Annotated in this window: 54 protein-coding genes (2 of these 54 only partly in view); 42 read left to right on the top strand and 12 right to left on the bottom strand. The window is 70.0% G+C overall.

Features of this window, described 5'->3' with window-relative positions:
• The 15 genes from UG56_RS00870 to UG56_RS00940 form a co-directional block, all read left to right on the top strand.
• On the top strand, positions 1-8 hold the 3' portion of the coding sequence (locus tag UG56_RS00870) for an MlaE family ABC transporter permease (protein ID WP_045549369.1). 835 nt of this gene lie to the left of the window's left edge; the window shows 8 of its 843 coding nt (coding positions 836-843); its start codon lies beyond the left edge, outside the window; it ends in the stop codon at positions 6-8.
• A 13-nt stretch (positions 9-21) separates the two neighbouring features.
• Positions 22-1164: an MCE family protein gene (locus UG56_RS00875; protein WP_045549370.1), complete on the top strand. Its 1143-nt coding sequence runs from the start codon at positions 22-24 to the stop codon at positions 1162-1164.
• Complete coding sequence (locus tag UG56_RS00880) at positions 1161-2258, top strand: MCE family protein (protein WP_052693648.1); 1098 nt, start codon at positions 1161-1163, stop codon at positions 2256-2258. The genes UG56_RS00875 and UG56_RS00880 overlap by 4 nt, the downstream gene beginning before the upstream one ends.
• Positions 2258-3247 (top strand): MCE family protein, encoded by a 990-nt coding sequence (locus UG56_RS00885; RefSeq protein WP_045549372.1) that lies wholly within the window; start codon positions 2258-2260, stop codon positions 3245-3247. Before UG56_RS00880 ends, UG56_RS00885 begins: the two co-directional genes overlap by 1 nt.
• The gene (locus UG56_RS00890; RefSeq protein ID WP_052693655.1) at positions 3244-4587 is read left to right on the top strand and encodes an MCE family protein; all 1344 of its coding nucleotides are present in this window, start codon (positions 3244-3246) and stop codon (positions 4585-4587) included. The genes UG56_RS00885 and UG56_RS00890 overlap by 4 nt, the downstream gene beginning before the upstream one ends.
• A 23-nt stretch (positions 4588-4610) precedes the next feature.
• The gene (locus UG56_RS00895; RefSeq protein ID WP_256206380.1) at positions 4611-5939 is read left to right on the top strand and encodes an MCE family protein; all 1329 of its coding nucleotides are present in this window, start codon (positions 4611-4613) and stop codon (positions 5937-5939) included.
• Positions 5939-7216, top strand: a complete 1278-nt coding sequence (locus UG56_RS00900; RefSeq protein WP_052693661.1) for an MlaD family protein — start codon at positions 5939-5941, stop codon at positions 7214-7216. Before UG56_RS00895 ends, UG56_RS00900 begins: the two co-directional genes overlap by 1 nt.
• A gap of 5 nt (positions 7217-7221) precedes the next feature.
• The gene (locus tag UG56_RS00905; protein ID WP_045549374.1) at positions 7222-7794 is read left to right on the top strand and encodes a hypothetical protein; all 573 of its coding nucleotides are present in this window, start codon (positions 7222-7224) and stop codon (positions 7792-7794) included.
• A complete protein-coding gene (locus UG56_RS00910) occupies positions 7794-8627 on the top strand; it encodes a hypothetical protein (protein ID WP_045549375.1) in 834 nt (277 codons plus the stop codon). The genes UG56_RS00905 and UG56_RS00910 overlap by 1 nt, the downstream gene beginning before the upstream one ends.
• An 84-nt stretch (positions 8628-8711) precedes the next feature.
• Entirely contained in the window at positions 8712-9188 is a 477-nt protein-coding gene (locus UG56_RS00915; protein WP_045549376.1) for a pyridoxamine 5'-phosphate oxidase family protein, read from the top strand.
• Between the two features lie 33 nt (positions 9189-9221).
• On the top strand, positions 9222-9416 hold the full coding sequence (locus UG56_RS00920) for a ferredoxin (protein WP_045549377.1): 195 nt from the start codon (positions 9222-9224) through the stop codon (positions 9414-9416).
• 6 nt (positions 9417-9422) lie between these two features.
• Positions 9423-10307, top strand: a complete 885-nt coding sequence (locus UG56_RS00925) for an SDR family oxidoreductase (protein WP_218145095.1) — start codon at positions 9423-9425, stop codon at positions 10305-10307.
• Positions 10307-11065, top strand: coding sequence for a glucose 1-dehydrogenase (locus UG56_RS00930; RefSeq protein ID WP_045549378.1), 759 nt, complete (start codon positions 10307-10309; stop codon positions 11063-11065). The genes UG56_RS00925 and UG56_RS00930 overlap by 1 nt, the downstream gene beginning before the upstream one ends.
• A gap of 256 nt (positions 11066-11321) precedes the next feature.
• Entirely contained in the window at positions 11322-12455 is a 1134-nt protein-coding gene (locus UG56_RS00935) for a hypothetical protein (protein WP_177191394.1), read from the top strand.
• Between the two features lie 125 nt (positions 12456-12580).
• A complete protein-coding gene (locus UG56_RS00940; protein ID WP_143054851.1) occupies positions 12581-13324 on the top strand; it encodes a hypothetical protein in 744 nt (247 codons plus the stop codon).
• Positions 13325-13525: 201 nt separating this feature from the next.
• Here the strand turns inward: UG56_RS00940 and UG56_RS00945 are convergent, their stop codons facing one another.
• Positions 13526-14161: a TetR family transcriptional regulator gene (locus UG56_RS00945; protein WP_045549381.1), complete on the bottom strand. Its 636-nt coding sequence runs from the start codon at positions 14159-14161 to the stop codon at positions 13526-13528.
• Between the two features lie 164 nt (positions 14162-14325).
• Here UG56_RS00945 and UG56_RS00950 point away from each other — a divergent pair, with 164 nt between their 5' ends.
• From UG56_RS00950 to pulA, 9 genes are all read left to right on the top strand, one after another.
• Positions 14326-16449: an acyl-CoA dehydrogenase family protein gene (locus UG56_RS00950; protein WP_071326809.1), complete on the top strand. Its 2124-nt coding sequence runs from the start codon at positions 14326-14328 to the stop codon at positions 16447-16449.
• Positions 16450-16531: 82 nt separating this feature from the next.
• Positions 16532-18640 carry a right-handed parallel beta-helix repeat-containing protein gene (locus UG56_RS00955; RefSeq protein ID WP_084100258.1) on the top strand — a complete coding sequence of 703 codons (2109 nt, stop codon included), beginning with the start codon at positions 16532-16534 and terminating at the stop codon, positions 18638-18640.
• A gap of 50 nt (positions 18641-18690) precedes the next feature.
• Positions 18691-20871 carry an acyl-CoA dehydrogenase gene (locus tag UG56_RS00960; RefSeq protein ID WP_045550471.1) on the top strand — a complete coding sequence of 727 codons (2181 nt, stop codon included), beginning with the start codon at positions 18691-18693 and terminating at the stop codon, positions 20869-20871.
• 79 nt (positions 20872-20950) lie between these two features.
• Positions 20951-21463: an FAS1-like dehydratase domain-containing protein gene (locus UG56_RS00965; protein WP_045550472.1), complete on the top strand. Its 513-nt coding sequence runs from the start codon at positions 20951-20953 to the stop codon at positions 21461-21463.
• Positions 21460-21864, top strand: a complete 405-nt coding sequence (locus UG56_RS00970; RefSeq protein ID WP_256206371.1) for a Zn-ribbon domain-containing OB-fold protein — start codon at positions 21460-21462, stop codon at positions 21862-21864. Before UG56_RS00965 ends, UG56_RS00970 begins: the two co-directional genes overlap by 4 nt.
• Positions 21861-22244: a MaoC family dehydratase gene (locus tag UG56_RS00975; protein ID WP_045550473.1), complete on the top strand. Its 384-nt coding sequence runs from the start codon at positions 21861-21863 to the stop codon at positions 22242-22244. Before UG56_RS00970 ends, UG56_RS00975 begins: the two co-directional genes overlap by 4 nt.
• The gene (locus tag UG56_RS00980) at positions 22241-23407 is read left to right on the top strand and encodes a lipid-transfer protein (RefSeq protein WP_045550474.1); all 1167 of its coding nucleotides are present in this window, start codon (positions 22241-22243) and stop codon (positions 23405-23407) included. Before UG56_RS00975 ends, UG56_RS00980 begins: the two co-directional genes overlap by 4 nt.
• Before the next feature lie 205 nt (positions 23408-23612).
• A complete protein-coding gene (locus tag UG56_RS00985; protein ID WP_045550475.1) occupies positions 23613-25001 on the top strand; it encodes an alpha-amylase in 1389 nt (462 codons plus the stop codon).
• 123 nt (positions 25002-25124) lie between these two features.
• Entirely contained in the window at positions 25125-30416 is a 5292-nt protein-coding gene (pulA, locus tag UG56_RS00990) for a pullulanase-type alpha-1,6-glucosidase (RefSeq protein WP_045550476.1), read from the top strand.
• A gap of 466 nt (positions 30417-30882) precedes the next feature.
• Here pulA and UG56_RS00995 read toward each other — a convergent pair whose 3' ends face one another.
• From UG56_RS00995 to kstD, 3 genes are all read right to left on the bottom strand, one after another.
• On the bottom strand, positions 30883-32349 hold the full coding sequence (locus UG56_RS00995; protein WP_071326810.1) for an FAD-binding protein: 1467 nt from the start codon (positions 32347-32349) through the stop codon (positions 30883-30885).
• Between the two features lie 97 nt (positions 32350-32446).
• Positions 32447-33409, bottom strand: a complete 963-nt coding sequence (locus UG56_RS01000) for a MaoC/PaaZ C-terminal domain-containing protein (RefSeq protein WP_256206372.1) — start codon at positions 33407-33409, stop codon at positions 32447-32449.
• On the bottom strand, positions 33409-35103 hold the full coding sequence (gene kstD / locus UG56_RS01005; protein WP_045551491.1) for a 3-oxosteroid 1-dehydrogenase: 1695 nt from the start codon (positions 35101-35103) through the stop codon (positions 33409-33411). Before kstD ends, UG56_RS01000 begins: the two co-directional genes overlap by 1 nt.
• 191 nt (positions 35104-35294) lie before the next feature.
• Between kstD and hsaA the strand changes: the two genes are divergently transcribed.
• Genes hsaA through UG56_RS01025 form a run of 4 tightly spaced genes read left to right on the top strand, consistent with a single transcriptional unit; the run spans position 35295 to position 38882 of the window.
• Entirely contained in the window at positions 35295-36488 is a 1194-nt protein-coding gene (gene hsaA, locus UG56_RS01010) for a 3-hydroxy-9,10-secoandrosta-1,3,5(10)-triene-9,17-dione monooxygenase oxygenase subunit (protein ID WP_143054852.1), read from the top strand.
• A 1-nt stretch (position 36489) separates the two neighbouring features.
• Positions 36490-37377, top strand: a complete 888-nt coding sequence (gene hsaD, locus UG56_RS01015; protein ID WP_045551489.1) for a 4,5:9,10-diseco-3-hydroxy-5,9,17-trioxoandrosta-1(10),2-diene-4-oate hydrolase — start codon at positions 36490-36492, stop codon at positions 37375-37377.
• Positions 37374-38270, top strand: a complete 897-nt coding sequence (hsaC, locus tag UG56_RS01020) for an iron-dependent extradiol dioxygenase HsaC (protein WP_045551488.1) — start codon at positions 37374-37376, stop codon at positions 38268-38270. Before hsaD ends, hsaC begins: the two co-directional genes overlap by 4 nt.
• 30 nt (positions 38271-38300) lie before the next feature.
• Entirely contained in the window at positions 38301-38882 is a 582-nt protein-coding gene (locus tag UG56_RS01025) for a flavin reductase family protein (RefSeq protein WP_052694152.1), read from the top strand.
• A gap of 10 nt (positions 38883-38892) precedes the next feature.
• On the opposite strand, the gene UG56_RS01030 is transcribed toward UG56_RS01025, so the two are convergent.
• Together UG56_RS01030 and UG56_RS01035 are read right to left on the bottom strand one after the other, a co-directional pair.
• A complete protein-coding gene (locus UG56_RS01030; protein ID WP_045551487.1) occupies positions 38893-39306 on the bottom strand; it encodes an RpiB/LacA/LacB family sugar-phosphate isomerase in 414 nt (137 codons plus the stop codon).
• 22 nt (positions 39307-39328) lie between these two features.
• A complete protein-coding gene (locus UG56_RS01035) occupies positions 39329-39781 on the bottom strand; it encodes a nuclear transport factor 2 family protein (RefSeq protein WP_045551486.1) in 453 nt (150 codons plus the stop codon).
• Positions 39782-39903: 122 nt separating this feature from the next.
• Between UG56_RS01035 and UG56_RS01040 the strand changes: the two genes are divergently transcribed.
• Complete coding sequence (locus UG56_RS01040; RefSeq protein WP_256206381.1) at positions 39904-40743, top strand: alpha/beta hydrolase; 840 nt, start codon at positions 39904-39906, stop codon at positions 40741-40743.
• 91 nt (positions 40744-40834) lie between these two features.
• On the opposite strand, the gene UG56_RS01045 is transcribed toward UG56_RS01040, so the two are convergent.
• Complete coding sequence (locus UG56_RS01045; protein WP_045550739.1) at positions 40835-41674, bottom strand: LLM class F420-dependent oxidoreductase; 840 nt, start codon at positions 41672-41674, stop codon at positions 40835-40837.
• Positions 41675-41736: 62 nt separating this feature from the next.
• On the opposite strand from UG56_RS01045, the gene UG56_RS01050 reads away from it, so the two are divergent.
• Together UG56_RS01050 and UG56_RS01055 are read left to right on the top strand one after the other, a co-directional pair.
• Entirely contained in the window at positions 41737-43344 is a 1608-nt protein-coding gene (locus UG56_RS01050) for a GMC family oxidoreductase (RefSeq protein ID WP_045550752.1), read from the top strand.
• Complete coding sequence (locus tag UG56_RS01055; protein WP_045550740.1) at positions 43344-44132, top strand: enoyl-CoA hydratase/isomerase family protein; 789 nt, start codon at positions 43344-43346, stop codon at positions 44130-44132. Before UG56_RS01050 ends, UG56_RS01055 begins: the two co-directional genes overlap by 1 nt.
• A 9-nt stretch (positions 44133-44141) precedes the next feature.
• On the opposite strand, the gene UG56_RS01060 is transcribed toward UG56_RS01055, so the two are convergent.
• Genes UG56_RS01060 through UG56_RS01075 form a run of 4 tightly spaced genes read right to left on the bottom strand, consistent with a single transcriptional unit; the run spans position 44142 to position 45923 of the window.
• Entirely contained in the window at positions 44142-44327 is a 186-nt protein-coding gene (locus UG56_RS01060) for a hypothetical protein (RefSeq protein ID WP_045550741.1), read from the bottom strand.
• A gap of 6 nt (positions 44328-44333) precedes the next feature.
• On the bottom strand, positions 44334-44597 hold the full coding sequence (locus tag UG56_RS01065; protein WP_045550742.1) for a BON domain-containing protein: 264 nt from the start codon (positions 44595-44597) through the stop codon (positions 44334-44336).
• A complete protein-coding gene (locus UG56_RS01070; protein ID WP_045550753.1) occupies positions 44594-45337 on the bottom strand; it encodes a metallophosphoesterase family protein in 744 nt (247 codons plus the stop codon). Before UG56_RS01070 ends, UG56_RS01065 begins: the two co-directional genes overlap by 4 nt.
• Entirely contained in the window at positions 45330-45923 is a 594-nt protein-coding gene (locus UG56_RS01075) for a nucleotidyltransferase (protein WP_045550743.1), read from the bottom strand. Before UG56_RS01075 ends, UG56_RS01070 begins: the two co-directional genes overlap by 8 nt.
• Before the next feature lie 71 nt (positions 45924-45994).
• On the opposite strand from UG56_RS01075, the gene UG56_RS01080 reads away from it, so the two are divergent.
• The 11 genes from UG56_RS01080 (at position 45995) to UG56_RS01130 (ending at position 56573) form a co-directional block, all read left to right on the top strand.
• Positions 45995-46543 (top strand): TetR/AcrR family transcriptional regulator, encoded by a 549-nt coding sequence (locus tag UG56_RS01080; protein ID WP_045550744.1) that lies wholly within the window; start codon positions 45995-45997, stop codon positions 46541-46543.
• A gap of 1 nt (position 46544) precedes the next feature.
• Positions 46545-47777 (top strand): cytochrome P450, encoded by a 1233-nt coding sequence (locus UG56_RS01085; RefSeq protein WP_045550745.1) that lies wholly within the window; start codon positions 46545-46547, stop codon positions 47775-47777.
• Positions 47778-47889: 112 nt separating this feature from the next.
• Positions 47890-48669, top strand: a complete 780-nt coding sequence (locus UG56_RS01090; RefSeq protein ID WP_045550746.1) for an SDR family oxidoreductase — start codon at positions 47890-47892, stop codon at positions 48667-48669.
• Positions 48666-50018: a cytochrome P450 gene (locus UG56_RS01095; protein WP_256206373.1), complete on the top strand. Its 1353-nt coding sequence runs from the start codon at positions 48666-48668 to the stop codon at positions 50016-50018. The genes UG56_RS01090 and UG56_RS01095 overlap by 4 nt, the downstream gene beginning before the upstream one ends.
• Positions 50015-50209, top strand: coding sequence for a ferredoxin (locus UG56_RS01100; RefSeq protein ID WP_045550747.1), 195 nt, complete (start codon positions 50015-50017; stop codon positions 50207-50209). Before UG56_RS01095 ends, UG56_RS01100 begins: the two co-directional genes overlap by 4 nt.
• A 1-nt stretch (position 50210) precedes the next feature.
• The gene (locus tag UG56_RS01105; protein ID WP_045550748.1) at positions 50211-50810 is read left to right on the top strand and encodes a hypothetical protein; all 600 of its coding nucleotides are present in this window, start codon (positions 50211-50213) and stop codon (positions 50808-50810) included.
• Positions 50807-52291: an aldehyde dehydrogenase gene (locus UG56_RS01110; RefSeq protein ID WP_045550749.1), complete on the top strand. Its 1485-nt coding sequence runs from the start codon at positions 50807-50809 to the stop codon at positions 52289-52291. The genes UG56_RS01105 and UG56_RS01110 overlap by 4 nt, the downstream gene beginning before the upstream one ends.
• A 14-nt stretch (positions 52292-52305) precedes the next feature.
• Positions 52306-53052: an SDR family oxidoreductase gene (locus UG56_RS01115; protein ID WP_143054853.1), complete on the top strand. Its 747-nt coding sequence runs from the start codon at positions 52306-52308 to the stop codon at positions 53050-53052.
• A 5-nt stretch (positions 53053-53057) separates the two neighbouring features.
• Positions 53058-54332: an NAD(P)-binding domain-containing protein gene (locus UG56_RS28745; protein ID WP_256206374.1), complete on the top strand. Its 1275-nt coding sequence runs from the start codon at positions 53058-53060 to the stop codon at positions 54330-54332.
• A complete protein-coding gene (locus tag UG56_RS01125; RefSeq protein ID WP_045549410.1) occupies positions 54329-55942 on the top strand; it encodes an FAD-dependent oxidoreductase in 1614 nt (537 codons plus the stop codon). Before UG56_RS28745 ends, UG56_RS01125 begins: the two co-directional genes overlap by 4 nt.
• Before the next feature lie 205 nt (positions 55943-56147).
• The gene (locus tag UG56_RS01130) at positions 56148-56573 is read left to right on the top strand and encodes a nitroreductase/quinone reductase family protein (RefSeq protein WP_045549411.1); all 426 of its coding nucleotides are present in this window, start codon (positions 56148-56150) and stop codon (positions 56571-56573) included.
• A 3-nt stretch (positions 56574-56576) separates the two neighbouring features.
• Here the strand turns inward: UG56_RS01130 and UG56_RS01135 are convergent, their stop codons facing one another.
• Positions 56577-57671, bottom strand: the 3' portion of a protein-coding gene (locus UG56_RS01135; RefSeq protein WP_045549412.1) for a hypothetical protein. The gene runs 156 nt beyond the window's last position; only the last 1095 of its 1251 coding nucleotides appear in the window; its start codon lies off the right edge, out of view — the gene reads right to left on this strand; the stop codon is at positions 56577-56579.

Raw genomic sequence — 57671 nt, forward strand, 5'->3', positions numbered from 1 at the left:
CAGGATGAGGGCGGTGCGCACATGTTGATGGGAATCCAGCGCGACACCCGCGCCGAGCACACCAGGCTCTTCGTCTCCGGGATCGCCTTCGCGGTGACCCTGGCCCTGCTGATCACGCTCTGCGTGGCGATCTACCAGAAGGCCTTCGTGCAGTTCACCACGGTCAGCGTCGAGGCCGACCGGGCCGGCCTGCAGCTGCCGCGCTACGGCGACGTCCGCATGCACGGCGTCATCGTCGGCCAGGTACGCGAGATCCGCCAGGACGGCAAGAAGGCCGTCATCGAGCTCGGCCTCGAGCCCGAGCAGGCCGCGCAGATCCCCGCCAACGTCAGCGTCGCGATCAAGCCGACGACGCTGTTCGGGCAGAAGTACGTCGAGTTCATCGACCCCACGGGCAAGCGGACCGGCGCGCTCAGCGAGGGCACCGTGATCCCCGCCGACCGGGTCCGCACCAGCGTCGAGCTCGACGTGATCCTGGCCCGGCTCTTCCCGCTGCTGAAGTCGATCCGTCCCCAGGACCTCAACAGCACCCTGCACGCCCTCGCCACCGCGCTCTCCGGCAACGGGGAGAAGCTCGGCGAGACCCTCGTCCAGCTCAACGACTACCTCGAAGAGATGAACGTCCACCTCCCCACGCTCGAACGCGATCTCGAGGACATGGCCGACGTCGCCGAGACCTACTCCATGGCCGCCCCCGACCTGGTCAAGGTCCTCGAGCACACCACGACCACCGCCAAGACCGTCTCCGCCCAGCGCGAGCGCCTCGGCGGCCTGCTCACCTCCGTCACCGGGGTCGCCGACACCTCGAAGAACCTGCTCGCCGAGAACGAGAAGGCGATCAGGTACGAGACCGAGCTGGCCGTCCCGCTGCTCAAGCTCCTCGCCGACTACTCCCCGGAGTACACCTGCCTGCTCAAGGGCCTCGACGACTACACCGAGCTGCTGGCGACCGTCTTCCAGCAGAACCGCGTGCGCCAGACCATGGTCCTCGACGGCACCCAGAAGCCGGCGTACGGCCGTGACGACCGTCCCGAGTGGGGCGAGGTCGGTCACGGGCCGTGGTGCGACGGGCTGCCGAACCCGAAGGTGCCGGCCGACCCGATGGAGCTGGAGAACGGCACCGAGGACGTCCCGTGGGCACCGGGGAACGGGGGTCTTCAGTGAACAAGCGCGATCTGAAGACCGCCGTCGCCGGGACGAAGCTGGTCATCTTCACCGTCATCTCGATCATGGTCACCGGCACCCTGGCCTCCATCATGGGCAACGTCGGGTTCGGCGACCGGGTGCCCTACCGTGCCGAGTTCACGACCGCCTCGGGCCTGAGCGAGGGAGACGACGTACGCGTCGCCGGCATCACCGTGGGCGAGGTGCTCTCCGTCGAGATCGAGGGCGGCGACCACGCGATGGTCACCTTCCGGGTCGACAAGACCGTGCCGCTGACCACCGCCAGCGGCGCCCAGGTGCGCTACCTGAACCTGGTCGGCGACCGCTACCTGGCGCTCACCCAGGACGCCGGGCAGGAGCAGGGATCGGAAGGCACGCCGCTGCGGCAGGGACAGACCATCGCGATGTCCAACACCACCCCGGCGCTCGACCTGACCGAGCTCTTCAACGGCTTCCAGCCGCTCTTCCAGGCACTGCAGCCCAAGGACGTCAACAAGCTCTCGCTCAACCTGATCCGGGTGCTGCAGGGCGAGGGCGGCACGGTGGCGAGCCTGCTCTCCGAGACGGCCGACCTGACCAGCGCCCTGGCCGAGCGCGACCAGCTGATCGGCGACGTGATCACCAACCTGTCCAAGACGCTCAGCACCGTCAACGAGCACCACACCGAGCTGGCCGAGCTGATCCAGCAGCTCAGCGGCTGGATGAAGGACCTGGCGCGCGACAAGGAGGCGATCGGCGACTCGATCTCCTCGATCGGCGACCTCACCGACGAGCTGGCCGGGCTGCTCACCGACGTACGCCCGTTCCTGAAGGAGGACATCAAGCAGCTCAAGCGCGTGGTGGACATCCTCAACAAGCCGGGCAACCAGAAGCTCCTCGACAGGACCCTCGAGCGGCTGCCGGAGACCTTGGAGTCGCAGGCGCGGATCGGCAGCTACGGCTCCTGGTACAACTACTACCTCTGCGACCTCGACTTCTCGATCAAGCTGCCCTCGCTCGGTGAGCTGCTCGACAACTCGCCGGCCGTCAAGGCGATCCAGAAGCAGCTCGACAACGTGGCCTTCTACAGCCGGGCGGAGAGGTGCAAGCTCTGATGGCACACCACTCGGACACCCAGCTCAAGCGCACCGGCGTGATCACGATTGTGGCGATCGCGCTGGCCCTGACGGCGGCGTTCAACCTCCGCAAGCTGCCCTGGTTCGCCGGCACGACCTATCAGGCCGAGTTCTCCGACACCAGCGGCCTGCACGTCGGCAACCGGGTGGAGATCGCCGGGATCCGGGTCGGCCGGGTCAGCGACATCGAGATCGAAGGCGCCAAGGTGGTCGTCTCCTTCTCGGTCGAGGGCACCGAGATCGGCCACCGCAGCGAGGCGAAGATCGGGGTGCTCAACCTGCTGGGCGAGAAGTACCTCGACATCACCCCGCAGGGCGGCCACACGCTCGAGGCCGGCTCGACGATCCCGCTGGCCCGCACCAGCGCCGGCAGCGACATCGTCGGCACCTTCGGCGACCTGGCCGAGACGACCGAGGCGATCGACACCCAGCAGCTCGCCAAGGCGCTGACCACCATGTCGGGCACGCTCGACAAGGCCGGTCCCGAGGTGCAGGGAGCCTTCCAGGGCATCGCCGCGCTCTCCCAGACGATCGCCGCCCGCGGCGACGAGCTGGAGTCGCTGCTGCAGGACGCCGAGAGGGTCGTCCGGCTCGTCAACCAGCGCAAGCAAGACATCATCAGCGTGATGGACAACGGCGACCAGGTCTTCGCCGAGCTGATCCAGCGCCGTCAGGCGATCCATCAGCTGCTGGTCAACGCCACCACCCTGGCCGAGCAACTGCAGGCGCTGGTGAAGGAGAACCAGAAGCAGATCGGGCCGGCGCTGGACGCGCTCGAGGAGGCGCTGAAGTTCCTCAATGCCCGCGACGAGGACCTGACCAAGACCATCCAGAACTACGGGCCGTACGCGTCGATCCTGATCAACATCATCGGCACCGGCCCCTGGTTCGACGCCTACCTCGCCAACCTGACCGGCATCGTGAGCGGTGAGTTCGTGCCCGGACGACGACCAGGGATCGTGCAATGACCAACATCATCGAACGACTGACCGAGGTGCCGCGCCGCAGGGGCCGGCGGCGTACGCAGGCGCCGTTCGCCGTGGCCGGGACCGAGCGGCCGTCGGGCCCGAGCCTGAGGTCCAAGTGGGCGGCGCTGCCGGCCGCGCTGGTGCTGATGTGCGGGCTGCTGCTGGTCTCCGAGGTGGCCGCGCCCGACACCAAGCTCGTCACCGCGAGCTTCCCGCAGGCGGTGAGCATCTACGAGGGCTCCGACGTGGTCGTCATGGGCGTCACGATCGGCAAGGTCGCCTCCCTGGAGCCGAAGGGCGACCACGTGGATGCGGTGATCGAGTACGAGAGCGACTACAAGCTGCCCAAGGACGTGAAGGCGGCGATCGTCACCCCGACGCTGGTCGCGGACCGGTTCGTCCAGCTGACACCGGCCTACACCGGTGGCCCGACCCTGGCCGACGGCGGCGAGATCCCGATCGAGCGCACCGCGGTCCCGGTCGAGCTCGACCGCATCTACGCCAGCCTCTCCGAGCTGACCACGGCGCTGGGACCCAACGGGGCGAACAAGAACGGCGCGCTGAGCGACGTCCTGCGCGAGGGCGCGGACGCCCTGGAGGGCAACGGCAAGATCGGCAACCAGGCGATCGCCGACATGTCGGAGGCGGCTCAGGTGCTCGGCGGCAACTCCGAGCAGCTCTTCAGCACCCTCTCCCAGCTCTCCGAGGTCACCAGGACGCTGGCGAAGAACGACGACACGACCGAGAAGTTCCTGACCGACCTCTCCGACGTCTCCTCCCAGCTGGCCGGGGAGAGCGACGAGCTCGACCAGGCGCTGGTCGCGATCGCGCAGGCGGTCAAGGTGACCAAGTCCTTCGTGGAGAACAACTCCGACGCCCTGGTCGGCGACGTCAAGGAGCTCAACAAGACGCTCAACATCCTGGCCAAGGAGAAGGAGACGCTCGGCACCGTCCTCGACCTGGCGCCGCTCGGGATCGGCAACCTGGCCGAGTCCTTCGACCCCGCGTCAGGTTCGGTCGGCTTCCGGCTGCAGGTCGGGCCGATCGGCTCCGACCTGTCCAACATCCTCTGCATGGTCGTCGAGAACGACCAGATCCCGGGGGCGAAGGAGATCTGCGCACTGTTCAAGGCGCTGCTGCCGGCCGGGTCCACCTCAGCTGCCGGGGAGGCGCTCACCGAGGGCAGCGCGCCCACCGACCGTGACACCGACACCGGGCTGCCGCTCGAGAACGGCACCCGGACCAAGCAGCCCGAGGTCGAGCCCGAGGTGGTCACCCAGGGCGGCATCACCGAGCTCAGCGGCTCGCTCCAGGACCTGATGTCGGGAGGGAAGAGATGAGGCGTCTAGGGGCAGCCGTGGCGATGCTCGGCGTTGTCGCCGTGGCGAGCGGGTGCGGCGTACAGGCCTATGACCTGCCGCTGCCGGGCAAGGAGGTCGGCGAGGGCGACGGCTACGTCGTCACCGCCGAGTTCAACGACGTGGTCGACGTGGTGCCGCGCACCAAGGTGATGGCCAACGACGTCCCGGTCGGCCAGGTCGACGAGGTCGAGCGCGAGGGCTGGCACGCCAAGGTCACCATGACCATCCGCAAGAACATCGAGCTTCCGGCCGACGCGCTGGCCAACGTACGCCAGACCAGCCTGCTGGGGGAGAAGTACATCGCCCTGGTGGCACCCGAGGGGTCCACGATCGCCAGCGCCGGCAAGCTCGGCGACGGCGCCACCATCGGGCTCGACCGCACCAACCGCAACCCCGAGGTAGAGGAGGTGCTCGGCGCGCTCTCCTTCCTGCTGGCGGGCGGCGGCGTCGGGCAGCTGAAGACGATCAGCGACGAGCTCAACACCATGATGGACGGGCGCACCGGTGACATGCGGGCGCTGCTGGGCAACCTGGAGACCACGGTCGCCTCGCTCAACCAGCAGAAGGGCTCCATCATCAAGGCGATGGAACAGGTCGACCGGCTGACCCGCACCCTCAACAAGGAGTCCGCGAAGATCGAGGCCGCCATCGACTCCTTCGGGCCGGCGCTGGAGGTGCTCCGCCAGCAGCACGCCGACCTGATGAAGATGATGAAGGCGCTCGACCGGCTCGGTGTGGTCGCGACCCGGGTGATCAACCAGAGCGGCGCCAACCTGACCACGGCGCTGGACGAGCTGGCACCGACGCTGCGCGAGCTCGCCGACGCCGGCGACTCGCTGCCCCGCGGCCTGACGATGGCGGCGAGCTTCCCGTTCCCCGAGAACGCCTCCGGGCTGGCGATGGGTGACTACTCCAACGCGCTGTTCCACATGGATCTCGATCTCGGCAAGCTGGTCGGCAGCCTCACCAACGGCAAGTCGCCCGGGCTGCTGCCCCAGGTCTTCCAGATCTGCCTGTCCTACTCCAAGGGCTGCGAGGCGATCCAGCCGCTGGCCAAGGCACTGTGCGACCTGACCAACATGCAGATCACCTGCTCCGTGGTCGGCAAGGAGGACACCCCGGCCAAGCCGGGCGAGAAGACGCCCAAGCTGCCCGACATCGCCGACCTGCTGCCCAAGAGCTCGGCCTCGACCAAGACGCCGGGGCTCGATGGCCTGGTTCCGGAGATCGCCGAGGGGCTCTCGGCGCCGGCGGACACCGACTCGCCCACGGCCGAGCCGACCACCGGAGGCCTGCTCGGCCTCCTCGGACTGCTGGGAGGCGGCAGCTGATGACCCGGAGCGTACGCAACAAGCTGGTCGTCTTCCTGGTGATCGCCGCGGTCGGGATCTTCTACGTCTCGGCCGCCTACCTCGGCGTCGTCGACCGGGTCCTGGGTCGCCACGTGGACGTCTCGGTGGACCTGCCGGCCTCCGGTGGTCTCTACGAGGGCAGCGAGGTCAACTACCGTGGCATCAGCATCGGCCGGGTCGCCTCGATGACCGTCACCGACAAGGGCGTCCGCGCGGGGCTGGAGCTCGACCCCGGCACCGAGGTGCCCCGGGACGCCAAGGTCGAGGTCCACAACCTCTCGGCGGTGGGGGAGCAGTACATCAACTTCATCCCCGACTCCGCCGCCGGTCCCTACCTCGCCGAGGGCGACGTCGTGACCGCCGGGCCCGAGTCGATGCCCGGCACCACCGACCAGCTGCTCACCGAGCTCAACAGCTTCACCACCTCGATCAACGGCGAGGACCTGAGCACCGTCGTCGCGGAGCTCGGCACCCTGTTCCGCGGCAACGCCGAGAACCTGCGTACGTTGCTCGACTCGGGCTCCACGCTGGTCGACCAGGCCACCGCGCACCAGAAGGAGACGGTGCGGCTGCTGAACACCAGCCAGACCGTGCTCCAGACGCAGAAGGAGCACAGCGGCGACATCCGCGAGTTCGCCAAGGGGCTCGAGGAGGTCACCGCGACCCTGGACAAGCGGGATCCGGAGCTGCGCGAGATCCTGCAGGGCGGCGAGGCGACCGCGGTCCAGGTGCAGTCGCTGCTCGACGGGCTGCAGCCGCTGCTGCCGGTCTTCCTGGCCAACCTCAGCACGGTCAACGAGGTGCTCACCGCCCGGCTGCCGGCGATCGAGCAGACGCTGGTGACCTTCCCGCGTGTCGTAGCGACAGGGTTTACCGGCTCGCCCGGTGACGGCTACGGTCACTTGTCGATGGGCTACGTCTACACCACCCCGCCGTGCCAGAAGGGCTACAAGCCCGCCGACCAGTGGATCCCCGGCACCGTGATGGAGGACCAGCCGCTCTACCCTGCCAAGTGCACCGACGAGCGCGCCCAGCCCGGCTACGAGGGCGACAACCCGATCATGCAGCGCGGCGTCAACATGGTGCCGAAGCCCGAGGGCGTGGGGAAGTACGTCACGAGCTACGACCCGAAGACCGGGCGCACCGAGCTTCCCGACGGAAAGACGGTCACCATGTCCGCCCCGACCGATGACGGAGGCCTCGTCTCCGCCCTGTCCGACGACTCCTGGCGATCGATGATCCTGGGGGAGGAGTGAATCCGATGAGTGCCCACAACCCACTCGAGGTCAAGGTCTCCCTCGCGAGACTCGGACGGCTCAACACCGTGCTCGCGGCGGTGGTGGTGATCCTGGCCGTGCTGGCAGCGGCCGTCTTCATCGGTGGCGCCCGGGTGCTGCCCTGGACGACGCCCGCCGAGGCCGCGGCCGCCGACTACGACGAGGTGAAGTCGGTCGCCGAGGACGGCGTGATCGCCTTCCTCGACGTCGACTACCGCGACATGGATCCACGGATCCAGGCGGTCAAGGAGATCTCGACCGGCACCTTCGGCAAGGAGTACACCGCCATCGCCGAGCAGATCCGGCAGGCCGCGATCCCCGCCCAGACCATCTCGAAGGGCAAGGTCAGGCAGGTCGGCATCCGCACGATCGGGTCGAAGAAGGCGGTCGTGCTGGTCGCCGTGGACTCGGTCGTCACCAGCAGCCAGACCGCTGAGCTGAAGAAGAGCGACACCTGCCCCTACGAGGGTGCGCGGTGCTCGAAGTACCGCTTCAAGGTGTCGCTGGCCAAGACGAAGGACGGATGGCGCATGTCCGACCTGGCAGGAGTCAACTGATGACAGGCGTACGAGCGAACGGATCGGTCTCCACCGGCCAGAAGGAGTGTCCCTTCTGCGCGGAGACGATCAAGGCCGCCGCGATCAAGTGCCGCTACTGCGGCTCCGACCTGCTGCCTCCGGCCGAGGAGCCGGAGGACCAGGACGTACGCCAGGAGGCCGCTGCGCCGGAGGAACCGGAGACCGAACCCGAGCCTCAGGTTGAGGTTGAGGGTGAGGCTGAGAGCGAGGCGCGCGCCGGGCTCGCCGAGCGGTGGCTGGGTGACGGCAGCCGCGTGCTGACGGCCGTTCTCGGCGTACTCGTCCTGGTGGCCGGCGGCGTGCTCTGGCTGGCTGTGGACCTGGCGTCGAACGACGACGTCGCGCCCGGTGGCGAGCTGACCGCGGCCGGGTCCCGGGCGGCGATCATGGAGCACTCGGTGGGACTCGCCCAGACGGTGATGTCCTATCGGGCCGCCAGCGCGGAGAAGGACATCGCGGCAGCGAAGAAGCTGATGACGCCGGCGATGCAGAAGGACTACGAGAAGACGCTGCCCGGTGAGGACAAGCGCAAGGAGCAGGCCGACCTCGGCATCAAGGTCGACGCCGAGGTGGCACCGCTCTCCGAGGAGGGCGCCAAGGCGGCCGAGAAGGGCAAGGCCTGCATCGACGAGGATTGCGCCGCCTCGATCATCTCGGCGACCGAGGAGTCCGCGAAGGTGCTGCTCTTCGTCAACCAGAGCGCGTCCGCGCCGAAGACGAAGAACACCGTGGTCAGCCCGACCTGGGAGGTGCTGACGCTGGTCAAGGACGGCGGCGGCTGGCTCATCTCCGAGATGAAGGCAGCCTCCTAGATCTCATGCTGAGGTCCCTTCGGGGGATCCCTGCATGCCTGCTATGGTAGAACGTGTTCTAGTTTCACTGCTCGAGGAGGGCACATGGCCGGCTCACGCCAGTCCGTACAGCTGACCGAGGTGGAGATCGAGGAGTTCCTCGCCTCGCAGATGAAGGTGCAGGTCGCGACCGTCGGTCCCGACGGCGCTCCGCACCTGACCACGCTGTTCTACGTGCTCGACGAGGGCAAGATCGTCTTCTGGACCTACGGGTCCTCGCAGAAGGTCCGCAACCTGCGGCGCGACCCACGGGTCACCTGCCTGGTCGAGGACGGCGTCGACTACTTCGAGCTCCGCGGGGTGAGCATCACCGGGAAGGCGAGGCTCGTCGAGGACTACGACGAGATCAAGGGCATCGGGTCGCGCGTGATGGCCCGGATGGCCGGCGGCGCCGACCTGGGCGAGCTCGGCGAAGACCTCGTCTCGAAGCAGGCCCACAAGCGCGTCGGCATCGTCATCGAGCCCGACAAGGTCGCAAGCTGGGACCATCGCAAGCTGGGCGCGCTGCCCGGTCAAGGCTGAGTTCGATGATGACGAAGGACTGAGGAGACGGACATGGCAAAGGTGATCGTGGACTTCGACCTGTGCGAGTCCAACGGGATGTGCGAGGCGTTCGCACCCGACGTGTTCGAGATCGACGACGACGACTACCTGCTGGTCGAGGACCCGACGGTGACCGACGAGAACCGCGACCGCGTCGAGCAGGCGGTGGCCGGCTGCCCCAAGGCGGCCCTGAGGATCGAGGAGTAGCACCACGTGAGCATCGACCTGGATGGCAAAGTCGCGATCGTCACCGGATCCGGAGCGGGTCTGGGGCGTGCGGAGGCGGTCGCCCTGGCCCGGGCGGGTGCCCGGGTGGTTCTCAACGACCTGCCCGGCGCTGCCGAGGAGGCCGCCGCGGAGATCCGCGGGTTCGGTGGCGAGGCGGTGATCGCAGCCGGTGACGTGAGCGAGCGTGCCACCGCCGACGCGATGATGGCCGCCGCCGTCGACGGGCTGGGCGGCCTCGACATCGTGGTCAACAACGCGGGCATCACCCGCGACAAGATGCTCTTCAACATGTCCGACGAGGAGTTCGACCTCGTCGTACGCGTCCACCTGCGCGGCCACTTCCTGCTGACCCGCAACGCCTCGGCCCACTGGCGCTCGGTCGCGAAGTCGACCGGCGCGCCGGTCGACGCAGCAGTCGTGAACACCTCCTCGGAGGCGTTCCTGTCCGGGCCTCCCGGACAGGCCAACTACGGCGCCGCGAAGGCAGGGATCACCGCGCTGACGATGTCGACGGCCCGCTCGATGGGTCGTTCCGGCGTACGCGCCAACGCGATCTGCCCGCGGGCCGCCACCGCGATGACCGAGGGCGTGCTCTCCGGCGACTCCTACGGTCCCGAGCACGTCGCACCGCTGGTGACCTATCTGGCCTCGCCGGCCGCGGCCGCGATCACCGGGCAGGTCTTCGTCGTCTACGGCGGGATGATCGCCGTGCTGGCGCCGCCGACGGTCGCCGAGCGGTTCGACAACGCCGCCTGGGACCTGGACTCCCTCGATAAGCAGGTCGGCGGCTGGTTCGCCGACCGCGACCCCGCGGCCGGTTTCTCGGCCGACTCGATCATGCAGCTCAAGCTGAACGACAAGGAGCAGTGATGGCACGTCTCGAGGGCAAGATCGCGATCGTCACAGGTGGTGCGCAGGGGCAGGGGGCCGCGATCGCGCGCGCCTTCGTCGCCGAGGGCGCCAAGGTGGTCATCGCCGACGTGGCCGACGAGCCCGGCAAGCTGCTCGCGGACTCGTTGGGGGAGTCGGCGCTCTTCGTGCACCACGACGTGAGCTCGGAGGAGTCCTGGACGTCGCTGGTGGCCGAGACCGGTGCTGCGTACGGACCGGTCAACGTGCTCGCCAACAACGCCGGCATCCTCCGCTTCGGTGAGATCCTCACCCAGCCGGTCGAGGAGTTCGAGCTGCTGTGGCGGGTCAACACCCTCGGCTGCTTCCTCGGGATGCGGTCGGTGATCACGACGATGAAGGAGAACGGTGGCGGCTCGATCATCAACGCCTCCTCGATCGAGGGGCTGGCGGGGATGGCGTTCGTGGCCGGCTACACCTCGACCAAGTTTGCGATCCGCGGCATGACCAAGGCCGCCGCCCTCGAGCTCGGCCCCAGCGGCATCCGGGTCAACTCCGTACACCCCGGCATGATCGACACCTCCATGACCCGCGGCGTCGGCGCCGACGACGCCGCCATGGAGTTCGGCGCCTCCAAGGTCGCCCTCAAGCGCGTCGGCCACCCCGAGGACATCGCGCCGCTCTACGTCTACCTCGCCTCCGACGAGTCGAGCTTCGTCACCGGCGCCGAGATCGCCATCGACGGCGGCGCCACCGCCACCCACGCCTTCGGCGGCTGAGCCGCCGTAGGCCGAGGCGTCGCCCGGGTCGGCCGAGGCGTCACGTACGTCGGCCGAGGTGTCATCGGCGTCGGCCGAGGTGTCATCGTGGTGCCGTCTCGGCCGACGGGAGTGACGCCTCGGCGGGTGAGTCGACCACGCGCGGAGCCGGTCTCCGGCATACTTCGGCGGGAAGGTTTCAGTCACCGGGGGACTAGCCGAAGGCCATCAGAACATGTCTCGACGACGCAGCGCGTTCACCACCATCGCTGTGTTCGTGGTCTTCGTCTGGTTCTACCTCTTCGCGTTGGTGCTCCCGGTCAACACGAGCGCAGTCGCCGAACCGTGGGCCGCGCGCGGGCGGGCCTGGCTCGGGGCGCTGGTGGCGCAGATGCTGGACGGCCTGTCGTTCCTGTGGGGATCGTTGGTGCGCGCCGAGTACGCCGAGCCACCCGAGACGGCGTGGCCGACGCTTGTCTTCGCCGTCCTTGTGGTCGGGCTGGTCTACGCAAGCGTCAGGACCGGATCAGACCGTCCGGGTGCTGTCGGAGTCCGGGTGCTGGGTGCATGCGTTCTCGCCGGCGGACTCACGAATCTGTTCAGCGTGATCCTTGCCGCGGGCAAGCTGAGAGCGGAGACGGGACCTTTCGGCGGATCGGCGCCGGAGTGGGTCGCGGACGGGATCTGGTTCGGGATCGTCCTGGGCCTGATCGGGTCTTCCGTGGCGTACACCCTGGCGGCGCTTCCGCTGCTCGCGTCACTCGCGACGGGCGCGAGCGACGGGACGGACTCGCCGGTGGCTGCGCGTCGTCCCGCGCTCTCGACGGCGCGGGCGCGCGCCGGGCAGGTGGCTACCTGGGGTGCCCTTCCGCTGCTCGTGGCGGTGCTCGTTGGTGGGTTCGTCTGGGACTACGGTCCGGATGCCGATCCCGATGCGATCCAGCAGCCACGTGCGAGCTGGGTGCGCCTGGTCTGGTTCGCGCACGCGAGATTCGCCGGGCCGCACAACCCGCACTCACTCACTGGTGAGTTCGACACGTCGGTCTGGCTACCGCGCACGCTGACCTCGCTCGCACTCGTCGTCCTCATATGGGTTGGGCTACGACTGCTGGTCGCAGGCTGGCAGCGCGGCGACGAGCCGAACGGCGTCGCAATCGTGGTGCGGTGTGCTGGCCTCGTCGCCGTGCTCGCTCTGGTTCTCGGGGTGATCGAGGGTGCGGTACTGCCGACGTCTGACCCCGGTCCGGCTGCTTACTACGTCGCGTTGGGCAACGTCACCGACGCGGTCCGTTTCGGCGCCTGCTTCGGCTGGTTGGTCGGTGTCGCGGTCGCGGTCTCGCAGCGGATCTCTGGCGGGTCGATCAGAGCGGCGGATTCCGCCGACGATGTTCTCGAGGGGAGTGCTGACTGATGTCGGAGCAGGCGCCTGACCAGACGGATCGGGCCGACGTGGAGAAGGCGGCCCCAGTCGCAGAGACTCACTACAGGGGTGGGTTGTGGCGGGTCGGCCGGCTGTTGAAGAAGTACCTCGCGGCTGTGATCGGTATCGTCGCGCTTGCGCTGACCGCGACCTTCAACGTGGGGCTGCAGAACCTGTTCGACGGCCTCTTGCCTGCCGGTTGGGACGAGCCAGGCAGCGGTATCGAGATCGTGGACGTACGCCGACAGCCGCAGAGCGGCCCGGTGCTGATCCCCGACTCGGTGACGTTCACCGACACGACCGACGCCGTGAACAAGGTGAATGATCCCGACTGGGAGGCGCAGCACGAGTGGTACGCCGCCGGCCGTGTGACGTGGGAGGTGACGCTCGTCGGCCGCCACAACGATCCGATCGTGATCACCGATCTTCGTCCGGAGAGGACCGGCCCCTGCACGACGACGCTCCGGGACGGCACCCTGGTCGACGACGTCCCCGCAGGTGAGGGCGAGAAGATCGAGCTGAAGACCGCCATCGACGCAGCCGTCCCGGAGGTGACCTCGGCCAAGGACGGCTCGGCCTACTTCGACGGCGGAACCGTCACGCTCGCGAAGGGCGAGACCGTGATCGTCTCCATCGAGGCGACCAGCGCGAGCAAGACCTGTCAGTGGGTGCTCGATGCCGACTACGTCGACAACGGCAAGCGCGAGTCGATGACCATCAAGGCTCCCGGCGACCGCCCCTTCGCGATCACGGGCTGGCTCGAGGACCGCCCCTACGACCACACCTGGGATTCGAGCTGCAGCCGAGCGATGACTCCTGAGGAGGCGTCGGCGTTCGAGAAGCCGGCCGACTGCACCTAGGCCGAGACGTCACGTACGTCGGTCGAGACGTCAGGTACGTCGGTCGAGACGTCAGGTACGTCGGTCGACACGTCACGCCTTGCCGACTCGACCGACCTAAGTGACGCCTCGGCTGACCGGGGTGACGCCTTCGGCTGACCGGGGTGACGCCTCGGCCGACCGGGGTGACGCCTCGGCTGACCAGGGTGACGCCTCGGCGGGTCAGCGCAGCAGGAGGCGCACGGCGACGTCGATCGACTTCTCGACGTCCTCGGTGTCCATCCGGCCGGTGACCCAGGAGATGAGGGCGGAGAGCCATACGTCGGAGATGATCCGGATGATGGCGGCCTCCTCCTCGGTGACCTCGCCGTGGTCGGGGGTGCCGTGCATGGCGCGGGCGATGACGGTGGTCAGGCTGGTGCCGACCTCGTGGATCTCGCCGGTCACCGACTGGTCGGCGAACATGAAGGCGCGGACCAGGGCCTCGGTGAGCTTGGGCTGCTTCTGCAGGGCGCGGGTGCGGCGGTTGAGGACGTACATGATCCGCTCGTGGGCGGTGTCGCCCGGCGTCGCGCGGATGGCGGAGCGCTCGACGTCCTTGGTGAACTCGCGCGCGAGCGCGGAGACCAGCAGATGGATCTTCGAGGGGAAGTAGCGGTAGAGGGTGCCGAGCGCGACCTCGGCCTGCTCGGCGACGGCGCGCATCTGCACGGCGTCGAAGCCTCCCTCGGCGGCGAGCGTGATCGTGGCGTCGAGGATGCGCCGTCGGCGCTCTCGCTGAGCCGCGGACCCGCCGGTGGGCGCGGTGGCCGGGGCATGGCCGTTGGTGTCGCGTGGCTCCGTGCTGACGGACGTCACTGGTGGTCCCCCTAGGACTATGACCGGATCTCGATCTGCTGATCTCAGGCTAACCGCATCGGCGCCCGAGAGTGAAACACGTTCCTCCGTGAGTCTAGACTTGTAACACGTTCTACATCAGTCTCTATTCCCGACGTTGGCTCCCGAAACAATAGGAGGTCGCTGTGCCGATCGGCATCACCGACGAACACCAAGCCCTGAGCGAGAGTCTGCGCGACTGGGCGAAGGGCCTGGGTGGCATCGCGCTGGCTCGCGCCGCCGAGGGAGTCGCCGGCGCGGGATTCGACGAGGTGTGGCGGGGTGTCGAGGAGTACGGCGTCGCCGGCATCGCGGCGCCCGAGCCGAGCGGTGGCGGCGGGACCCTCCTGGATGCGGCGGTGGCCCTCGAGGCGTGCGCCCAGGAGCTGGTCCCCGGCCCGCTCCTCGGCGCCTCGGTGGCCGCGTTTCACACGGGTGCGGCCGGGCTCGACGACCTCGTCGCGGCCGTCACCGCGGGTGGCTGCGGGATCGCGCTGGACCCGGTCCTCGAGCTCGGCGAGCGCCTGCGCGGAACGGTTCCGGTCGTCTACGACGGTGGCGGAGCCGCGCGGCTGCTGCTGGGCGCCCGCGGCGCCGACGGCGAGGAGCACTGGTTCCTCCTCGCCGCGGAGCAGGCGGACGTACGTCCCCAGGTCGGACCCGATCTGACCAGGCGGGTCGCCGAGGTGCACGTCGACCTCGGCACCGGCGAGGCCGTCGAGGTCCCGGGCCTGCGCGGTGAGGCGGTGCGGCGTACGGCCCTCACGCTCGCCGCCGCCGAGGCGTCCGGGATCGCGCAGTGGTGCCTGACGACGGCCGTCGAGTATGCCAAGGTCCGCGAGCAGTTCGGGGCGCCGATCGGTTCGTTCCAGGCGATCAAGCACCTGTGTGCGCAGATGCTGGAGACCGCCGAGGCGGTGGCCGCGAGCGCCTGGGACGCGGCGGCGTCGGCCGAGGACGAGACCGACCAGTGGGCCTTCGCGGCCGAGACCGCCGGTGTCGTCGCGCTCGACGGAGCGGTCAGGGCTGCCCAGGACTGCATCCAGGTCCTCGGTGGCATCGGCTTCACCTTCGAGCACGACGCCCACCTCTACCTGCGCCGCGCGGTCGCCCTGCGCAGCCTCCTCGGTGCCGGCGACGCCCACGCGGTGGCGCTGGCGAAGCACGCCGTGGCCGGCATCCGCCGCTCCGTCCGCGTCGACCTCGACGGCAAAGACGGCGCGATCCGTCCCCGAGTGCAGGAGACCGTCGCCGCGATCGCCGCCCTCCCCGAGCCGGAGCGCCGCGATGCGCTCGTCGACGCCTCCTACCTTGCGCCGCACTGGCCAGCTCCGTACGGCCTCGGTGCCGGTCCTGTCGAGCAGCTCGTCATCGACGAGGAGCTCGCCGCCGGCGGGGTGACCCGCCCGGACATCAAGATCGCCGGGTGGGCGGTGCCGACGATCCTGAAGCACGGCACCGATGTCCAGCGCGAACGGTTCGTCGAGGCGTCGCTGCGCGGCGAGATCATCTGGTGCCAGCTCTTCAGCGAGCCCGGCGCCGGCTCCGACCTCGCCTCGCTGGCCACCCGCGCCGAGCGCGTCGAGGGCGGCTGGCGGCTGACCGGCCAGAAGGTCTGGACCTCGCTCGCGGCCGAGGCCGACTGGGCGATCTGCCTGGCGCGTACGAATCCCGACGTCTCCAAGCACAAGGGGATCACCTATTTCCTCGTGGACATGCGCAGTGAGGGGATCGACGTCCGCCCGCTGCGCGAGCTGACCGGGGACGCGCTCTTCAACGAGGTCTTCCTCGACGGCGTCTTCGTGCCCGACGAGCTCGTCGTCGGCGAGGTCGACGGCGGCTGGCGCCTGGCCCGCACGACGCTGGCCAACGAGCGCGTCGCGATGGCCTCGACCAACCTCGGCGGCAGCGTCGAACGCGCCGTCGCGCTCGCGTCGGGCCGCGGCGATGCCGAGCTCGCCAGGGTCGGCCACGCGGTCGCGCTCTCCACGGTCTGTGCGCTGCTCGGCGTCCGCTCGACGCTCAAGGCGCTCGCGGGCCGCGGCCCCGGCGCGGAGTCCTCGGTGGCCAAGCTGCTGACCGTACGCAACCGCCAGGACGCCTCCGAGCTCGTCGTCGACCTGCTCGGTCCGCTGGCGCTCACCGACGACCCACAGGTGCGCGCGGACCTGCACGAGTCGCAGCTCACCCGCTGCCTCTCGATCGCGGGCGGCACCACCCAGGTGCTCCGCAACGTCGCGGCCGAGCAGATGCTCGGCCTGCCCAGATAGCGCCTGCCCTCGCGACCGCGAGCCGCTAGGCTGCTCGGGTCGAACCTTTACTCAGGGAGGCGGCGCCTTGTCGGTCAGGACGATGCGTGTGACGGGCGGGGCAGGACGTCGGGGTCACCCCACCATCCAGTCGGCGCTCGACGAGGCGGCCCGCTCGTACGGCGAGACCAGAATCCTGATCGCGCCGGGGACGTACGTCGAGCAGTTGGTCGTTCGCGGGAACGTCTCGTTGGTCGCCAAGGTGCCTGGATCGGTGACGATCCGCTCGGAGGCCGGCCCGCTGCTCGACAGCGACGGGACCGTCAGCCTGGTGGGGCTGCGTCTGGTCGCGGACGGAGGCGAAGGCATCGTCTGCCGGGGAGGGGTGCTCGAGGCCAGGGAGATCGACGTCGAGACCCGCGGCCTCGTGACCCTCTGGGCCGCGCCGGGCGCTAGGGTCGCCGCGCGGAGCTCCACCTTTCGTGGCGGCAGGGTGCTCTACTCGAACGCCTCGGGGACCATCGAGAGCTGTGAGCTAGTGGACTGTCCGGACAACGCGATCGCGGTGATCGACGGTGCCCGTGTGGGCGTACGGGACTGCCGCATCGACCGGCCCCGGTTCAGCGCGGTGAAGGTCGAGGCCGGCTCGTCCGTGACGATCACATCGGGCCGGTTCTCGTCATGCGCCCAGACGATGGTGGCGGTCATCGGTGCCGGGGCGCGGGCCGACATCGAGGCGACGATCATCGAGGACGCGGGCACGGCGATCGGCTTCGCCGAGGGATCCACCGGCACCGTACGCGACGTGACGGTCCGCCAAGCCCGGCACGCCTTCTCGTCGCGGTCGGGGGCGAACCCGACCGTGAGCGGATGCACCGCCGTGGGCTGCGTGGAGACCGGCATCAACGTCTCCGAGCGGGGCGCCGGGACGTTCCGCGACTGCGTCATCCAGGACGCCGAGGCGATCGGCGTCTTCGTCAAGGGCGACGGAGCCGAGGGTGGCCAGTGGGGTGCGGTCGACGTCAGTGGCTGCACCGTCGAGCGGTCCGCGGTGGGGATCGCCGTCGAGGGAGCTGAGGCCCGGTTCCGCGACGTACGGCTGAGTCGGCTTCGTTTCGCCGGGGTCAGGCTTCTCGCCGACGCCACCGCGACCTTCGACGAACTGAGCGTCACGGACACGCCGGTCGGCGTCGACGCCCGCGGGACCTCGACCGGCACCTTCACCCGGGCGAGGATCATCGGCTGCAGCCCACTCGGGGTCTCGGCCGTCGACGAGGCCCGGATCACCATCTCGCAGAGCGTCATCGCCGACGCCGCCGGCGGTGCCGGCATCCAGGGCACGGCGAGCCTGGTGATGAGGCGGTCCGAGCTGCGGGACATGGAGTCGTTCGGCCTGATCGCGATGGCGAACGGCACCCTGGTGGTCGAGGCCAGCGACCTGCTCCGGCCCGGCGACATCGGTGTCATCGGGATCCATGACGCCTTCGTCGACGTCAGGGACACCGCGGTGAAGGACGCGGCACACATCGGATTCCGTCTGCTCGACAAGTGCAGCGGTCAGATCACCGGGTGCAGCGTGACCGCGGAAACAGGGCTCGCCGTGTCCAAGAACGACTACGTACGCGTCAACGGGCTGACCTCGTCGCTCCGGACGATCACGGACAGCTCGGCGAGCTATCAGGACGCGACGGTACGGCAGGTGACGAACGTCTACGGGCCGTTCGTGCTGGGGGATGCCAACGGCCCGATGGCCTGGGGAAACGGCTCCGTGATTCAGGGCCAGAACAGCGAGGAGAGCTCGATGAGCAGTGGTGGCGGAGACATGCCCTACGTCGGCGGGCCGAACATCCAAGGCGATGCCAGCGGGCAGCTGGCGTGGGGCAATCGGGAGAGCGTCCGGCAGGAGCAGGTCCGCTCGCAGGCGACGGTGAACGAGGCGAGCGACATCGCCACGGTCGTCGCCCAGGTGTTGCAGCAGCTCGGCGCCCTCGGGCTCCCCGACGATGAGTTGAAGGACGCGGTCGCCGAAGGTCGTGCCGTGCTCGCCGAGGTGGCCAAGGAGGAGCCTGACCGCACGGCCGTACGCCGGGGCATCAACTATCTCAAGGGGACCGTGGCCGGGATCGCGGCCGGTATGGCCACCGGCGCGAACCAAGGCGGCGCCGAGATCGGCAAGGAGATCGTCCGCAACCTGGGCAGCCTGATCATCTGATTCTGTGGCCAGCCCTCGCGCACCGAAGTAGAACACGTTACAGTTTCGGCATGGGAGACGAGACGCTCGATGCCGTACGCAGCGTGGTGGCCGAGGTCCTTGCCCGCGAGTCCGACCGGGGTGACTGGTCGGCCTGGGCGAGCGCCGGCCTGACCGCACTGCCCGTGCCGGAAGCCCACGGTGGTGAGGGGTTCGGCCTGACCGAGATCGCGGTGCTGCTGCGGGAGGCCGGGCGCCATGCGGTCCGCGTGCCGGTCTGGGAGACGCTGGCGGTGGGCACGCTGACGCTCGCGAGCCACGGGACCGCCGATCAGCAGGCCGCGCTCCTGCCCGGGGTCGCCAGCGGCGAGATCCTGCTGAGCCCGGCGTGGCTCGAGCCAGGGCGGCCCGAGATCCCGGCTGCGACCTATCGCGACGGCACCGTGAGCGGGCGCAAGACCGGTGTGACGTACGCCGCCGAGAGCTCGCGCCTCCTGGTCACCGCGACCGCGGGCGACTCCGGGGTTCCGGCGGTCGTGCTCGTCGACCCGAACGGACCAGGTGTCACGCTCGTTCCGTCGAGCACCTCGGGTGAGGTGCCGCAGCACACGATCGTGCTCGAGGACGCCCCGGCCGAGCCGCTGGGCGAGGGTGCCTTCGACACCCTGACCGGACTCGCGACCGCCGGGCTGGCGGCGACGGCCGCCGGAGTGCTCGCGGGTGCACGCGACCTGACCGCCGGCTACGTCAGCAGCCGCCGGCAGTTCGGCCGGGCGCTCGCCGAGTTCCAGGCGGTCGCCCTGCAGATGGCCGACGTCTACGTCGCCTCCCGCACGCTCGACCTCGCCGCCGACAACGCGGTGGCCGCGATCGACGCCGGCCGCTCGACACCGACCGACCTGAGGGTCGCCGCCTACTGGGCCAGCCAGGTCGCGCCGTACTCCTTCCGCACCTGCCACCACCTCCACGGCGGCATGGGGGTCGACGTGACGTACCCGTTGCTCGGGTTCACCACCTGGGGAACCGACATCGCCCACCTGCTCGACACCCCGGCCGAAGCGGTCCCTGTGGAGGCAGACGCAGACAAGAACCTCGAGCTCACCGACGCCCAGCGTGCGCTGAAGGCGGAGGTCAGGGCCTACTTCGAGGGCCTCTCCCACGACGGTGAGCCCGGCGATCCGGGCCCGGAGGGCTCCTGGGACCGGCACGGCCCGACCTACCAGAAGCTCATCAAGCAGCTCGGCGACGACGGCTGGATGGGTGTCGGCTGGCCGAAGGAGTACGGCGGCCACGGCCTCGGCGAGGTCGAGCAGACGATCTTCGCCAACGAGGCGCAGTACGCCGACGTGCACCTGCCGGCGGTGACCCTGCAGACCGTCGGCCCGACGCTGATCCGTTACGGCACCGACAAGCAGAAGGAGATGTTCCTCAACCGGATCCTCGCCGGCGAGGTGCACTTCGCGATCGGCTACTCCGAGCCCGAGGCCGGCACCGACCTCGCCTCGCTGCGCACCACGGCCAGGCGCGATGGCGACCACTACGTCGTCAACGGCCAGAAGCTGTGGACCACCGGCGGTCACGCCGCCGACTTCATCTGGCTCGCCGTACGCACCGACCCGGACGCCCCGAAGCACAAGGGCATCTCGATCCTGATCGTCGACACCACCGACCCGGGCTTCTCCTGGACCCCGATCATCACCGCCGACGGCTCCCACCACGTCAACGCGACGTACTTCAACGACGTCCGCGTCCCTGCCGACATGCTGGTGGGGGAGGAGAACCAGGGCTGGAAGCTGATCACCACCCAGCTCAACCACGAGCGCGTCATGCTCGGCCCGGCCGGGCGGATCGAAGGTCTGCGCGACCGGGTCCTCCGCTGGGCGCAGACGCACGGCGTCACCGACAGCCCGGACGTACGCGCGCTGATCGGGAAGACCACCGCCGTCTTCCGTGTCAACGAGCTGCTCAACTGGGAGGTCGCGCGCGCGGCGGAGCAGGGTGAGATCGAGGTCGCGGACGCGTCCTCCTCGAAGGTCTTCGCCGCCGACCAGGTCCAGCACCTGCTCGCCGACCTGATCGCCCTCGTCCACCGCCACGGTGATCCCGGGGACCCGGTCACGAAGAGCCTGCTCGACTATCTCGACGCCCAGGCGAAGCGCAACCTGGTGCTCACCTTCGGTGGTGGCGTCCAGGAGGTCCAGCGCGAGCTGATCGCGATGTTCGGCCTCGGGATGCCGAGGGTGCCGCGATGAGTGAGCGTCAGCGAGCGACCATGGGATCTTTCATCGGGCCGCGTCCGTATTCTGGCGCTCGCGCTACGGAGGTGGCCCGATGAGCGGGCCGCTGGTGGATGACGCGGTCCACGAGAAGATCATGGCTGCCGCCGAGGAGATCAAGGCCTGGGGCGAGGCCGCCGAGCGCGACGCCCGCGACCTGGTCAACCAGCCCACGATCAACAACTGGCTCGAGGCGATGGGTCTCGAGTCCGAGCGCTTCTACCAGGGCGAGGCTCCGCCGTCGATGGCGCAGGTGTGGACGATGTACGGCCAGGGTGGGAAGCATCCCGACCGTGACCCGCTGCACGCGATGATGAACGTGCTCACCGACGCCGGATTCCACGGCGTCCTCGGCACCAACTCCGAGCAGACCTACGACCGCTACCTCCGCGTCGGCGAGCAGGTCCGGGTCACCACGGCGCTCGACTCCGTCGTGGGCCCGAAGAGCACCGGGATGGGCGTCGGCTACTTCGTCACGTCCAGAAGCACGTGGTACGTCGGCGAGGAGCGTGTCGCGAGCATGCTGTTCCGCGTCCTGAAGTTCATCCCCAAGGGCGGCACGGCATGAGCGGCCCGGTCCGTCCGGTGATCGGCCGGGACAACGCGTACTTCTTCGAGGGCACCGCCAAGCAGGAGCTCCGGATCCAGAGCTGCAACGCCTGCGGCACCCTGCGGCACCCACCCGGTCCGGCGTGCCTGAGCTGCGACGCGTACGACCGCGGTCATGTCGTCGCCCGAGGCGAGGGCACGGTCTACTCGTTCACCGTCATCCATGCGCCCAAGCTGCCCGGCAAGGAGCTTCCGCTCGTGGTGGCGCTGCTCGACCTGCCCGAGGGCGTACGCATGGTGGCCGAGGTGACCGGTGTGCCACCCGAGGGCGAGGACGCCCTGCAGATCGGCGAACGGCTGGTCGTCGACTGGAACACGATTGACGAGGAGCTGACGCTCCCGATCTGGAGGCGGCCATGAAGCTCGAGACCGGCGAGAAGATCCCGACGTGGGAGCTCCCGATCACTCCGACGCTGGTCGTCTCGACCGCGCTGGCGACGCGGGACTTCCAAGACGTGCACCACGACCGCGACCGGGCACAGGCTGCCGGCTCGAAGGACATCTTCATGAACATCCTGACCTCGACGGCGCTGTGCGAGCGCTACGTCACCGACTGGGCGGGGACCGACGTGCAGATCAAGGGGGTCTCGATCCGTCTCGGTGCACCGGCCTACCCCTACGACACGCTCTCCTTCACCGGCGAGGTCACCGACGTCAGTGACGGGATCGCCACGATCGCCGTCACCGGCAGTGTCTCGCTCGGTGCGCACGTGACCGGAACCGTGAGGGTCGCCGCATGAGCCTGAGCGGAAAGGCAGCGATCGTCGGCATCGGCGCGACCGAGTTCTCCAAGGAGTCCGGGCGCTCCGAGCTCCAGCTCTCGGTCGAGGCAACCAGAGACGCCCTGCAGGACGCCGGGCTCACCCCGGCCGACGTCGACGGGCTGACCACGTTCACCATGGACACCAGCTCCGAGATCGCCCTCGCCCGCGAGCTCGGCCTCGGCGACCTGCGGTTCTTCTCCCGGATCAACTACGGCGGCGGCGCCGCCTGCGCGACGATCCAGCAGGCCGCGATGGCGGTCGCGACGGGTGTCGCGGACGTCGTGGTCGCCTACCGCGGCTTCAACGAGCGCTCGGGCCAGCGGTTCGGCCAGGTGCAGTCCTGGGCCGCCCAGCAGGTCAACACCAACGGCATCGACAACTCCTGGACCTACCCGCTCGGCCTCTCGACGCCGGCAGCGACCGTGGCGATGCAGGCGCGCCGCTACATGCACGACTACGGCGTGACCAGCGCGGACTTCGGCGCCGTCGCCGTCGCCGACCGGCGCCACGCCGCGACCAACCCCGCCGCGTTCTTCTACGGCAAGCCGATCACGCTCGAGGACCACCAGGCCTCCCGGATGATCGCCGACCCGCTCCACCTGCTCGACTGCTGCCAGGAGTCCGACGGCGCCGTCGCCATCGTCGTCACCAGCCCCGAGCGCGCCCGCGACCTGCCGCAGCCGCCGGTCACGATCGCCGCGGCCGCGCAGGGCAGCGCCGCCGACCAGTACGTGATGACCTCCTACTACCGAGACGAGATCGGCATCCCGGAGATGGGCGTCGTCGCCAAGGACCTCTGGCGCCAGTCCGGCCTCACCCCGGCCGACATCGACACCGCCGTCCTCTACGACCACTTCACCCCCTACGTACTCATGCAGCTCGAGGAGCTCGGTTTCTGCGTCAGGGGAGAGGCCAAGGACTTCGTACGCGACGGGGCCATCGAGCTCGGCGGACGCCTGCCGATCAACACCCATGGCGGCCAGCTCGGCGAGGCCTACCTGCACGGCATGAACGGCATCGCCGAGGGTATACGCCAGGTGCGCGGCACCTCCGTGAACCAGGTCGCCGGCGCCGCCCATGTGCTCGTGACCGCAGGCACCGGCGTACCCACGAGCGGGCTGGTGCTCTCGGCACCCTGATCTGCGCTGAAATTTTGCGCAAGCTCTTGCACCCCCGGGCCCGCCCGGGGGTGCTGCTGTGAGTTGCCTCCCCTTCAGGGGTTGACGTGTGACCGGCATCACTCATACGGTCAGGCTGCAAGATCTTGCAGCAAGATTCAGCCGCGTCGTGTCACCCCACACCCCCATCCGGACACGGCGCGTTGCCTTCGACCTAGGAGGAACCATGGCTCTCAAGTCCATGGCTGCCGCACTTGCCCTCTCGGCGGGAGCTGCTGTCGCGCTCACGATCCCGGTCTCGGCCCCGGCACAGGCCGCGCCGCCGGGAGACAAGGACGTCACCGCGGTGATGTTCGAGTGGAACTTCGCCTCGGTGGCCAAGGAGTGCACCAGCACCCTGGGCCCGGCCGGCTACGGCTACGTCCAGGTGTCACCGCCCCAGGAGCACATCCAGGGGTCCCAGTGGTGGACGTCCTACCAGCCCGTCAGCTACAAGATCGCGGGCCGTCTCGGCGACCGCACCGCCTTCAAGAACATGGTCGACACCTGCCACGCCGCCGGCGTGAAGGTCGTCGCCGACTCCGTCATCAACCACATGTCCGCGGGCTCCGGCACCGGCACCGGCGGCTCCTCCTACAGCAAGTACGCCTACCCCGGTCTCTACTCGAGCTACGACCTCGACAACTGCACCGCCACGATCAGCAACTACCAGGACCGCTTCAACGTCCAGGAGTGCGAGCTGGTCGGCCTCGCCGACCTCGACACCGGCGAGGACTACGTCCGCGGCAAGATCGCCGGCTACCTCAACGACCTGCTCTCGCTCGGCGTCGACGGCTTCCGGATCGACGCCGCCAAGCACATGGCCGCCTCCGACCTGGCCAACATCAAGTCCCGGCTGAGCAACCCGAACGTCTACTGGAAGCAGGAGGCCATCTACGGCGCGGGGGAGGCGGTCTCGCCGAGTGAGTACCTCGGCAACGGCGACGTCCAGGAGTTCCGCTACGCCCGCGACCTGAAGCGCGTCTTCAACAACGAGAACCTCGCCTACCTGAAGAACTACGGCGAGGGCTGGGGCTACATGTCCTCGGGCAGCTCAGGGGTCTTCGTCGACAACCACGACACCGAGCGCGGCGGCGACACCCTCAACTACAAGGACGGCGCCAACTACACGCTGGCCAACGTCTTCATGCTGGCCTGGCCCTACGGCTCACCGGACATCAACTCCGGCTACGAGTGGAGCGACAAGGACGCCGGCCCGCCCAACGGCGGTGCGGTCACCGCCTGCTGGCAGGACGGCTGGAAGTGCCAGCACGCCTGGCCGGAGATCAAGAAGATGGTCGCCTTCCGCAACACCGCCCGGGGCCAGGCCGTCACCGACTGGTGGGACAACGGCGGCGACCAGATCGCCTTCGGCCGCGGCAGCAAGGCGTACGTCGCGATCAACCACGAGACCTTCTCCCTCACCCGCACCTTCCAGACGTCGCTGGCCGCGGGCACCTATTGCGACGTACAGAGCGGCAGGAGCGTCACCGTGAACGGCTCCGGCCAGTTCACCGCCACCCTCGGGGCCAACACCGCCCTCGCGCTGCACGTCGGCGCGATGAGCTGCAGCTGATCCGACCTCCGGCCGTCCGGCGCCGCCCCCCATGGGCGCCGGACGGCCGGTCACCCCACCCCCGCACAACCAGAGAGGCCTTCAACGGTGAATCGAAGAAGTGGCGCACACGGCGCGCCCCGGATGGCCGCGACCGTGATCGCGACCGCACTGCTGGCCACGGCGCTGCAGACGGCCACGCCGGAGTCCGCGGCGGCCGCCGCGCCGAAGCCGCCGTCGGACGCGAAGCTGGCCGCGGAGCCGGCCCGTCACGACGCGACCAGGGAGCAGTTCTACTTCGTGCTGCCCGACCGGTTTGCCAACGGTGAGACGGCCAACGACAAAGGCGGCCTGACCGGCAGCCGCACCGCGACCGGCTTCGACCCGACCGACAAGGGCTTCTACCAGGGCGGTGACCTGAAGGGCCTGACCGAGCGCCTCGACTACATCAAGGGCCTCGGCACCACCGCGATCTGGATGGCGCCGATCTTCAAGAACAAGCCCGTCCAGGGCGAGGGTGCGAGCGCCTCGGCCGGCTACCACGGCTACTGGATCACCGACTTCACCCAGGTTGACCCCCACTTCGGCACCAACGAGGACCTCGAGACCCTCATCGACGCGGCCCACGCCAAGGGCATGAAGGTCTTCTTCGACGTCATCACCAACCACACCGCCGACACCGTCGACTACGCAGAGAAGAAGTACGGCTACCGCCCCAAGGGCGCCTTCCCCTACCTCGACACCGAGGGCCGACCCTTCGACGACGCCGACCCGTCCTCGGACGACGCGAAGGTCGACGAGGACTCGTTCCCCTACACCCCGGCGAACACCGGCGAGATGATGCCGTCCTGGCTCAACGACCCGACGCTCTACCACAACCGCGGCGACTCCACCTGGGAGGGCGAGTCGACCACCTACGGCGACTTCAGCGGCCTGGACGACCTGTGGACCGAGCGCCCCGAGGTCGTCGAGGGGATGACGAGGATCTACCAGCGGTGGGTCCGCGACTTCGACATCGACGGCTTCCGCATCGACACCGTCAAGCACGTCGACCTCGACTTCTGGACCGAGTGGGCGACCGCGCTCGACGCCTACGCCGCCAAGCAGGGCCGCGAGGACTTCTTCATGTTCGGTGAGGTCTACTCGGCCGACACCGAGGTCACCTCGCCGTACGTCACCCGCGGCCGTCTCGACGCCACGCTCGACTTCCCGTTCCAGGACGCCGCCCGCGCCTACGCCTCCTTGGGTGCCCCGGCCGACCGGCTCGCAGGAGTCTTCGCCGACGACTACAAGTACGCCTCCGACAAGGCCAACGCCTACGAGCAGGTCACCTTCCTCGGCAACCACGACATGGGCCGGATCGGCGCCTTCCTCGCGGCCGACCACCCCGGTGCCAGCGACGCCGAGCTCGTCCAGCGCGCCCGCCTCGCCAACGAGCTGATGTTCCTCTCCCGCGGCAACCCAGTCGTCTACTACGGCGACGAGCAGGGCTTCACCGGCGCCGGCGGCGACAAGGACGCCCGCCAGACGCTGTTCGCCTCGAAGGTCGCCGACTACCTCGACGACGACCAGATCGGCACCGACCGCACCCATGCTTCCGATGCGTACGACACCGGTCACCCGCTCTACACCTCCATCGCCGCGCTGGCGAAGCTCCGCAAGGACCACCCCGCCCTGACCGACGGCGCCCAGAAGCAGCTCTATGCCGAGGACTCGGTCTACGCGTTCTCCCGGATCGGCGACCACCGCGAGTACGTGGTCGCGATCAACAACGCGACCGAGGCCAAGACCGTCACGCTGCCCGTGGAGTCGGCCGCCTTCGCGACGATCTACGGCGGCGACGGGACGGAGACCGCCGCCGACGGGAAGATCTCCGTGACCGTCCCGGCGCTCTCCTCGGTCGTGCTGCGCGCCGACGCCGAGCTCCCGGCGGCCACCGCGAAGCCCACGCTCTCGCTGACCGCCCCCGGCGCCGGCGCGACCGGCACCGTCACCCTCACCGCGGACCCGGGGAAGACTGCGGACGCCCGCGTCGTCTTCGCCGCCCAGATCGGCAACGGGAAGTGGCGCACGCTCGCGTCCGTCGACCACGCCCCCTACAAGATCACCCAGTACGTCTCTCCGACCGTCGCCGAAGGCGCCGCCCTGCGCTACAAGGCCGTGGTGGTCGACCGCGACGGCCGCACCGCGAGCGACCTCGCCGAGACGACCGCCGGAGCGACCCCCGCCGCCGAGACGCCGAGCGCCGTCGACCGTGACTACGCGGTCGTGCACTACCGCCGCGCCGACGGCGACTACACCGGCTGGACCCTGCGGGCCGGGGACCAGAGGGGCGAGTTCAGCGGCCGCGACGCCTACGGCGCCTTCGCCTGGGTGAAGCTGCCCGACGGCGCGTCCTCGGTGACGTACACGGTCGAGAAGGACGGCACCGCCGACGGCGGCCAGCGGACGATCGACCTCGCCGAGACCGGTGAGGTCTGGGTCCAGGCCGGGAATGACGGCCAGGCGACCACCCGGCCCGACGGCGTCTACCCGGCGCCCGACACCTCGAAGGCCGTGATCCACGTCCACCGGGCCGACGGCGACTACGACGGCTGGGGACTGCACACCTGGACCGGCGCCGCGAGCCCGACCGAGTGGTCCAAGCCGCTGCAGCCGACCGGCAAGGACGCCTACGGCGTCACCTTCGAGGTGCCGCTGGTCGACGGTGCGACCTCGCTCAGCTACATCGTCCACAAGGGCGACGAGAAGGACATCCCCAACGACCGCTCGCTCGACCTGACGACGTATGGCCACGAGGTCTGGCTCAACTCCGGCGACACCGGCTACCTGCTGCCGTCGGTCGGCTCGGCCCCCGAGCTCGACCTGGGCAAGGCGCACGCGCAGTGGATCGACCGGACCACCGTCGTGCTGCCGAAGGAGATGACCAGCGGCTCGGCACTGTCCACCCAGCTGGTCTACGACCGCGACGGCGGCATCGAGGTCGAGGACGGCGCGCTCACCTTTGAGGGCCGCTGGCTGAGGCTCCGGCCGACGTCGCTCACCGACGAGCAGAAGGCAGCGTTCCCGCACCTCAAGGAGTACGCCGCCTTCACCGTAGACACCCGCGACCGCGACCGGATCCGCGAGGCGCTCGCCGGCCAGGTCGTGCTCACCCAGCGCATCGGCAACGGCGCCCTGGTCACCGGCACCGGCGTGCAGACCCAGGGCATCCTGGACGACCTCTACGCCGCGAAGGCCGAGAAGGCGTCGCTCGGTCCGGTGTTCACGGGCGGCGAGGTCACGCTGTCGGTGTGGGCGCCGACGGCCCACGCGGTGAAGCTCGAGCTGGACGGGAAGAAGATCGCGATGCGCCGCGACGACGCCAGCGGCGTCTGGTCGGTGACCGGCTCCGCCTCGGCCTGGCGCGGGAAGGAGTACCGCTACCTCGTGAACGTGTGGGCGCCGAGCGTCCAGAAGGTCGTCACCAACAAGGTCACCGATCCCTACTCGGTCGCGCTCACCGCGAACTCCGAGCGCAGCCTCATCGTCGACCTCGCCGACACGGCGCTCGCCCCGAAGGGCTGGTCGACGCTGAGGAAGCCGAAGGCCGTGGCGATGAAGGACGCCCAGATCCAGGAGCTGCACATCCGCGACTTCTCCGTCGCGGACGAGACCAGCGAGCACCCGGGCGGCTATCTCGCCTTCGCGGACAAGGACAGCGACGGCTCGAAGCACCTGCGTGAGCTGGCCGAGGCGGGCACCTCGTACGTCCACCTGCTGCCGGCCTTCGACATCGCCACCATCCCGGAGGAGAAGGCCGACCAAGCGACCCCCGACTGCGACCTCGCCTCCTATGCACCTGACAGCGACAAGCAGCAGGAGTGCGTCGCCGCGGCGGCGGCCGGGGATGCGTACAACTGGGGCTACGACCCCTACCACTACACGGTCCCGGAGGGGTCCTACGCCACCGACCCGGACGGCACCGGCCGGACCGTCGAGTTCCGGAAGATGGTGAAGGCGCTCAACGAGGACGGCCTGCGGGTCGTGATGGACGTGGTCTACAACCACACCACGAGCAGCGGCCAGGTGAAGACGTCGGTGCTCGACAAGATCGTGCCCGGCTACTACCAGCGGCTGCTCGCCGACGGCTCGGTCGCCAACTCCACCTGCTGCGCCAACACCGCGCCCGAGAACGCGATGATGGGCAAGCTGGTCGTCGACTCGATCGTGACCTGGGCCAAGGAGTACAAGGTCGACGGCTTCCGCTTCGACCTGATGGGGCACCACCCCAAGGCCAACATCCTGGCCGTCCGCAGGGCCCTGGACGCCCTCACCCTCGAGAAGGACGGCGTCGACGGCCGGTCGATCATCCTCTACGGCGAGGGCTGGAACTTCGGCGAGATCGCCGACGACGCCCGCTTCGTGCAGGCCACCCAGAAGAACATGGCCGGCACCGGCGTCGCCACCTTCAGCGACCGTGCCCGAGACGCCGTACGCGGCGGGGGACCGTTCGACGCCGACCCGGGTGTCCAGGGCTTCGCGAGCGGTCTCTACACCGACCCGAACTCCTCGGCCGCCAACGGCACCGAGGCGGAGCAGCGGGCCCGCCTGCTGCACGACCAGGACCTGATCAAGGTCGGGCTCTCCGGCAACCTCGCCGACTACGCGTTCACCGACACGAACGGTCGCGAGGTGACGGGGGCCGAGGTGGACTACAACGGTGCATCGGCCGGCTACGCGGCCGCACCGGGGGACGCGCTCGCCTATGCCGACGCCCACGACAACGAGTCCCTCTACGACGCGCTCACCTTCAAGCTGCCCGCCTCCACGAGCGCCGCGGACCGCTCCCGGATGCAGGTGCTCGCGATGGCGACGGCCGCGCTGTCGCAGGGTCCGGCGCTCTCCCAGGCAGGCACCGATCTGCTCCGTTCGAAGTCGCTGGACCGCAACTCCTACGACTCCGGTGACTGGTTCAACGCCATCCACTGGGACTGCGAGGAGGGCAACGGCTTCGGGCGAGGTCTGCCGCCGGCCACCGACAACAAGGACAAGTGGCCCTACGCCAAGCCGCTGCTGGCCTCGGTCGCGACTCCGTCGTGCTCCGACATCGACGGTGCTTCGGCCGCCTACCAGGACCTGCTGAAGATCCGTACGGACGAGTCGGCCTTCCACCTGGCCACGGCTGGGCAGGTCCAGGAGAAGCTGTCGTTCCCGCTCTCGGGGAAGGAGGAGACGCCCGGCGTCATCACCATGCGCCTCGGTGATCTCGTGGTCGTCTTCAACGCGACCACGACGACGCAGCAGCAGACGGTGAAGGCCGCTGAGGGTGCGGACTACCGCCTGCACCCGACCCAGGCCGACGGCTCGGACGAGGTCGTGAAGTCGTCCTCGTTCGAACCGGCGTCGGGCACGTTCACCGTGCCGGCCAGGACGGTCGCGGTCTTCACCCGCTGACGGAAGGAAAACGGACGCGGCCCCGGCTCATCGAGCCGGGGCCGACGGCTTCCACGGCGGGAAGCCGGCGTCAGATCAGGAGGGGCTGTTGCCGGCGACAGCGCCGATCACCACGAGCGCGATGACGACCAGGGCGGCGATGATCATCAGGCCGGCCGGGCTCCGGAAGTCGAACATGGGGATTCCTTTCGGCTAGTTCGGCGACAGGCGTCGAGTGGGGAGCGAGGGCCTGCGGACGCGTCGGAAGAGACCTGGACCGGCGATACCCGCGGCGTCGCGTATACATAACCAGGCAGGGCAAGAAGGCGCGTAGGGTCGAAAGTCCCGATCTTTACCGAAGCCGTTCACGTTCGAAGCAATATGTGATATGGCAACAGTTCGCCTGGTGGGGGTCTGTCAAGGCTAGCTGGCCGATGTCGGTGTCGCCGATCGGGGATCGCTGGAGCGGCCCTGGTTGTGAGGCCCGTCACCTCAGTCCGGCGGCGTGCCGGCCGGCACGCCGGCCGAAGTACGAGCCGTCACCGAGCTGCATCCCGGAGGCGTAGCCCTTCGCATCTTGGGCGAGGTTGGCCGCACAGGCGCCGGCGGCGTAGAGGCCCGCGATCGCGGAGCCGTCCTCGCGGCGTACCTCTCCTTCGACCGTGGTCGCCAGACCGCCCATGGTGAACCCGGCGTACATCGCCTTGCCGAGGGAGAGGTCGTACGCGCCCCAGGGGCCGGTGTCCTGCGGCTCGGTCCACTCCGGTGCCTTGTGGAGCTCGGGGTCCTCGCCGTCGGCCGCATGGGTGTTGTAGGAGGTCAGGGTGGCGTTCAGGGTCTCGAAGGGCACGCCCAGCCCGGCCGCCATCTCCTCGACGGTCTCCCAGCCGTCGATGAATGGGCACAGCGGCATCTTCGGGTGCTCGATGTGGGCCGAGTCGACGATCAGGAACGCGGCCGAGTCGGGCTGCTCCATGACGAAGGCGGCCGTACGCGCGTGGTAGGAGTCCTCCGCGACGAACCGCTTGCCCTCCTTGTTGACGATGATCCCGGTCAGCAGGATCGAGGGCGGGTAGAACGGCGCGGTCTGGAACGGCTCGTCCATGAACCGCCAGGCGCCGCCCGCCGAGGCGCCCAGACGCAGCCCGAGGCCGTCGTCGTAGGTGGAGGCCAGCGGGAAGAGCTTCTCGCCGAGACGAGGGGTGTGCTCGGCGACCATGTCGGCGTTGCCGACGAAGCCGCCGGCGGCGAGGATCACCGCGTCGGCCCGGATGGCGCCGCGCTCCTCGAACCGGCGCCAGGCCAGGCCCACGACCCGGCCGTCCTCGACCACCAGGTTGGTGGCCCCGGTCTCGTAGCGGACCTCCGCGCTGGTCTCGGCCAGGCGGTCGGCCATCCGGTCGACGACCAGCTTGGCCCCACCGGTGTCGCCCGGGACCGGCACCTTGTGGCCGCGCGGTGCCGGCACGGCGAGGTCGCGGAAGGGGTGGACCTTCTCGTTGCCGGTGTACATCAGCCCCTCGGTGCCCGGCTGGATCACCGCCTTGCCGGGCCAGAAGGAGCGCTCGAACTCGAAGCCCAGCGCCTCGAGCCAGTCGAAGTGCTCGACCGAGTCGTCGCAGTAGGCCCGGATCTTGTCGTCCTCGGGATCCTTGGAGACCGCGCGGATGTAGTTGAACATCTCCTCGGCCGAGTCCTCGATCCCGGTGGCCTTCTGCACCGGGGTGCCGCCGCCGAGGTAGAAGTGGCCGCCGGCCATCGCCGAGGTGCCGCCGGGCTCGGCGGCACGCTCCAGGAGGATCGTCCGGGCGCCCGCCCGCGCCGCCTCCAGCGCCGCCGCCCCGCCGGCCACGCCGAAGCCGACCACGACCACGTCGGTCTCCTCCGACCAGCCGCCGAAGCGTTCCTCGACGTCGGCGGGGGAGAGTACGTCGGGGAGTGCTGTACCGCTCATGCCGCCGCCTTCCCGTGTAACACGTCGTTCGTAGGACTATCCGGTCGTTCCCATAGGGCGAGTAGTCCTACGAACAGCGTGTTACAGCTCGCGCGGCTCATCGCACCTCCTCGCTTCGCTCGGTAGCTCCCTCGCTCGGCGCGAGCGGGCGAGCAAGCTCGCCGCTCGACCTCGCTCCGGTCGCCTCCAGATAGCAGTCGGCGAGGACGGGGGCGCCATCGCGGGCTGGGTCTGCCGAGGAGATCGTGGCTCTGATCAGGATCCTCGGCTGCTCGTCCCACGCCTCGATCGAGATCGTCTCGCCGGGGAAGACGATCCCCGCGAACCGGGCGCCGAACCCCGCGACCCGGGTCGCATCGCCGTCGAGCAGCAGCCCGGTCGCCTCGCGCAGCACGATCCCGTAGGAGCACAGCCCGTGCAGGATCGGCTTGGGGAAACCGGCTTTCGCTGCGAAGGCGGGGTCGGCGTGCAGGGGGTTGCGATCGCCGCACAGCCGGTAGAGCAGCGCCTGCTGCTCCGTGACGTCGTACGCCGCGACCGCATCGGGCGCCCGGTCGGGAACCGGCAGCGACGTCGACGGCCCGCGCTCACCCCCGAAGCCGCCCTCGCCGCGTACGAAGATCGAGCTTCTGACGGTCCACAGCGGGTCGCCGTCCGGGGTGGTGGCGACGCCCTCCTGGACGATGACCGCGGCCTTGCCCTTGTCCCAGACCTCCGCGACCCGGGTCGAGACGACGGCCTCGCCGGAGGTCGGGATGGGGCCGTCGACGCGGATCTCCTGGGAGCCGTGGAGCACCGAGGCGAGGTCGATGTCGCACCCGGGCAGGTCGAGCGAGGGCGGTTCGGTGACGTGGAAGGTGGGCGCCACGACCCCGAAGGAGGGCAGCACGGTCAGCGCGTCGTTGTCCAGGGTGTAGCGCAGCACCGCCGGGTCGGTCGCGTCGCCGGGACGCGAGCCGGCGCCGATGCCGAGGTGGTAGAGCAGCACGTCGGACGAGGTCCACGAGAACGACTGCGACGGCAGCGAGGCCCCGATGGCCTTGGTCGGATCGATGGGCATCAGTTGCCCTCCTCGGGTGAGACAGCCTTCAGGGCGCAGTCCTCGGCGGCGAGATAGCCGAAGACCAGGGCGGGTCCGATGGTGGCGCCGGGGCCGGCGTAGGTGCGGCCCATGACGGCGGAGGAGACGTTGCCGGCGGCGTAGAGGCCCTCGATGGCGGAGCCGTCCGGCCGCAGGACGCGGGCACGCTTGTCGGTGACCAGCCCGCCCTTGGTGCCGAGGTCGCCGGGGGCCATCTTCACCGCGTAGAACGGTGCCTGGTCGATGACGTTGAGCGAGCAGTTCGGCTTGACGGTGGGGTCGGAGTAGTACTTGTCGTAGGTCGACTCGCCGCGGTGGAAGTCCTCGTCGACGCCCGACTCGGCGAAGCGGTTGAACCGGGCCAGGGTCTCGCGGAGCCCGTCGACGGGCACCTCGATCTTCTCCGCCAGCGCTTCCACGGAAGAAGCCTTCACGACGACCCCGCTCTTGAGCCAGCGCCCCGGGAACGGCTGGCCCGGGCCGAGGCCGGCGAAGATGTAGCGGTTGCGGTAGCGCTGGTCGAAGACCAGCCATGCGGGAACGTGCGAGACGCCTGTCTCCTGACCTCGATAGATCTCGTGGACGGCCTCGACGTAGGGGAGCGCCTCGTTCATGAACCGCTTGCCGGCGCCGTTGACGATGATCGAGCCGGGCAGGTTGCGCTCGGCGAGCGCGAACCACGGTCGCCCGGGGAACGGGATCGTGGGCCCCCACCAGGACTCGTCCATCAGATCGGTGTCCGCGCCGGCCGCGATCCCGGCCAGGATCCCGCCTCCGGTGTTGGAGAAGGCTCCGGTGGTCCACTCGACGGAGGTCGGTGCGGGCAGGTACTTCTCCCGCATCTCCAGGTTGCGCTCGAAGCCGCCCGAGCCCAGGATCACGCCCCGCCGCGCCCGGATCACCGAGGTCGGGCCCGACTCGCCGTGGCGCACCTCGACGCCGACGACGCGGCCGCCCTCGGTGACCAGGCCGACGAGCTCGGTCTCGTAGCGGATCGGGACACCGGCGTCCATCAGCCCCTTGCGCAGCCCGATCGCGAGGGCTGCACCCATGGCGTACATCTTCCTGCCGAGCAGGCCGGCGAGGATCCGGGCGACCGCGATCTTGACCATCGTGATCGGGCCCCTGATCGTGCGCATGCCGAGGCTGATCTTCCGGAAGTCGGCCTGCGTGACGACCATGTTGGCCGGCGACTTCGTGTAGGGCGGGTGCAGCCGGTCGAGCTCGGAACCGATGATCCGGGCGTCGAGCGGAGCCGGCTCGACGGAGCGGCCCGCGCCGCGGCCGCCGGGGGCCTCGGGGTGGTAGTCGGCGTAGTCGGGCACCCAGTTGAAGCGCACAGGGGTCTTCTCGCACACGAAGGAGAGCACCTCCGGGCCGCGGCCCAGGAACGTCTCACGGCGTTCGGCCGGCACGACGTCGCCCACGATCGACTCGAGATAGAGGCTGGCGGCCTCGGGAGAGTCCTTCTGGTGGGCGGCTGCCAGGGCGTGGTTGCGCGGGATCCAGACCCCGCCGCCCGAGCGGGACGTCGATCCGCCGAAGTAGGCGCTCTTCTCGATGACGACGGTCTCGAGCCCGTGGCGGCGGGCGGCCGCAAGAGCCGCGGTCATCCCGGCGCCTCCGGCGCCCACGACCACGACGTCGTAGGTCTCCTCGTCGGTCTGTCCCATGGTGCTCCCTCAACCTCGTGCGATCAGGCGGTGCTGTCTAAGAACTGAAACACGTTCTACCATAGATGACAGGCAACGAAACACGCCCGAGGACTCGACAAAACTGAAACGTGTTCTAGTATTGATCCATCGGCAGCGCACGAACCGCGCCGTCCGAGGACATCTGGGACACCATGCAGGAAGGCAGAGCGGTGAGCGAACCGACACAGCGCCCCCACAAGGACGCACAGACCGTCAGGGACGGGGTGCAGGACCTGCTGCCCACCATCAGGGAGCGCGCCGAGGAGACCGAGCGTCTCCGGGTCGTGCCGGAGTCGAGCGTGAAGGAGCTGGAGGAGGTCGGCTTCTTCAAGCTGCTCCAGCCGGCCCGTTTCGGCGGGCTCGAGGCCGACCCGGTCGACTTCTACACCTGCGTACGCGACATCGCCTCGGCGTGCGGCTCGACCGGCTGGGTCTCCAGCGTCCTGGGCGTGCACCCCTGGCAGATCGCGCTCTTCGACGACGAGGCCCAGCAGGCGGTCTGGGGCGAGGACCCCGACACCCGGGTCTCCTCCTCCTACGCGCCGATGGGCAAGGCCTCGCTGACCGACGGCGGCTTCCGGCTCTCCGGACGCTGGTCGTTCTCCTCGGGCTGCGCGCACGCCACCTGGGTCCTGCTCGGCGGCCTCGTCTTCAGCGACGAGGGCCAGGTGGTCGACTTCCGTACGTTCCTGGTGCCCCGCGAGCGCTACGAGATCGTCGACGTCTGGAACGTCGTCGGCCTGGCCGGCACGGGCTCCAACGACATCGTGGTCGAGGACGTCTTCATCCCGGAGACGTTCACGCTCTCGATGGCCGAGACCGGGCGCTGCAAGGGACCCGGCCAGGCGGTGAACACCGGCGACCTCTACAAGCTCCAGTTCCACTCGCTGTTCACCACCACGATCACCACGCCGATCATCGGCATGGCCCGCGGCGCCTACGAGGAGCACGTGGCGATGCAGCAGAACCGGGTGCGCGCGTCCTACGGGGAGAAGGCGTCCCTGGACCCCTTCGCCGCGGTACGCGTGGCCACCGCCTCCTCCGACATCGACGCCGCTTGGGCGCTGCTGATGAACAACATCCGTGAGCAGCAGGCCTACGTCGCCCGTGGCGAGAAGATCCCGATCACCCAGCGCCTGCGCATCCGCCGCGACCAGGTCCTCGGTACGCAGCGGGCGATCGACGCGATCGACCTGCTCTTCGAGGCCTCCGGCGGCCGGGCCCTGGCCAACGGCACCCCGCTCCAGCGCGCCTGGCGCGACGCCCACGCGGGCCGCGTCCACGCCGCCAACGACCCCGAGCGCGCGCTGCAGATGTACGGCGCCTCGGAGTTCGGGCACAAGGTCGACCCGGGGATGTACTGAGATGGCTCTGGTGAAGGAGGACGTCGCCCGCGACGTCGCGATCAAGACCGAGGCGGCCGGCGAGATCACGCTGCGCTACTACGACCTGGGTGCGCCTCAGGATGACCGGCTGCCGCTGGTGATGCTTCACGGCGGGGGTCCCGGGGCCTCGTCGTGGTCCAACTTCGGTTCCGCGCTGGAGGGTTTCGCGGCCGACTTCCGCACGATCCTGGTCGACCAGCCGGGCTTCGGTGCCTCCGACAAGCCGGAGGTGGTGGGCAACTACTACCGCTTCGCCGGCGACGCGGTGATCGCGCTGCTCGACGAGCTGGGCCTGGAGAAGGTGCACCTGCTCGGCAACTCGCTCGGCGGCGGGACGGCGATGCGGATCGCGCTGACCTACCCCGACCGGGTCGGGCGGCTGGTGCTGATGGGGCCGGGCGGGCTCTCGCTCAACCTCTTCCACGCCGACCCGACCGAGGGCGTACAACGCCTGATGGACTTCTCCGGCGACCCCACGCGGGAGGCGCTGAGGGCGTTCATCTCGACCATGGTCGTCAACCAGAAGCTGGTCACCGACGAGCTGGTCGAGGAGCGGTTCGCGGACGCGACCGCACCCGGCGCGCGCGAGGCGATGGCGTCGATGGGGTGGTCGTTCTACAACCCCGAGACCGCCGAGGACGGCATGCTGTGGCGGGAGGCGCACCAGCTCAAGCACCACACCCTGCTCACCTGGGGCCGCGAGGACCGGGTCAACCCGCTCGACGGCGCCTTCCCCGCCCTGAAGCTGATCCCCAAGGCGCAGCTGCATGTCTTCCCGCGCTGTGGGCACTGGGCACAGATCGAGGCCGCCGACGAGTTCCGCGAGATCGCGGTGAACTTCTTGAAGAGGCACAAGGAGCGCGCATGATCGACATCAAGTCCATGGGCTACGTACGCGTCACCAGCACCGACCTGGAGGCGTGGCGTACGTTCGCCGAGAAGGTCCTCGGTCTGGTGACGGCCAAGGGGCCGAACCCGGAGCACCTCTACTACCGCATCGACGAGGTCTCGGCCCGGCTGGTGATCGAGCCCGGCGAGGTGGACCAACTCGGCTGCGTCGGCTGGGAGGTCGCCGACCACACCGCGCTGGCGCAGGCCCGTGAGCACCTGGAGAAGTCCGGTGTCGAGGTGGAGGAGGGCACGGCCGAGGAGCTGGCCGAGCGCCGGGTGCAGGAGCTGCTGCGCTTCCGCGACCCCTTCGACAACGTCTTCGAGCTCTTCCACGGCATCACCTACGAGCGCCGCCCCGCGGTCTCGCCCTACGGTCACACCTTCGTGACCGGCGACCAGGGGATGGGCCACGTGGTGATCCCGGTCTCCGACGACGTGGAGGCGCTGGAGTTCTACCGCGACACGCTCGGCTTCCGGCTGCGCGACTCGATGAGCATGCCCGGCGAGTTCGCGGGCAAGGAGCCCGGCACCAAGATCTGGCTGCGCTTCCTCGGGATCAACCCGCGCCACCACTCGCTGGCGTTCCTGCCGTTCCCGAACGACTCCAAGTGCGTCCACATCATGCTCGAGGTCGACAAGCTCGACGACGTCGGCCGGGCGCTGGAGCGGGTCAAGAAGTACGGCGCCAAGCTGTCGGCGACGCTCGGGCGGCACATGAACGACGAGATGGTCTCCTTCTACGTGAAGTCGCCGGGCGGCTTCGACATCGAGTTCGGCACCGAGGGGCTGCAGGTCGACGACCAGAAGTGGGTCGCCCGGGAGTCCACGGCCGTCTCGTACTGGGGCCACGACTTCGGCGTAGGCCAGTGATCGGGTATGCGTATAGAGGTGCCTGATGGGATGTCTCCCGATGCCGCCGAGGGCTGGCCGCATCCGGAGCTGATCGAGTCCTTCCACGGTCGCTTCGACTTCGAGGCGCCACCGTCTCCTCCGGAGACCCCTGCCGACGCGGAGGCGGACGCCCGGTTCCGTACGGTGCTGGGCCGGTTCGCCTCCGGGGTCACCGTGATCGCGGCGCAGACCGCGGAAGGACCCGTCGGGATGACCTGTCAGTCGTTCTCCTCGGTGTCGCTGCGACCGCCGCTGATCCTGTTCGCGCCGACGAAGTCGTCGCGTGCCTGGGCCCGGATTCGTCGGGCCGGGCACTTCTCGGTCAACATCCTCGCCGCCGGTCAGGAGGCGGTCTCGAACCAGTTCGCCTCGCGGGCCGCCGACAAGTACGCCGACATCTCCTGGACCCCGTCGGCCCATCACGGCGACCCGCACCTGTCGGGTGCGGTCGGCTACCTCGACTGCGCCGTCCACTCGGTCCACGAGGAGGGCGACCACTACCTCGTCGTCGGCCGTGTCCTCGACCTCGAGGAGGGCCCCGCCACCGAGCCCCTGCTCTTCTTCCGCAGCGACTACCGCGAGCTGGGCTGAGGCGGGCCGGTCAGGGGAGCTCGTCGAGGCGGCGGATGGCGTCGGCCTCGTCGGGGTCGGGAGTGGGCTCGTCGAGGAAGGCCCGGGTCACCTCGACGGCGACGTCGGGGGCGAGGCGCTTGAGGCTCATCGCCAGCACGTTGGCGTCGTTCCACAGCCGCGAGCCGCGGGCGATCCAGGGGTCCCAGGCGAGGGCGGCGCGGACGCCGGGAACCTTGTTGGCGGCGATCGCCGTGCCGGTGCCGGTCCAGCACATCACCACGCCGACGTCGGCGCGTCCCTCGACGACCGCGCGGCCGATGCCTGCGCCGAGGTCGGGCCAGGAGTCGGTGTCGACGACCTCGACCTCGCCACGCTCCCGTAGCTCGGCGAGCACCGCTCGGGTCGTCTCGTTCTCGTCATCGGCTCCGAAGGTGATCCGCATGGCGCCGAACCTACCGCTGTTCTCAGGCGTGCGTCGCAGGTCCGCCGGGACCGACGAGCTTCGCGCTGGGCTGGTCCTTCAGGCTGGTGGTGAGCTCCCAGGTGCGCTGGTAGCCGGTGTGGGCGATGCGCCAGCCCTGCGGCGTACGGACGTAGCGGTCCTCGTAGAAGGCGGCGCCCTCGAGGGCGAACTCGAAGGCGGGGGCGAAGACCTTGTCGTAGAGGTACCAGCGGCCGGTGGCGCTCTCGCCCTCGACCGTGATCTCGGGGTGGTGAAGGTGGTGCATCGTGATGATCGAGTCGGGCAGGTTGGTGCGCATGTAGTCGACCAGGTCGCCGGGTGAGGCGAACGAGAGCCCGGCGTAGTCGGCGGTGGCGTCATCGCTGAAGCAGGTGGCGAACTCGTCCCACTGCTTGGTGTCGAGGAGGCGTACGTAGCGGAACTTGAGCTGCTCGATCTCGCGGATGTCACTCATGCGCCGATCATAGTAGAACGTGTTCTACAAATGGGGCGTCCGTGGGATGACGTTCGGCCGCCGGTCGGCCGTACGTCACGACGAGGACCGTGGACAAGGTGCAGGATCGCCGTGTGGACGCGATGGTCGACCTGCGCGAGCGACGCGCGGCGCTGCTGGCGGACCGCCGGCTGACCTGGGTCTTCGGGGCCGACGACCCCGGGGTGGAGGTGCGCGAGGCGTGGGCCGGCGAGATCCGGCTGCGGGTCCATGTCCCGCGCGGCGGTGCGGCGTCGGGACGGCCGCTCGTGCTGGCCCTCCATGGCGGCGGCTGGTGCTGGGGCTCGCCCGAGCAGTCCCGTTGGATGGCCGGCCGGATCGCCGCGCGCACGGGCGCGGTGGTGGTCGCGCCGGCCTATCGGCTGGCGCCGGAGCATCCGTATCCGGCGGCGGTCGAGGACTGCTGGGCGGTGCTGCGGTGGGCCGTGGTGCATGCCGACGACCTCGGCGCCGACGCCGACCGGATCGTGGTGCTGGGCGACAGTGCCGGCGGCACGCTGGCAGCGGTCCTGGCGCTGCGGGCACGTGACGAGGGTGGGCCGCCGATCCGTGGCCAGGTGCTGTTCTACCCGCTCGTCGACCTCGTCGGCCTACACGGCCCCGGGCTCGCCGGGATCCTGGAGCACTACGTCGGCCCGGACCTCTCGCGCGCCGAGGAGTGGGCGGTCTCGCCGCTGCGGGCGGCCTCCCACGCGGACCTGCCGCCCGCGCTCATCCTCACCGCCAGGTTCGACCCGTTGCGCCCGCATGCCGAGCGCTATGCCGCGGCGCTGCGTACGGCCGGGGTGGGGGTCGCCGTGCACTGCCCGACCTTTGCGACCCATGCCTACCTCACCCTGCCCGGCATCTCCCCGGCCTCGCGGGGTGGCCTGGACCGCACCGTGAACTTCCTCGACCACGCGCTCGCACCCCGACATCGCTGAGGCGTCAGCCCCGCAGGCCGAGACGTCACCTACGTCGGCCGAGGTGGCAGGTGGGTGACGTCTCGGCCGACCGGGGCGACGTCTCGGCGGATCAGGCCAGGCCGAGGCGTCCGGCGAGCTTGTCGAGGTAGGTCAGTACGCCGGCAGGTTCCGTGTCGGGGACGCCCCAGATCAGCTCGTCGGCGATGGACCATTCGGCCAGGTCGTCGGGTGTGGGGCGCTTGGCGACGAGGACGCGAACCTCGGGCTTGCCGTCCCGGCCGGCCGACTCCCACTCGTCCTGGAGCGTCTTGACCTTGTCGCCGATCCCGGCCTCGGTCGGCGTCGACATCCAGCCCTCGGCGTGGCGGGCGATCCAGCGCAGCGTCTTCGGTCCGCCGCCGGCGCCGACGATCGTGGGGATCCGGCCCTGCGGAGGCTTCGGGTAGGCCCAGGAGGGGCCGAAGGAGACGAACTCGCCGTCGTAGGCGGCTTCGTCCTCGGTCCACAGCGCCCGCATCGCCTCGAGGTACTCCCTCAGCGCGGTGCGCTTGCGGTCGCCGGGGATGCCGTGGTCGGCGAGCTCGTCGGTGTTCCAGCCGAACCCGACGCCCAGCGAGACCCGGCCACCGGAGAGGTGGTCGAGGGTCGCGATCGTCTTGGCGAGCGTGATCGGGTCGGACTCGACCGGCAGCGCGACGGCGGTGGAGAGCCCGATCCGAGAGGTCACCGCGGCGCAGGTCCCGAGCGTCACCCAGGGGTCGAGCGTACGCAGGTAGCGGTCGTCGGGGAGCTCGGTGCCGCCGGTGGGGTGCAGGGCGTCGCGGCGCACCGGGATGTGGGTGTGCTCGGGCACGTAGAACGTGTCGAAACCCCGCTCCTCGGCGGCGGTGGCGAGCTCGGCGGGCGCGATGCCGCGGTCCGAGGTGAACAGGACGATGCCGTGGCGCATGACACAACAGTAGAACGTGTTCTAGTCTTTCCGGAAGGGATCACCGGGAGAGAGAAGTGAAGATGGAAGCCGACTACATCGTCGTAGGAGCCGGGAGCGCGGGCTGCGCCACCGCCCGCAGGCTTGCCGAGAGCGGTGCCAGCGTGATCGTGATCGAGGCGGGAACCAAGGACACCGCCTTCGGGATCAAGAACCTCCTGGAGCTTCCCGGGGCGGTGGCCGCGATGCTCTCGACGCCGCAGCTGAAGAAGCTGGTCGACTGGGGTTACAAGTCGGTGCCGCAGAGCGCGGCCCTCGACCGGGTCATCCCAATGACTCGCGGCAAGGTGCTGGGCGGCTCCTCCTCGATCAACGGGATGCTCTGGGTGCGCGGCAACCGGCAGAACTTCGACGACTGGGCGGCCGACGGCGCGACCGGCTGGTCCTACGACGACGTGCTGCCCGCGTTCCGGCGGATGGAGGACTTCGAGGGCGGTGCGGACGAGTTCCGCGGCGAGGGCGGACCGGTGAAGGTGCGCTACCAGAAGGACCTCACCCCGGCCACGCAGACCTGGCTCGACGAGGCGCCCAAGCGGCTCGGCGTCGGCGCGCTCGACGACTACAACGGCAAGGAGCAGGAGGGCGTCGGCGTCGTCCAGCTCTCGGCGTCCGAGGGACGCAGATACTCGGCGTCGAAGGCCTACCTGCGCGAGGACCCTCTGGACAACCTGCTGGTCCTGACCAGGGCGCAGGTCACCCGCGTACGCATCGAGGGCTCGCGCGCGACCGGTGTCGAGGTGGTCGGCGCCGACGGCGACAAGCAGACCATCAAGGCCTCACGCGAGGTGATCGTCGCGGCCGGCGTCTACGGCTCGCCGCACCTGCTGATGCTCTCCGGAATCGGTCATTCCGGCCACCTGCGCGACCACGGCATCCAGGTCCACGCCGACCTCCCGGTCGGGGACAACTTCCACGACCACCTCTTCGTGCCGGTCTCCTTCCGGATGGACTCGGCGCTGCGGCGGCCGACGGCTGCCTACTTCGCCGCCGGCTTCGCCAGGTCGCGGCTCACCCGCAAGGGCTGGGCGGCGGGCTCGCAGTTCGAGGCTTTCGGCTTCGTACGCAGCGCCCTGGCCGGCCAGGTCCCCGACCTGCAGCTGCACGTCCTCTACTGGGTCTACCCCTTCCCGAACCAGGATGCCGACAAGGCGATCCGGCCGCCGACGAACAAGCCCGGCCTGTGCATCCTGCCGACGCTGATCTACCCCGAGAGCCGGGGCACCGTACGTCTGGCCAGCGCCGACCCGTTCGCCCACCCGCTCCTCGACCCGGCCTACCTGACGGCGGGCAAGGACACCGAGGTGCTCCTGGACGGGATCGCCAAGGTGCGCGAGATGATGGTGGGCCTCGGCGACAACCAGGGCGAGATCACGCCGGGCCCGGACTACGCCGACGCCCGGGCGACCCGCGACCTGCTGCCCAACATCGTGCACAGCGTCTACCACGGCGTCGGTACCTGCCGGATGGGCTCGGACGAGCGCGCGGTGGTGGACCCGTCGCTGCGCGTGAAGGGCATCGACGGTCTGCGCGTCGCCGACGCGAGCGTGATGCCCTCGATCACCGGAGGCAACACCAACGCGCCCTCGATCATGATCGGCGAGCGCGCGGCCGACCTCATCCTGGGGGCCTGATGTCCGACCTGCTGCTGAGCGAGGACCGCGATCGCGTCCGTACGCTGACCCTCAACCGTCCCGACCAGCTCAACGCCTTCAACCAGGCGCTCTACGTCGCCCTGGCCGAGGCGCTGTGCGAGGCCGACGAGGACCCGGAGGTGGCCGTCGTGCTCCTGACCGGGACCGGTCGGACCTTCTCCGCCGGCACCGACCTCCTGGAGATGAAGGAGACCGCCTCGGGGGCCGACGACGGCGAATCGCACGGCTTCATCCGCCTCGTCGACGCCCTGACGGCGTTCTCCAAGCCGCTGGTCGTGGCAGTCAACGGCCTGGGGCTCGGCATCGGCGTGACGCTGCTCGGCTTCGCCGACCTAGTCCTCGCCTCGACGAAGGCGCGGTTCAAGACGCCGTTCACCACGCTCGGCGTCGCCCCCGAGGCGGCCTCCAGCTTCCTCTTCCCGCGGCTGATCGGGCGGCAGAACGCCGCCTGGATGCTGCTGTCGGGGGAGTGGATCAGCGCGGAGGAGGCGCACGAGATGGGATTCGTGTGGCGGGTCACCGAGCCGGACGAGCTCCTCGCCACGGCCTGGGGTCACGCCGCCACGCTCGCCGCGCGGCCGATCAGCAGCCTGGTCGCGGTCAAGGAGACGATGACCGCCTCGCTGCGCCCGGGGATCGAGGCGGCCCGTGAGCTCGAGAACGCCAAGTTCGCCGAGCTGCTCGGCGGGCCGGCCAACATCGAGGCGCTCCTCGCCTTCGCCGAGGGGCGGGAGCCCGACTTCACGAAGCTCCCGCCGGGGGCCTGAGCGCTGGACTCAGTGGGGTCGGTGGTCGAAGCTTCCGTAGCGGTCGCGGCCGTCGAGATGGTGCTTGCGCTCCATCTCGGCCAGGTCGTGCTCGATCTGGCGGCCACGCCGCCGGTCGAGGAACGCGGCGGCCAGCATCAGGGCGGTCCAGAACACGATCATCCCGATCGTGACCGCGATGACTGCGCTGTTCATCGGTGATCAGCTCCTCTGTGGTGGGTCGATCTGCTCGTGGTCGGGTCCGCCCGGACCGGGCTCGGCGCTGAGCATGATGTGGTCGACGATCTCGAGCCCGGTGTCGTGCTCCCGGACGACCTCGAGGACCGTCGCCCGGCGCTCCTCGGAGGCGACCTCGCCGGAGACGACGAGGCGCTCGCCGCGTACCTGGAGCCGGATGCCCAGCTCGTTGGTGCGCGGATCGCTCGCGATGTCTCGCTCGAGATCTCGTGCCAGCTGTTCGTTCATGCCGACCTCCTGGGGACGACGTCGTAGACGCGGAACGCTGCCTGGATGACCGGCTGGGCGACGTTGCGTACGGGCACCCCGGCCGGAGTGAGGCCCTTCTCGCGCCCGGCGTGGGCATGGCCGTGGACGGCGAGATCGACGCCGGTCTCGTCGATCGCCTCACCGAGCCGGTAGTTGCCGAGGAACGGCCAGATCTCCTTCGGCTCGCCGATCAGGGTGTCGTCGACCGGGGCGAAGTGGGACAGTGCGACGGTGACGTCCGGCTCCTCGCCGGCCAAGTCGTCGAGGGCTCGGCGCAGGACGCCGGCGGTCTCGATGCCGTGCCCGGTGAAGGCCTTCATCTCCGGTTCGCCGAAGTCGGCCGCGCAGCGCCCGTGGAACCCCAGGCAGAAGCCCTTGACGCCGGCGACGCCGAGGCGGCCGGCGTCCGTCTCGATGGTGGTCGAGGTGCCTTCGAGGACCGTGACGCCACGGTCCGTCAGCAGCCGGGCGATGTCGCGGTCGGCCCCGGAGTGGTAGTCGTGGTTGCCGAGCACGACGAGGACGGGGACGTCGGCGGCGTCGAACTCGTCGGCGAACGCCTTGGCCTCCTCGACCGTGCCGTGCTGGGTGAGGTCACCGGCCACGAGCAGCGCGTCCGCCTCGCCGGAGATCCCCTCGAGCAGTGGTGCGTAGCGTCCTCGCAGGTCGTCCGCCAGATGTACGTCACCCACGGCTGCCACGCGAATCGGGTCAGGCATCGTCATCTCCGATACCGCTTCCTTCCATGATGTCGAGCGCATCGAGCAGGCCCAGCGCGCTCAGCGCGAACGGGCTCCGCTTCGCCTCCTGCCGCACCAGCCGCCAGTCGACCTGCTCGCGCAGGGCGCGGGCGGAGCCGAGGATCGGCGAGAGGTCGCAGGCGTGCTCGCTGAGCGCGAGCATGCGCGAGATGATCAGGTCGGTCGCCGACATGACGGGCATGGTCACGGAGTCGACCGGCAGCTCGGTGCACCGCACGAGCAGCTCCTCGTCGACCGGGCCGGTCGGGAGCCGGTGGATCAGGTCGACGATCACGGTGTCGCGACCGACCTTCACCAGCCAGTCCTCCGGGGCGGCGACCGGATCCATCCCGTTCTCGACGAGCTTCTCCACGGCCTCCTCGACGCAGTCCTGGGGGAGGACGAAGTCGACGTCGTGGGTGCTCTCCGGGCCGCCTCGGGTCCAGACCGCGTAGCCGCCGGCCAGCGCGAACGGGATCTCGGCGGCCTTCAGCGTCGCGCCCACCCTCTTCAGGACCTCGCGTTGTCGCTGGAGCTCCTCGCCCAGCACGTCAGTTCTCGGCATGTGGGTGCGGTACCCCGAAGCGGTGCCGCTCAGCCCTTGCCGGAAACGAGAACGTGTTCTAATCTGGACACGTGTCCAGCGCAACGAGCACCCGTCAGGCCGATACCGTCGAGCGCCTGTTCGCCGCGGGCCTGGCGGAGCTGCGCGAGGTCGGGCACGAGGCGCTGACGATCCGCTCGGTCGCCGCACGGGCCGGGGTCTCCTCGGCGACGGCGTACACCTACCTGGCCTCCAGGAACCACCTCTTCGTCGAGCTCTTCTGGCGCCATCTGAACGAGGCGCCGGTGGCCGACGGGACCGGCTCTCGCGCGGGGCGCGTGCAGGAGGCCGTACGCAGCCTGACGACCCGGATCGCGGAGGAGCCGGAGCTGGCGGCGGCGGTCACCCCGGCGCTGCTGGGCAGCGACTCCGACGTCGAGCGGCTCCGGTTGCGGATCGGGGCCGAGTTCGCCGCCCGGTTCGAGTCGGCGCTCGGGGACGGAGCCGGGGAGGCGGTGCGCGAAGCGCTGCTGCTCGCCTTCTCCGGCGCGCTGCTGCAGGCGGGCATGGGACTGATGACCTACGACGAGATGGCCGACCGGCTCGCCCCGGTCGTGGCCGTGATCGTCGGCGAGGAGTGAGATGACCAGCACCACCACCGAGATCTTCGACCCCTACGACTACGACTTCCACGAGGACCCCTACCCGGTCTACGCCCGGCTACGGGACGAGGCGCCGCTCTACTACAACGCCGTCGACGACTTCTGGGCGCTGTCCCGGCACGCCGACGTGCACGCCGCGGTGAAGGACGACGTCACCTTCTCCAACCGGATGGGGGTCTCGCTCGACGCCAGCGCCTGGAACGCCGACGCCCACCGGGTGATGTCCTTCCTGGCGCTGGACGGGGCCGCGCAGACCCGGTTGCGCAAGCTGGTCTCGGCGGGGTTCACACCCCGCCGCGTACGCGAGCTGGCGCCGCAGATCCAGGCGCTCGCCGACCGCTACCTCGACGCGCTGAGGGCGCTGTCCGAGAAAGCGGGCGAGGTGGACTGGATCGCGGAGCTCGCCGGCAAGCTCCCGATGGACGTCATCTCGGAGATGATGGGCGTCCCCGCCGCCGATCGCGACGAGGTGCGTCGGCTGGCCGACCTGGTGGTGCACCGGGAGGACGGCGTACGCGACGTGCCGGAGGCCGGGATGACGGCCGCGCTGGAGCTGATCGGCTACTACGCCGAGATGGTCGCCCAGCGGCGCCGGCAGCCGAGCGAGGACCTCACCTCGGCGCTGATCGAGGCCGAGGTCGACGGCGACCGGCTGCTCGACCACGAGGTGATCGCGTTCCTGTTCCTGATGGTCGTGGCCGGCAACGAGACCACCACCAAGCTGCTCGGCAACGCGCTCTTCCACCTCGGCGCCCATCGCGATCAGCTCGCCGAGGTGTTCGCCGACCCGGAGGGCGCCACGTTGGTGAGCCCGTGGATCGAGGAGACCCTGCGCCACGACACCTCGAGCCAGATGCTCGCCCGCTACGTCGCCGAGGATGTCGAGCTGCACGGCCAGGTCGTCCCGGCCGGATCGAAGCTGCTCGTCCTGCTCGGCTCGGCCAACCGCGACGAGCGGGTCTTCACCGCCCCGGACGTCTTCGACATCCACCGCCCACCCGACGAGCTCGGCCGGATCATGAGCTTCGGTGTCGGCCGGCACTTCTGCCTCGGCGCCAACCTCGCCCGGCTCGAGGCCAAGATCGTGCTGACGGAGCTGGTGCGGCGTACGTCGGGGTTCGAGGTCCACACCGATCGCGCCGTCCGCGTGCACTCCACGAGCGTGCGCGGGTTCGCCGAGCTGCCTGTCTCGTTCACCTGGAGGGCGCGATGAGCGCCGTGGATGTTCACCGAGGTACCTCGGCGAGCCATCACTCCTTCCGTGGAGTTCCGCGAAGGCAGTGCGCATTCGCCGAGTTACCTCGGTCAGCATCCAGGGAGGACGCATGAGCAAGTACGCCCAGCCCGACCGCCGCCCGGCGGTGATCACCGGCGCGTCGTCGGGGATCGGCGCCGAGACGGCGAAGGCGCTGGCCACGGCTGGGTTCCCGGTGGCGCTGGGCGCCCGGCGGGTCGACCGCGTCGACGAGATCGCCGCCGCGATCCGGGCCGACGGGGGAGAGGCGGTCGCGCACCCCCTCGACGTGACCTCCGACGAGTCGGTGGCCGAGTTCGCCGCCAAGGTGGCCGCCGACCTGGGCGATGTCGAGGTCCTGGTCAGCAACGCCGGTGTCACCCACCCGGGCGCGACCGTCGACGTCCCCACCGAGACCTTCGCCGGCCAGGTCGACGTCAACCTGCTCGGTGCCCACCGGGTGCTGCGGGCCTTCGGGCCCGGGATGATCGAGCGCCGGCGCGGCGACCTGGTCTTCCTCTCCTCCGACGTGGCGGTCAGGCCGCGACCGTTCATGGGTGCGTACGCAGCCTCCAAGTGGGGCCTGGAAGGCATGGTCGCCGCGCTCCAGATGGAGCTCGAGGGCACCGGGGTCCGGGCCTCGATCGTGCGACCCGGTCCCACCCACTCCGACATCGGCAACGAGTGGCCCGCCGAGCTGGGCGGGTTCGTGCTCGAGCAGTGGGTCCGCTGGGGCTTGGCCCGGCACCCTCACTTCCTCAAGGCGCGCGCTCAGGCCGACGCGATCACGACGATCGTGACCGCTCCGCGCGGCGTCCACATCAGCACGATCGACGTCAATCCCGAGGCACCCGTCGAGGAGTCCCGATGATTCCCACCGTCTCCACCGTCCTGGACGACCAGGACCCGATCGTGCCCGAGATCATCCGCGGCACCGGTCACCTGCCCGAGATGCGCGTCGACCCGATCTCGCTCTTCACCCGCGTCCGCGAGGAGTGCGGCGACCTCGGCCGCTTCCGGCTCGCCGACAAGGACGTCGTCCTGGTCACCGGGGCCGAGGCCAACGAGGCGTTCTTCCGGGCGCCCGACGAGGTGCTCGACCAGGCGGCTGCGTACCCGTTCATGACGCCGATCTTCGGCAAGGGGGTCGTCTTCGACGCCTCGCCGGAGGAGCGCCAGCAGATGCTGAAGAACCAGGCGCTGCGCGGCGACATGATGCGCGGGCACGCCCAGACGATCGAGGCCGAGATCCGCCGGATGATCGCCGGCTGGGGCGAGGAGGGGGAGATCGACCTGCTCGACTTCTTCGCCGAGCTGACCATCTACACGACCTCGGCCTGTCTGGTCGGGAAGCCGTTCCGCGAGGAGCTCGACTCCTCCTTCGCCCGGCACTACCACGAGCTGGAGCACGGCACGGACGCGATCGCGTACGTCGACGCGTACGCCGACATCGAGAGCTTCCGGATGCGCGACGCCGCCCGGGAGAAGCTGGTCGCGCTCGTCCAGGCGATCGTCGACAAGCGGGTCGCCCGGGGCAAGGTGCCGCGCGAGGAGCGCGACCTCCTCGACGTGCTGATCTCGATCGACATGGACACCGACACCATCACCGGGATCTTCATCTCGATGATGTTCGCCGGCCACCACACCTCCTCGGGCACGGCCTCATGGGCGATGATCGAGCTGCTGCGGAACCCCGAGGTCATGGGCGATGTCGTCCAAGAGCTCGACGAGCTGTACGCCGACGGCAGCGAGGTCTCCTTCCAGGCGCTGCGCTCGATCCCGGTGCTCGAGGCGGCGCTGAAGGAGACGCTGCGGCTGCACCCGCCGCTGATCATCCTGATGCGGCTGGTACGCGAGGACTTCGAGCTGCTCGGCGAGACCATCCCGGCCGGCACCCTGCTCGCCGCCTCGCCGCGGGTCTCCAACCGGATCGAGGACGACTTCCCGAAGGCCGAGCTGTTCGACCCGAGCCGCTACCTCGACCCGCGCCAGGAGGACATGCAGAACCGCTGGACCTGGATCCCGTTCGGCGCCGGCAAGCACCGCTGCGTCGGCAACGCGTTCGCGATGATGCAGATGAAGGCGATCTTCTCGGTGATCCTGCGCGACTACTCGTTCGAGGCGGCGCAGCCGCTGGAGTCCTACGCCGACGACTTCACGAAGATGGTGATCCAGCTCCAGCAGCCCTGCCGTGTCCGCTACCGGAAGAGGTCGTCGTGAAGCTGGCTGCTGACCTGGGCCTCTGTCAGGGACACCAGGAGTGTCTCGCCGAGGCACCCGAGCTCTTCGGCTTCGACGAGGACAGCTACCAGGTCGTCGTACGCGTCCCCGAACCGTCCGAGCAACAGCTTCCCGCCGCGCGTGCGGCCGTCAAGTACTGCCCTGCTTTCGCTCTCACCCTGGAGGACTGACATGGACCGCGCCGAGATCGAAGGGCTCTGGGCCGAGTGGCTCAGCCTTAACCGTCAAGCAGAGGCTGAGGGTGACTGGGCGCCGCTGGCCGACGTCTACGCCGAGGACGCGACGTACGGCTGGATGTACACCCCCGACGAGCACTTCATGGCCGTGGGCCGCGACCAGATCCGGGAGTGGGCCCTCGGCACCGAGATGGCCGGCCTCGAGGGCTGGCACTACGACTACCAGGCCACCGTCATCGACGACGTCAACGCGATGGTGATCGGGTTCTGGCGGCAGCGGGCCGGGATCGTCGACGACGCGACCGGCGAGGAGTACGAGATCCTCGGCATCGGCGGCTCCTGGTTCGGGGTCGCGCCGCGGCCCGACGGTCCGGGACTGGAGTTCGCCTGGCAGCGGGACTGGTTCGACCTCGGCTCCACCGCGACCACCTTCCTCGACATCGTCAAGGCCAAGAAGGCGACCGCCGGGCTGCTGGAGCGGATGTCCCTCAACGGCATCGAGCAACCCGGCCACTACCGCCTCGCCGACCTGCCCGCGACCGTCTGGCCGCCGCCCGTGGCGGCCGGGAACTTCGTGACCCAGGAGTCCGTGTGACGACCCGAAACCCCACCAACCCGCCCGCCCAGCAGCTCGTCGACGGCAAGCTCGGCGCGGCCTCATCCGGCGAGACGTACGCGATCCTCAACCCGGCCACGGGAGCCGAGATCGGGCGCGCACCCGACTCGACGGCCGAGGACATGGACGCCGCGATCGCCGCCGCCCGCAGGGCCTTCGACGAGACCGACTGGTCCACCGACGTGGCGTTCCGGGTCCGCTGCCTGCGCCAGCTGCACCAGGCGCTCCTCGACAACGCCGCGGCGCTGCGCGAGCTGACCACCGCCGAGGTCGGCGCACCCGCCTTCCTGGTGGCCGGGCCGCAGTTCGACACCCCGGTCGACACCCTGCGGTGGACGGTCGACCTGGCCGAGTCCTACGAGTGGTCGCGAGACCTGGGGGTCGGGGTCACGATGGGCATCTCCTCGCGCCGCACCGTGCGCAAGGAGGCCGTCGGGGTGGTCGCGGCGATCACGCCGTGGAACTTCCCCAACCAGATCAACCTGGCCAAGATCGGCCCGGCGCTCGCCGCCGGCAACACCGTGGTCCTCAAGCCGGCCCCCGACACCCCGTGGCTGGCCGCGGAGCTGGGACGCCTGGCCGCCGAGCACACCGACCTTCCGCCGGGCGTGTTCAACGTCGTCACGCCGCGCGACAACCGGGTGGCCGCGATGCTGGCCGAGGACCCTCGGGTCGACCTGGTCTCGTTCACCGGCTCGACGGCCACCGGCCGGGCGATCATGGCCGCTGCCGCGCCCAGCCTGAAGAAGGTCTTCCTCGAGCTCGGCGGGAAGTCCGCGGCGATCGTCCTCGACGACGCCGACGTGGCCTCGGCGGCCTCGATGGCGGCCTTCTCGGTGGCCGTGCACGCCGGTCAGGGCTGCGCCCTGACCACCCGGCTGCTGGTGCCGCGCGCCTCCTACGACGCGGCGGTCGAGTCCGCGGCAGCCACCATGGCCTCGCTCGGCGCGGGCGACCCGGCCGCCGCCGGCACGATCTGCGGCCCGGTGATCTCCGCGGTCCAGCGCGACCGGATCCTCGGCTACCTCGCCCTCGCGGAGGAGGAGGGCGGCCGCTTCGCCACGGGCGGCGCCGTCGCGGTCCAGGACGGCGACCTCGCCGGCGGGTTCTGGGTCCAGCCGACCGTGATCGCCGGCCTCGACAACACCGCCCGGGTCGCCCGCGAGGAGATCTTCGGACCGGTCCTGACGGTGATCGCGCACGACGGCGACGACGATGCCGTACGCATCGCCAACGACTCGCCCTACGGCCTCTCCGGCTCGGTCGAGTCCGGGTCGCTGGAGCGCGCCAAGGCGGTGGCCGCCCGGATCCGCACCGGCACCATCGGCGTCAACGGCGGCCAGTGGTTCGGCCCCGACGCCCCCTTCGGCGGCTACAAGCAGTCCGGCCTCGGCCGGGAGATGGGCGTCGAGGGCTTCGAGGAGTACCTGGAGACCAAGCTGATCGCGGAGCCGGCATGAGCACAGGAGAGACCATGAGGTTCAAGGACAAGGTCGTCGTCGTCACCGGCGCCGCACAGGGGATCGGCGAGGCCTACGCGAAGGGGCTGGCCGCCGAGGGCGCCACCGTCGTCGTCGCCGACCTGAACGAGGAGAAGGGCCAGCAGGTCGCCAAGGAGATCGAGGCCTCCGGGGGCGTCGCGAGGTTCGTACGCTGCGATGTCTCCGACCACGCCTCGGCGGCCGCGCTGGTCGCCGAGACGACCGCGGCGTACGGCGGGATCGACGCGCTGATCAACAACGCCGCGATCTACGGCGAGATGGCCTTCGACCTGCTGATCACCGTCGACTGGGACTACTACGAGAAGTTCATGAGCGTGAACCTCAACGGTGCTCTGGTGATGACCCGGGCCGTCTACCCGGCGATGCAGAAGCGGGGCGGCGGGGCGATCGTCAACCAGTCCTCGACCGCCGCCTACCTCTACTCCGGCTTCTACGGCCTGGCCAAGGTCGGCATCAACGGCCTCACCCAGCAGCTCGCCCACGAGCTCGGCGGGATGAACATCCGGGTCAACGCCATCGCGCCGGGACCGACCGACACCGAGGCGACCCGGGTCCAGGCGGGCGACGCGGCCCGAGAGATGACGAAGGGCATGGCGATCAAGCGCCTCGGCACCACCGAGGACATGGTCGGAGCGGCGAAGTTCCTCCTCTCCGAGGAGTCGTCGTGGATCTCCGGGCAGATCATCGCCGTCGACGGCGGAGGGACGTTCCGACTGTGAGCACGGTGAAGGGGACACGCGCAGGTTTCGTGGGGCTCGGCAACATCGGCAGGCCGATGGCGCTCCGGCTCGCCGCGGCGGACGGGATCGAGCTGTGGGTGCACGACATCGCCGCGGAGCCGGTCGCCGAGCTCGGCGCCGCCGGGGCCAAGGCAGCCGCCTCCGTCGCCGAGCTGGCGGCAGCGGTCGACGTGCTGAGCGTGATGGTGCGTGACGACGACCAGGTCCGCCAGGTCCTCGCGGAGGTGGTCGCGACCGACCGTGCAGGACAGGGACCGCTGACGGTGCTGGTGCACTCCACGGTCGCCCCCGAGACGCCCGCCGAGCTGGCCGCGACGGCCTCGCCGCACGGCGTGCACGTGCTCGACGCGCCCGTGTCCGGCGGCCCGATGGGCGCGGCCGACGGCACCCTGGCCATCCTGGTCGGCGGCACCCCCGAGGCGTACGCGGCGGCCGCGCCGGTCCTGGCGGCGATGGCCACCAAGGTGGTCCATGCCGGGGAGATCGGTGCCGGGACGAAGCTGAAGCTGGCCCGCAACCTGCTCCACTTCGCCTCGTTCACCGCGGCCACCGAGGCCCAGCGGCTCGCCGAGGCGGCCGGGCTCGACCTGGTGGCGCTCGGTGAGGTCGTACGCCACACCGACGCGATCACCGGCGGCCCCGGCGCGATCATGCACCGCGACACCACCGCGCCGATCGAGGAGACCGACTTCTGGCACGGCGTCTTCGGGCACGTGGTCGCGCTGGGGGAGAAGGACCTCGGCTTCGCGGTCGCGCTCGCCGACGAGCTCGGCGTCGAGGTGCCGCTGGCCCGGCTCGCCCTCGAGCGGCTGGCGTCCGGGCTGGGCCTGGGTGGGGTGGACGCGGCCGACCCCCAGGAGGACGAGAAGTTCGCCGGCCTCCCCGAGCAGCGGGCGAAGGGGCTCCGGAAGATGGAGGAGGTCTACGGCTTCGACATGGCCGACGGCGAGGGCGACTTCTTCGGCTACACCGCCGACCACCTCTTCGGCGACATCTGGCGGCGCCCGGGCCTGACCACCCGCGACCGCCGGCTCCTGCTGATCGGGCTGCTCGCCGGCCAGGGCGCCGCGGACGTGCTCGGGATCCAGATCCCCGCGGCACATGCCAACGGTGAGCTCACGGATGACGAGCTGCGCGAGATCGTGGTCTTCCTGAGTCACTACGCCGGGTGGCCGAACGGTGCCAGGATGAACACGGTCGTCGAGGAGACGATCGGAAAGGCCCGGCGGGCGGCCCAGAAGAAGGTGGAGCGCTCATGACGTACGTCATCACCCAGTCCTGCTGCAACGACGCCTCCTGCGTGGAGGTCTGCCCGGTCGACTGCATCCATCCCGGTCCCGACGAGCCCGGGTTCGGCGCGGCCGAGATGCTCTACATCCACCCCGACGAGTGCATCGACTGCGGTGCCTGCGAGGACGCGTGTCCGGTCAACGCGATCTTCCCGGACTACGAGGTCCCGGACGCGTTCGCGCCCTACGTCGACATCAACGCCGCCTTCTTCGAGTTCACCGGCGAGCAGGACGAGCCCGCACCGCTGCCGCCGCCGGGGGCGAAGATCCCCGGCGGCCCGCTCAAGGTGGCCGTGGTGGGCGCCGGCCCGGCCGGTTGGTACGTCGCCGAGGAGCTCGCCGCCACCCGCCGCTGTGACGTCGAGATCACCGTCATCGACCGGCTCGCGACGCCCTACGGCCTGGTCCGCTACGGCGTCGCGCCCGACCACCTCGACACCAAGGAGATCGTCTCCGGGTTCGCGAAGACCGCGCGCCATCGCCGGGTGCGGACGCGCTACAACGTCGAGATCGGGCGCGACGTCACCCACGAGGAGCTCCTCGGCTCTCACCACGCGGTGGTCTACACGACCGGCGCCGGCGAGGGCCGCAGCCTCGGCCTGCCGGGGGAGGAGCTGTCGGGTTCGACGTCGGCGGCCGAGCTCGTCGGCTGGTACAACGGTCATCCCGACCGTGCCGAGCTCACGTTCCCGCTTGCCCACGAGCGGGCCGTCGTCATCGGCAACGGCAACGTCGCCCTCGACCTGGCCCGGCTGCTGCTGGCAGACGAGGAGACGCTGCAGGCCTCCGACCTGGCCCCCGCCGCACTCTCGGCGCTGACCGCCAGCGGCATCCGCGAGGTCGTCGTCACCGCTCGCCGGGGCGCTGAGCACGCGGCCTTCACCAGCCCCGAGCTGCGGGCCCTCGCCGACGACCCGGGCATCGATGTCGTCGTCGACGAGGCCGACCTGGCTGCGCTGCCGACCGAGGCGGACCTGACCGATCGTGACGCCGGTGCCTTCGCGGCGCTCCAGAAGGCCGATCTGCTTCGCGACCTGGCCGGCCGGCCGCGTACGGACGCCGCGAAGCGGCTCGTCCTCCGCTTCGGGCTGACCCCGACCGAGATCCTCGGCTCCGACACCGTCGCCGGGGTGCGCTTCGACACCGGCGAGGAGATCGAGGCCGGGCTGGTCGTCCGCGCCACCGGCTACCGATCCGCCGGTGTGGCCGGCGTCCCCCGCGAGGACGGTACCGGCCGCTTCCCGCACGAGGCCGGCCGCGTGATCGGGTCCGCTGCGACCTACACCGCCGGCTGGGCCAAGCGCGGCCCCAGCGGTGTCATCGGCACCAACCGGGCCTGTGCCGCCGAGACCGTACGTACCCTCCTCGACGACTATGCCGCGAGCAGCCTTCCCGACCCGACCGGCGAATCGTTCGACGACCTGTTGGCGGAGAAGGGCGTGACCGTGGTCGACCAAGCCGGCTGGAACACCCTGGACACGCACGAGTGCACCGCGGGTGAGGAGACCGGACGCCCGCGGGTGAAGGTGACCGATCGAGCCGAACAGGTCCGCATCGCGGCGCTGGTCCACGCGCGGTGAGCCGGGCCGGCGCGCTGGCTTCCAGGGAGCGGGACTCGGGGTGCGCCTGGACGGGCACTTCGTGGGGTCGACGGGTGTTTCAGTGCCCGTCAACCCCAGGGATACCCGGTCGACCGGGTATCCCAACACGGCGCCACCGGTGACCCCGCACGTTGGGGACGTCTGCAAGAGTGGGTGAAAACCGATCCTCGGGGAAAGGCACTCCATGGCAGGCAGCGACTACAAGGACTGGAACCAGTCGATCATCGACGAGTTCCGCGCCAACGACGGCAACGTCACCTCGGTGCCGTTCGGGCGCGGGCTCGTCCTCGTGCACCACACCGGCGCCAAGACCGGCAAGGAGCGCGTCTCCCCGGTGGCCAACCTCCACCCGGACGCCGACACCTGGCTGATCGCGGCCTCCAAGGCCGGCGCGCCGGAGAACCCGGCCTGGTACCACAACCTCCTGGCCCACCCGGAGACCAAGATCGAGACGCCCGACGAGGGCGTCGTCGAGGTCGAGGTCAGCGAGCTGAAGGGCGCCGAGCGCGACGAGGCCTGGGAGCGGTTCAAGGCGATGAGCCCGGGCTTCGGCGAGTACGAGGCGAAGACCGATCGGGTGATCCCGGTCCTCGCGCTGCGCCGCCGGTGACCCTCAGACCGGGATGATCGGCAGCGACCGGCGCGGCTCGAAGACGAAGTCCGCGCCGGTGCTGAACCTCACCACCGCGACCTCGGAGGCCTCCGGGGCGGGCTCGGGGCGGCGGACGACCTCGACCCGCCACCCGGGGCCGGCTCCCTCGGACGTCACCTCGACGTCGAGGTGAGGGTCGAGCGCCTGCACCGCTACCTGCAGCGGAACGAACCATTCCGGCCCGATCAGCGAGACCCAGGCGCCGTCCTCGTCCGCGGCCGATGGCCGCACGACCAGCGCGTCGGAGCCGGCCTCGACCGAGACGTACGCCGCGGGGTTGAGCACCGGGTGGAGCGCGAGCAGCCGCAGCGCCCCCTCGGTGTCCGGCGGCACGTCGAGCACGCGAGCCAGGCGAGCCGCCGCGATGCCGGCCACCCCGACCAGCTGCTTGCGGCGGATGTCGAGGAGCTGCTCGGATGAGCCCGCCCGCGGCTCCAGGGCGAGGGTGAATCCACGGTCGAGCAGCGCCATCTGCAGGCAGACCTCGTCGGCGATCCGCACCAGCGCGGAGCGGGAGAACGCAGCGAGGTCGAGGTCGGAGACCAGCGGACCGGCGTAGTCGGCGGCGCCGTCCTCGGTGGGGTCGATCGGGGCCAGTTCGAGCCCGGCCGCGCGGGAGCGCTCGTTGACCGCCAGCTCCGGGACCGCGACCGCCTCGGGGTGGGCGTCGTCGATGACCACGGTCCAGCGGCAGTGGGGCATCTGGTCGGCAGGTGTCCGCGGCGGCCGGTGGACGGGGCGCACTTGGGCGCGGGGATGGGTCGCGATCGCGGTGGCGTCGAAGGTCGGGTCCTCGATGTCGTGGCACATCCCGCGGACGTACTCCTCGCCCATCGGCTCCACGTCCATCAGCGCGCCGCAGTGGTCGAGGTGGAACTCGCCGTGGCGAGCGTCGTGGACGGTGTAGCGGAAGTCCATGAACTGCGGCGGTGCGCCGATGTCGAGCTGGAGGCCCTTGAAGATGGTCGGTACGTCACCCTGCCCGGGCACCGCCGGCGCGTAGCCGAGCGCGGCCTGCATCCGCCGGGTGTAGATCGGCGAGGCTGCGGCCCACTC

This window comes from Nocardioides luteus, assembly GCF_000960475.2.
Classification (GTDB): domain Bacteria; phylum Actinomycetota; class Actinomycetes; order Propionibacteriales; family Nocardioidaceae; genus Nocardioides; species Nocardioides luteus_A.

Coding starts and splice junctions, on each gene's coding strand:
- UG56_RS00995 (WP_071326810.1), bottom strand. CDS start 32,349: ATGAGCGGTACAGCACTCCCCGACGTACTCTCCCCCGCCGACGTCGAG.
- UG56_RS01065 (WP_045550742.1), bottom strand. CDS start 44,597: ATGAACGAACAGCTGGCACGAGATCTCGAGCGAGACATCGCGAGCGAT.
- UG56_RS00920 (WP_045549377.1), top strand. CDS start 9,222: ATGGCAAAGGTGATCGTGGACTTCGACCTGTGCGAGTCCAACGGGATG.
- UG56_RS00980 (WP_045550474.1), top strand. CDS start 22,241: ATGAGCCTGAGCGGAAAGGCAGCGATCGTCGGCATCGGCGCGACCGAG.
- UG56_RS00905 (WP_045549374.1), top strand. CDS start 7,222: ATGAGTGCCCACAACCCACTCGAGGTCAAGGTCTCCCTCGCGAGACTC.
- UG56_RS01090 (WP_045550746.1), top strand. CDS start 47,890: ATGAGCAAGTACGCCCAGCCCGACCGCCGCCCGGCGGTGATCACCGGC.
- UG56_RS00985 (WP_045550475.1), top strand. CDS start 23,613: ATGGCTCTCAAGTCCATGGCTGCCGCACTTGCCCTCTCGGCGGGAGCT.
- hsaD (WP_045551489.1), top strand. CDS start 36,490: ATGGCTCTGGTGAAGGAGGACGTCGCCCGCGACGTCGCGATCAAGACC.
- UG56_RS00915 (WP_045549376.1), top strand. CDS start 8,712: ATGGCCGGCTCACGCCAGTCCGTACAGCTGACCGAGGTGGAGATCGAG.
- UG56_RS01060 (WP_045550741.1), bottom strand. CDS start 44,327: ATGAACAGCGCAGTCATCGCGGTCACGATCGGGATGATCGTGTTCTGG.
- kstD (WP_045551491.1), bottom strand. CDS start 35,103: ATGGGACAGACCGACGAGGAGACCTACGACGTCGTGGTCGTGGGCGCC.
- UG56_RS01030 (WP_045551487.1), bottom strand. CDS start 39,306: ATGCGGATCACCTTCGGAGCCGATGACGAGAACGAGACGACCCGAGCG.
- UG56_RS00900 (WP_052693661.1), top strand. CDS start 5,939: ATGACCCGGAGCGTACGCAACAAGCTGGTCGTCTTCCTGGTGATCGCC.
- UG56_RS01095 (WP_256206373.1), top strand. CDS start 48,666: ATGATTCCCACCGTCTCCACCGTCCTGGACGACCAGGACCCGATCGTG.
- UG56_RS01000 (WP_256206372.1), bottom strand. CDS start 33,409: ATGCCCATCGATCCGACCAAGGCCATCGGGGCCTCGCTGCCGTCGCAG.
- UG56_RS00890 (WP_052693655.1), top strand. CDS start 3,244: ATGACCAACATCATCGAACGACTGACCGAGGTGCCGCGCCGCAGGGGC.
- pulA (WP_045550476.1), top strand. CDS start 25,125: ATGGCCGCGACCGTGATCGCGACCGCACTGCTGGCCACGGCGCTGCAG.
- UG56_RS00965 (WP_045550472.1), top strand. CDS start 20,951: ATGAGCGGGCCGCTGGTGGATGACGCGGTCCACGAGAAGATCATGGCT.
- UG56_RS00960 (WP_045550471.1), top strand. CDS start 18,691: ATGGGAGACGAGACGCTCGATGCCGTACGCAGCGTGGTGGCCGAGGTC.
- UG56_RS01035 (WP_045551486.1), bottom strand. CDS start 39,781: ATGAGTGACATCCGCGAGATCGAGCAGCTCAAGTTCCGCTACGTACGC.
- UG56_RS01085 (WP_045550745.1), top strand. CDS start 46,545: ATGACCAGCACCACCACCGAGATCTTCGACCCCTACGACTACGACTTC.
- UG56_RS01025 (WP_052694152.1), top strand. CDS start 38,301: ATGTCTCCCGATGCCGCCGAGGGCTGGCCGCATCCGGAGCTGATCGAG.
- UG56_RS00910 (WP_045549375.1), top strand. CDS start 7,794: ATGACAGGCGTACGAGCGAACGGATCGGTCTCCACCGGCCAGAAGGAG.
- hsaC (WP_045551488.1), top strand. CDS start 37,374: ATGATCGACATCAAGTCCATGGGCTACGTACGCGTCACCAGCACCGAC.
- UG56_RS01050 (WP_045550752.1), top strand. CDS start 41,737: ATGGAAGCCGACTACATCGTCGTAGGAGCCGGGAGCGCGGGCTGCGCC.
- UG56_RS01045 (WP_045550739.1), bottom strand. CDS start 41,674: ATGCGCCACGGCATCGTCCTGTTCACCTCGGACCGCGGCATCGCGCCC.
- UG56_RS01105 (WP_045550748.1), top strand. CDS start 50,211: ATGGACCGCGCCGAGATCGAAGGGCTCTGGGCCGAGTGGCTCAGCCTT.
- UG56_RS01055 (WP_045550740.1), top strand. CDS start 43,344: ATGTCCGACCTGCTGCTGAGCGAGGACCGCGATCGCGTCCGTACGCTG.
- UG56_RS00895 (WP_256206380.1), top strand. CDS start 4,611: ATGCTCGGCGTTGTCGCCGTGGCGAGCGGGTGCGGCGTACAGGCCTAT.
- UG56_RS01130 (WP_045549411.1), top strand. CDS start 56,148: ATGGCAGGCAGCGACTACAAGGACTGGAACCAGTCGATCATCGACGAG.
- UG56_RS00875 (WP_045549370.1), top strand. CDS start 22: ATGTTGATGGGAATCCAGCGCGACACCCGCGCCGAGCACACCAGGCTC.
- UG56_RS01125 (WP_045549410.1), top strand. CDS start 54,329: ATGACGTACGTCATCACCCAGTCCTGCTGCAACGACGCCTCCTGCGTG.
- UG56_RS00970 (WP_256206371.1), top strand. CDS start 21,460: ATGAGCGGCCCGGTCCGTCCGGTGATCGGCCGGGACAACGCGTACTTC.
- UG56_RS00885 (WP_045549372.1), top strand. CDS start 2,258: ATGGCACACCACTCGGACACCCAGCTCAAGCGCACCGGCGTGATCACG.
- UG56_RS01115 (WP_143054853.1), top strand. CDS start 52,306: ATGAGGTTCAAGGACAAGGTCGTCGTCGTCACCGGCGCCGCACAGGGG.
- UG56_RS01075 (WP_045550743.1), bottom strand. CDS start 45,923: ATGCCGAGAACTGACGTGCTGGGCGAGGAGCTCCAGCGACAACGCGAG.
- UG56_RS00930 (WP_045549378.1), top strand. CDS start 10,307: ATGGCACGTCTCGAGGGCAAGATCGCGATCGTCACAGGTGGTGCGCAG.
- UG56_RS00955 (WP_084100258.1), top strand. CDS start 16,532: ATGCGTGTGACGGGCGGGGCAGGACGTCGGGGTCACCCCACCATCCAG.
- UG56_RS00975 (WP_045550473.1), top strand. CDS start 21,861: ATGAAGCTCGAGACCGGCGAGAAGATCCCGACGTGGGAGCTCCCGATC.
- UG56_RS01040 (WP_256206381.1), top strand. CDS start 39,904: ATGGTCGACCTGCGCGAGCGACGCGCGGCGCTGCTGGCGGACCGCCGG.
- UG56_RS01070 (WP_045550753.1), bottom strand. CDS start 45,337: ATGCCTGACCCGATTCGCGTGGCAGCCGTGGGTGACGTACATCTGGCG.